The 57671-nt window shown below is 56.3% G+C and carries 51 protein-coding genes, 2 tRNA genes and 1 riboswitch (1 of these 54 running past the window's edge); of the genes, 33 read left to right on the forward strand and 20 right to left on the reverse strand.

Annotated elements, in window-relative coordinates:
- On the reverse strand, positions 1 to 185 hold a 185-nt coding region (locus BLW10_RS00735), incomplete at its 3' end, for a transposase (RefSeq protein WP_143116984.1).
- Positions 186 to 573: 388 nt separating this feature from the next.
- Between BLW10_RS00735 and tig the strand changes: the two genes are divergently transcribed.
- The 8 genes from tig to BLW10_RS00775 all read left to right on the forward strand — a co-directional run bounded on the left by tig (position 574) and on the right by BLW10_RS00775 (position 9460).
- Entirely contained in the window at positions 574 to 1860 is a 1287-nt protein-coding gene (gene tig / locus BLW10_RS00740) for a trigger factor (RefSeq protein ID WP_091331533.1), read from the forward strand.
- Between the two features lie 140 nt (positions 1861 to 2000).
- The gene (gene clpP / locus BLW10_RS00745) at positions 2001 to 2651 is read left to right on the forward strand and encodes an ATP-dependent Clp endopeptidase proteolytic subunit ClpP (RefSeq protein WP_091331535.1); all 651 of its coding nucleotides are present in this window, start codon (positions 2001 to 2003) and stop codon (positions 2649 to 2651) included.
- A 152-nt stretch (positions 2652 to 2803) separates the two neighbouring features.
- Positions 2804 to 4063 (forward strand): ATP-dependent Clp protease ATP-binding subunit ClpX, encoded by a 1260-nt coding sequence (clpX, locus tag BLW10_RS00750; RefSeq protein WP_091331537.1) that lies wholly within the window; start codon positions 2804 to 2806, stop codon positions 4061 to 4063.
- Positions 4064 to 4326: 263 nt separating this feature from the next.
- A complete protein-coding gene (gene lon / locus BLW10_RS00755; protein ID WP_091331539.1) occupies positions 4327 to 6783 on the forward strand; it encodes an endopeptidase La in 2457 nt (818 codons plus the stop codon).
- A gap of 204 nt (positions 6784 to 6987) precedes the next feature.
- Positions 6988 to 7275: an HU family DNA-binding protein gene (locus tag BLW10_RS00760; protein ID WP_342707490.1), complete on the forward strand. Its 288-nt coding sequence runs from the start codon at positions 6988 to 6990 to the stop codon at positions 7273 to 7275.
- Positions 7276 to 7290: 15 nt separating this feature from the next.
- Positions 7291 to 7366, forward strand: a tRNA-Val gene (locus BLW10_RS00765).
- Between the two features lie 6 nt (positions 7367 to 7372).
- A tRNA-Asp gene (locus BLW10_RS00770) sits at positions 7373 to 7449 on the forward strand.
- A gap of 79 nt (positions 7450 to 7528) precedes the next feature.
- Complete coding sequence (locus tag BLW10_RS00775) at positions 7529 to 9460, forward strand: SurA N-terminal domain-containing protein (protein WP_091331543.1); 1932 nt, start codon at positions 7529 to 7531, stop codon at positions 9458 to 9460.
- 70 nt (positions 9461 to 9530) lie between these two features.
- On the opposite strand, the gene BLW10_RS00780 is transcribed toward BLW10_RS00775, so the two are convergent.
- Positions 9531 to 10307, reverse strand: a complete 777-nt coding sequence (locus tag BLW10_RS00780; protein WP_091331704.1) for an enoyl-ACP reductase FabI — start codon at positions 10305 to 10307, stop codon at positions 9531 to 9533.
- Positions 10308 to 10867: 560 nt separating this feature from the next.
- Here BLW10_RS00780 and BLW10_RS00785 point away from each other — a divergent pair.
- From BLW10_RS00785 to BLW10_RS00810, 6 genes are all read left to right on the forward strand, one after another.
- The gene (locus BLW10_RS00785) at positions 10868 to 13003 is read left to right on the forward strand and encodes an ABC transporter substrate-binding protein (RefSeq protein ID WP_091331705.1); all 2136 of its coding nucleotides are present in this window, start codon (positions 10868 to 10870) and stop codon (positions 13001 to 13003) included.
- Positions 13000 to 13977 carry an ABC transporter permease gene (locus tag BLW10_RS00790; protein ID WP_091331707.1) on the forward strand — a complete coding sequence of 326 codons (978 nt, stop codon included), beginning with the start codon at positions 13000 to 13002 and terminating at the stop codon, positions 13975 to 13977. Before BLW10_RS00785 ends, BLW10_RS00790 begins: the two co-directional genes overlap by 4 nt.
- Positions 13978 to 14133: 156 nt before the next feature.
- Positions 14134 to 14229: riboswitch (S-adenosyl-L-homocysteine riboswitch) on the forward strand.
- A gap of 24 nt (positions 14230 to 14253) precedes the next feature.
- Positions 14254 to 15660, forward strand: coding sequence for an adenosylhomocysteinase (ahcY, locus tag BLW10_RS00795; RefSeq protein ID WP_091331545.1), 1407 nt, complete (start codon positions 14254 to 14256; stop codon positions 15658 to 15660).
- A gap of 210 nt (positions 15661 to 15870) precedes the next feature.
- Positions 15871 to 16710 carry a methylenetetrahydrofolate reductase [NAD(P)H] gene (metF, locus tag BLW10_RS00800; RefSeq protein WP_091331547.1) on the forward strand — a complete coding sequence of 280 codons (840 nt, stop codon included), beginning with the start codon at positions 15871 to 15873 and terminating at the stop codon, positions 16708 to 16710.
- Between the two features lie 506 nt (positions 16711 to 17216).
- Positions 17217 to 17810 (forward strand): hypothetical protein, encoded by a 594-nt coding sequence (locus BLW10_RS00805; RefSeq protein WP_245709038.1) that lies wholly within the window; start codon positions 17217 to 17219, stop codon positions 17808 to 17810.
- A gap of 62 nt (positions 17811 to 17872) precedes the next feature.
- Positions 17873 to 18289: an acyl-CoA thioesterase gene (locus BLW10_RS00810; protein ID WP_091331551.1), complete on the forward strand. Its 417-nt coding sequence runs from the start codon at positions 17873 to 17875 to the stop codon at positions 18287 to 18289.
- Positions 18290 to 18401: 112 nt separating this feature from the next.
- Here the strand turns inward: BLW10_RS00810 and BLW10_RS00815 are convergent, their stop codons facing one another.
- A complete protein-coding gene (locus BLW10_RS00815) occupies positions 18402 to 18779 on the reverse strand; it encodes an acyl-CoA thioesterase (protein WP_091331553.1) in 378 nt (125 codons plus the stop codon).
- A 144-nt stretch (positions 18780 to 18923) separates the two neighbouring features.
- Between BLW10_RS00815 and BLW10_RS00820 the strand changes: the two genes are divergently transcribed.
- The 11 genes from BLW10_RS00820 to ubiB all read left to right on the forward strand — a co-directional run bounded on the left by BLW10_RS00820 (position 18924) and on the right by ubiB (position 31964).
- Positions 18924 to 20894: a methyl-accepting chemotaxis protein gene (locus BLW10_RS00820; RefSeq protein WP_091331555.1), complete on the forward strand. Its 1971-nt coding sequence runs from the start codon at positions 18924 to 18926 to the stop codon at positions 20892 to 20894.
- Positions 20891 to 21961 carry a chemotaxis-specific protein-glutamate methyltransferase CheB gene (cheB, locus tag BLW10_RS00825; RefSeq protein ID WP_091331557.1) on the forward strand — a complete coding sequence of 357 codons (1071 nt, stop codon included), beginning with the start codon at positions 20891 to 20893 and terminating at the stop codon, positions 21959 to 21961. Before BLW10_RS00820 ends, cheB begins: the two co-directional genes overlap by 4 nt.
- On the forward strand, positions 21961 to 23439 hold the full coding sequence (locus tag BLW10_RS00830; protein WP_091331558.1) for a CheR family methyltransferase: 1479 nt from the start codon (positions 21961 to 21963) through the stop codon (positions 23437 to 23439). The genes cheB and BLW10_RS00830 overlap by 1 nt, the downstream gene beginning before the upstream one ends.
- A 16-nt stretch (positions 23440 to 23455) precedes the next feature.
- Positions 23456 to 25681 (forward strand): hybrid sensor histidine kinase/response regulator, encoded by a 2226-nt coding sequence (locus tag BLW10_RS00835; RefSeq protein WP_091331560.1) that lies wholly within the window; start codon positions 23456 to 23458, stop codon positions 25679 to 25681.
- An 88-nt stretch (positions 25682 to 25769) separates the two neighbouring features.
- Positions 25770 to 26117 carry a response regulator gene (locus BLW10_RS00840; RefSeq protein WP_091331561.1) on the forward strand — a complete coding sequence of 116 codons (348 nt, stop codon included), beginning with the start codon at positions 25770 to 25772 and terminating at the stop codon, positions 26115 to 26117.
- Between the two features lie 54 nt (positions 26118 to 26171).
- Positions 26172 to 27884 carry a diguanylate cyclase gene (locus BLW10_RS00845; protein WP_091331563.1) on the forward strand — a complete coding sequence of 571 codons (1713 nt, stop codon included), beginning with the start codon at positions 26172 to 26174 and terminating at the stop codon, positions 27882 to 27884.
- 6 nt (positions 27885 to 27890) lie between these two features.
- The gene (locus BLW10_RS00850; protein ID WP_091331564.1) at positions 27891 to 28427 is read left to right on the forward strand and encodes a chemotaxis protein CheW; all 537 of its coding nucleotides are present in this window, start codon (positions 27891 to 27893) and stop codon (positions 28425 to 28427) included.
- Entirely contained in the window at positions 28428 to 28838 is a 411-nt protein-coding gene (locus tag BLW10_RS00855) for a hypothetical protein (RefSeq protein ID WP_091331566.1), read from the forward strand.
- A 98-nt stretch (positions 28839 to 28936) separates the two neighbouring features.
- Positions 28937 to 29686, forward strand: coding sequence for a bifunctional demethylmenaquinone methyltransferase/2-methoxy-6-polyprenyl-1,4-benzoquinol methylase UbiE (gene ubiE, locus BLW10_RS00860; RefSeq protein ID WP_091331567.1), 750 nt, complete (start codon positions 28937 to 28939; stop codon positions 29684 to 29686).
- Positions 29683 to 30324, forward strand: a complete 642-nt coding sequence (locus BLW10_RS00865) for a ubiquinone biosynthesis accessory factor UbiJ (protein WP_091331569.1) — start codon at positions 29683 to 29685, stop codon at positions 30322 to 30324. Before ubiE ends, BLW10_RS00865 begins: the two co-directional genes overlap by 4 nt.
- Positions 30321 to 31964 (forward strand): ubiquinone biosynthesis regulatory protein kinase UbiB, encoded by a 1644-nt coding sequence (ubiB, locus tag BLW10_RS00870; RefSeq protein WP_091331570.1) that lies wholly within the window; start codon positions 30321 to 30323, stop codon positions 31962 to 31964. Before BLW10_RS00865 ends, ubiB begins: the two co-directional genes overlap by 4 nt.
- Here ubiB and BLW10_RS00875 read toward each other — a convergent pair.
- From BLW10_RS00875 to rpoE, 6 genes are all read right to left on the reverse strand, one after another.
- Complete coding sequence (locus tag BLW10_RS00875) at positions 31942 to 32826, reverse strand: hypothetical protein (RefSeq protein ID WP_091331572.1); 885 nt, start codon at positions 32824 to 32826, stop codon at positions 31942 to 31944. The two genes, ubiB and BLW10_RS00875, sit on opposite strands and share 23 nt — an antisense overlap.
- A gap of 121 nt (positions 32827 to 32947) precedes the next feature.
- On the reverse strand, positions 32948 to 34396 hold the full coding sequence (locus BLW10_RS00880; protein ID WP_091331573.1) for a DegQ family serine endoprotease: 1449 nt from the start codon (positions 34394 to 34396) through the stop codon (positions 32948 to 32950).
- A gap of 58 nt (positions 34397 to 34454) precedes the next feature.
- Positions 34455 to 34925 (reverse strand): SoxR reducing system RseC family protein, encoded by a 471-nt coding sequence (locus BLW10_RS00885; RefSeq protein WP_091331575.1) that lies wholly within the window; start codon positions 34923 to 34925, stop codon positions 34455 to 34457.
- Positions 34922 to 35941: a MucB/RseB C-terminal domain-containing protein gene (locus tag BLW10_RS00890; RefSeq protein WP_091331576.1), complete on the reverse strand. Its 1020-nt coding sequence runs from the start codon at positions 35939 to 35941 to the stop codon at positions 34922 to 34924. The genes BLW10_RS00885 and BLW10_RS00890 overlap by 4 nt, the downstream gene beginning before the upstream one ends.
- Entirely contained in the window at positions 35925 to 36500 is a 576-nt protein-coding gene (locus BLW10_RS00895) for a sigma-E factor negative regulatory protein (RefSeq protein ID WP_091331578.1), read from the reverse strand. Before BLW10_RS00895 ends, BLW10_RS00890 begins: the two co-directional genes overlap by 17 nt.
- A 96-nt stretch (positions 36501 to 36596) precedes the next feature.
- A complete protein-coding gene (gene rpoE / locus BLW10_RS00900; RefSeq protein WP_091331580.1) occupies positions 36597 to 37175 on the reverse strand; it encodes an RNA polymerase sigma factor RpoE in 579 nt (192 codons plus the stop codon).
- A 201-nt stretch (positions 37176 to 37376) separates the two neighbouring features.
- On the opposite strand from rpoE, the gene nadB reads away from it, so the two are divergent.
- The 3 genes from nadB (at position 37377) to BLW10_RS00915 (ending at position 40040) form a co-directional block, all read left to right on the forward strand.
- Positions 37377 to 39005: an L-aspartate oxidase gene (gene nadB, locus BLW10_RS00905; protein WP_091331581.1), complete on the forward strand. Its 1629-nt coding sequence runs from the start codon at positions 37377 to 37379 to the stop codon at positions 39003 to 39005.
- Positions 39006 to 39387: 382 nt separating this feature from the next.
- On the forward strand, positions 39388 to 39666 hold the full coding sequence (locus tag BLW10_RS00910; protein ID WP_091331583.1) for a toxin-antitoxin system TumE family protein: 279 nt from the start codon (positions 39388 to 39390) through the stop codon (positions 39664 to 39666).
- Complete coding sequence (locus BLW10_RS00915) at positions 39663 to 40040, forward strand: HVO_A0114 family putative DNA-binding protein (protein ID WP_091331584.1); 378 nt, start codon at positions 39663 to 39665, stop codon at positions 40038 to 40040. The genes BLW10_RS00910 and BLW10_RS00915 overlap by 4 nt, the downstream gene beginning before the upstream one ends.
- 208 nt (positions 40041 to 40248) lie before the next feature.
- On the opposite strand, the gene BLW10_RS00920 is transcribed toward BLW10_RS00915, so the two are convergent.
- From BLW10_RS00920 to BLW10_RS00950, 7 genes are all read right to left on the reverse strand, one after another.
- Complete coding sequence (locus BLW10_RS00920) at positions 40249 to 40527, reverse strand: type II toxin-antitoxin system RelE/ParE family toxin (protein WP_091331586.1); 279 nt, start codon at positions 40525 to 40527, stop codon at positions 40249 to 40251.
- The gene (locus tag BLW10_RS00925) at positions 40527 to 40736 is read right to left on the reverse strand and encodes a TA system antitoxin ParD family protein (RefSeq protein ID WP_091331588.1); all 210 of its coding nucleotides are present in this window, start codon (positions 40734 to 40736) and stop codon (positions 40527 to 40529) included. Before BLW10_RS00925 ends, BLW10_RS00920 begins: the two co-directional genes overlap by 1 nt.
- A gap of 195 nt (positions 40737 to 40931) precedes the next feature.
- Positions 40932 to 42320 (reverse strand): GGDEF domain-containing protein, encoded by a 1389-nt coding sequence (locus BLW10_RS00930; protein WP_091331589.1) that lies wholly within the window; start codon positions 42318 to 42320, stop codon positions 40932 to 40934.
- A gap of 7 nt (positions 42321 to 42327) precedes the next feature.
- Positions 42328 to 44529: a sensor histidine kinase gene (locus tag BLW10_RS00935; RefSeq protein WP_091331591.1), complete on the reverse strand. Its 2202-nt coding sequence runs from the start codon at positions 44527 to 44529 to the stop codon at positions 42328 to 42330.
- Positions 44526 to 45863, reverse strand: a complete 1338-nt coding sequence (urtA, locus tag BLW10_RS00940) for an urea ABC transporter substrate-binding protein (protein ID WP_177168953.1) — start codon at positions 45861 to 45863, stop codon at positions 44526 to 44528. Before urtA ends, BLW10_RS00935 begins: the two co-directional genes overlap by 4 nt.
- Positions 45864 to 45872: 9 nt before the next feature.
- A complete protein-coding gene (locus BLW10_RS00945) occupies positions 45873 to 48551 on the reverse strand; it encodes a bifunctional acetate--CoA ligase family protein/GNAT family N-acetyltransferase (RefSeq protein WP_091331594.1) in 2679 nt (892 codons plus the stop codon).
- A 108-nt stretch (positions 48552 to 48659) separates the two neighbouring features.
- Entirely contained in the window at positions 48660 to 49409 is a 750-nt protein-coding gene (locus tag BLW10_RS00950) for a YebC/PmpR family DNA-binding transcriptional regulator (RefSeq protein ID WP_091331595.1), read from the reverse strand.
- A 359-nt stretch (positions 49410 to 49768) separates the two neighbouring features.
- Here BLW10_RS00950 and zapD point away from each other — a divergent pair, with 359 nt between their 5' ends.
- From zapD to BLW10_RS00965, 3 genes are read left to right on the forward strand one after another with little or no spacing between them, the layout of a single operon-like run.
- The gene (zapD, locus tag BLW10_RS00955; protein ID WP_245709039.1) at positions 49769 to 50536 is read left to right on the forward strand and encodes a cell division protein ZapD; all 768 of its coding nucleotides are present in this window, start codon (positions 49769 to 49771) and stop codon (positions 50534 to 50536) included.
- A 21-nt stretch (positions 50537 to 50557) separates the two neighbouring features.
- A complete protein-coding gene (locus BLW10_RS00960; RefSeq protein WP_091331597.1) occupies positions 50558 to 50773 on the forward strand; it encodes a DNA gyrase inhibitor YacG in 216 nt (71 codons plus the stop codon).
- Positions 50774 to 50791: 18 nt separating this feature from the next.
- The gene (locus BLW10_RS00965; RefSeq protein ID WP_091331599.1) at positions 50792 to 51376 is read left to right on the forward strand and encodes a chorismate--pyruvate lyase family protein; all 585 of its coding nucleotides are present in this window, start codon (positions 50792 to 50794) and stop codon (positions 51374 to 51376) included.
- Positions 51377 to 51465: 89 nt separating this feature from the next.
- Here BLW10_RS00965 and BLW10_RS00970 read toward each other — a convergent pair whose 3' ends face one another.
- Positions 51466 to 52908, reverse strand: a complete 1443-nt coding sequence (locus tag BLW10_RS00970) for a DUF294 nucleotidyltransferase-like domain-containing protein (protein ID WP_091331600.1) — start codon at positions 52906 to 52908, stop codon at positions 51466 to 51468.
- Positions 52909 to 53032: 124 nt separating this feature from the next.
- On the opposite strand from BLW10_RS00970, the gene BLW10_RS00975 reads away from it, so the two are divergent.
- Positions 53033 to 53431: a hypothetical protein gene (locus BLW10_RS00975; RefSeq protein ID WP_091331601.1), complete on the forward strand. Its 399-nt coding sequence runs from the start codon at positions 53033 to 53035 to the stop codon at positions 53429 to 53431.
- Between the two features lie 8 nt (positions 53432 to 53439).
- Here the strand turns inward: BLW10_RS00975 and argB are convergent, their stop codons facing one another.
- The 3 genes from argB to gpmI form a co-directional block, all read right to left on the reverse strand.
- A complete protein-coding gene (gene argB, locus BLW10_RS00980) occupies positions 53440 to 54336 on the reverse strand; it encodes an acetylglutamate kinase (protein ID WP_091331603.1) in 897 nt (298 codons plus the stop codon).
- Positions 54337 to 54404: 68 nt separating this feature from the next.
- Positions 54405 to 55244, reverse strand: coding sequence for a thymidylate synthase (locus BLW10_RS00985; RefSeq protein ID WP_091331604.1), 840 nt, complete (start codon positions 55242 to 55244; stop codon positions 54405 to 54407).
- Between the two features lie 17 nt (positions 55245 to 55261).
- Complete coding sequence (gene gpmI / locus BLW10_RS00990; RefSeq protein WP_091331712.1) at positions 55262 to 56797, reverse strand: 2,3-bisphosphoglycerate-independent phosphoglycerate mutase; 1536 nt, start codon at positions 56795 to 56797, stop codon at positions 55262 to 55264.
- Between the two features lie 170 nt (positions 56798 to 56967).
- On the opposite strand from gpmI, the gene argA reads away from it, so the two are divergent.
- On the forward strand, positions 56968 to 57671 hold the 5' portion of the coding sequence (argA, locus tag BLW10_RS00995; protein WP_091331606.1) for an amino-acid N-acetyltransferase. The gene runs 688 nt beyond the window's last position; 704 of the gene's 1392 nt are visible here — the first part of the coding sequence; its start codon is at positions 56968 to 56970; its stop codon lies beyond the right edge, outside the window.

Genomic DNA, 57671 nt, shown 5'->3' on the forward strand with positions numbered 1-57671 from the left:
TAACGCCACGGACAACCTGTTTTGTTTAAATAAAAGATAGCATTCAAGATTTCGCGTAGATCACTTGATCTTGGGCGGCCTGTTGTATAAGGCTCAAGTTCTTCGAAGATTTTTTCGACAATCTCCCATTCTTCATCGGAGATATCGCTTGGATATTTTGGCGAAGAGTTTTTTTCTGAAGTCATATTCACGATATGAGTGGGGTTAATTAACTCGCAAAATTTGCCATATTCTCGAAAAAATCTACTTCAAAATCAATAGTTTAGTTTTTAGACAGACTCTTAGACGACGACAGTCCTTGCATCAATAGCGTTGCTTTTCAAGCGCATTGAAACCATGTTTGACCAGTTGTTTAGCGTCAGATTTGATATAGTCTATCGCAATCAATAAGTCCTATCGATTAGGGCACTACCGAAAAATCTTTCCAATCGCTCCATTCTCCCGCATCACCCCAACGCAGTTCGTGCTACACTATTCAGCTTTTGAAGACGCTGCTTGACTGCTGCCAAGCGGCGTCGTGACTTTTTATTGATAGGCGTGGCGCACGTGCGTGGCGTCCGCAGGAGAAATTCCATGCAAGTGTCGGTTGAAGCGGGCGAAGGTCTTGAGCGCCGGATGCGCGTCGAGTTGCCGTTTGAGGATGTCGAGTCTGAGGTCGAGAAGCGGTTGCGGCAGTTGGCCCCACGCGCCAAACTCGCCGGCTTTCGCCCCGGCAAGGTGCCGATGACCATCCTGCGCCAACGCTACACTGAACAGCTTCACCATGAAGCCTTCGGCGACATGGTGCAATCGAGCCTGTATGACGCCCTGCGTGAGGCGGCGCTGACTCCCGCTGGTATGCCGCATGTTGAACCGGATTTCGACATCGCCGCCCGTCGCATCGCCTATACCGCGATCTTTGAAATTCTGCCTGAAATCACGCTCGTTGAACTGAAAGATCAAGTCATCAAACGTCCAGTGAGTGAACTCACGGACGCTGATCTGGATGAGATGATCGAGCGTCTGCGCACGCAGCGTCAGACTTGGCAAGCCGCTGAACGTCCGGCACAGATCGGCGACCGTTTGACTATCGACTTTGTTGGCACCGTAGATGGTGAAGCCTTCGACGGCGGCTCGCTGGACAACTACACCGTCGAACTCGGCGAAGAGGATCTCATTCCGGGCTTTGAAGAAGGCTTAGTCGGCGTCAACGTCGGCGAAACACGCTCGCTCGATCTGACCTTCCCTGACCCCTATCACGACCAAAACTTGGCCGGTAAGCCGGTGCGTTTTGAGGTGACAGTGACCGCGATCAGCGCCCCCTGTCTGCCGGAAGTGGATGCCGAATTTGTCAAAGCATTCGGAGTCGAAGATGGCGATGTTGAGCGGTTTAAGGCCGATGTGCGCCGCAACATGGAGCGCGAATTACAGGAGCGTCTCACCGCCCGCACCAAAGAACGGGTAATGGACGTGCTCTATGAAGCCAACCCCATTGAATTGCCCAAAACGCTGATTGCCGAAGAACAGCGCACGCTGGTCAAGCAGATGCAGCAGGCGTTGGGCAACAACGCGATGCAGCTTCCGGTAGAGATGTTCGAGCCAGGCGCACGGCGGCGCGTCGCGCTGGGCTTAATCCTCGGGCAATTCATCCGCGATCACGAACTGAAAGCCGATCCCGAGCGCGTGCGTGCCGCTGTTGAGCGTATCGCAGCCAGCTATGAGCAGCCGGAGCAGGTGATCGAGCATTACTATAAAAATGCTGAACATCTGAGTGCCGTGCGGGCGCTGGTGCTTGAAGAACAAGTCGTCGAGCTGGTGTTGCAACAGGCGCAGGTCGAGGACGAACCCTTAACCTTTGCCGAGTTGACTGTACAAGCCTAAAACATATCCGCTCACGCACCGATCCGCCTGCGGCGGTGCGCAACTCGCGGCCACACGCCGCCGAGCTGACCGCCGCCGCCATCGCCACGCTTGACCGTCTTTCCTTTTTTACTTCAACAATCAAGCCCAAGAGTCCAGCCATGAGCACACCCCTGAGCCGCACCGATTGGCAGCCCCAAGGTCTGGGACTGGTGCCCATCGTCGTCGAGCAGACCGCACGCGGTGAACGCTCGTTTGACATTTATTCGCGTCTGCTCAAGGAGCGGGTCATCTTTCTCGTCGGCCCGGTCGAAGACCACATGGCGAATTTAGTGGTCGCACAACTGCTGTTTCTTGAGTCAGAAAATCCCGATAAAGACATTCATCTTTATATCAATTCACCCGGCGGTTCAGTCACGGCTGGACTGGCGATTTATGACACCATGCGCTTTATTCGCCCCGATGTCAGCACCATGTGCATTGGTCAGGCGGCGAGCATGGGCGCATTGCTGCTGGCTGGCGGCGCAGCGGGTAAACGCTTCTGTTTGCCGCATTCGCGCATGATGATTCATCAGCCGCTCGGTGGTTTTCAGGGTCAGGCGACCGATATTGAGATTCACGCCCGCGAAATTCTTTATATTCGTGAGCGGCTCAATCAAATTTTGGCGCATCACACCGGACAGTCGATTGAAAAGATCGCTGATGATACAGATCGTGATCGGTTTATGGACGGTGAAACCGCCCGCGAATATGGGTTAATCGATCAAGTCATCAGCGAGCGCGGCCCAGCGACGCCCGCCAAAAAAGCCTAATGTTTTAATGTTTGGTTATGATTGACCCGCGAAGCGTCCAAACTGGGCGCTGCGGTTGCTTGCCAGACCACCCTAAATGCTTAGATTGAACTCCGCCTCAATCGGAATGCAGGATTTGCATTGCCTCACAGCCCCCCGGAGATTTTCCCCCGATGAGTAAGAGCGACGACGGTAAACTGCTCTATTGTTCCTTCTGCGGTAAGAGTCAGCACGAAGTGCGCAAGCTCATCGCTGGCCCGTCGGTATTCATCTGCGATGAATGTGTCGAACTGTGCAATGACATCATTCGTGAGGAGATGGAGGAAAACGCCGCTGAAACGACCAGTCATCTGCCCAAGCCGCGTGAAATTAACGCCAAGCTCGATGAATTTGTCATCGGTCAAGAGAAGGCCAAAAAAGTCCTCTCGGTTGCGGTCTACAACCATTATAAGCGGCTCGAAGTCGCTGAAGCTAAAGAAGATATTGAAATCGCGAAAAGCAATATTTTGCTCATCGGGCCGACTGGTTCGGGCAAAACCTTGCTGGCTGAAACGCTGGCGCGGTTACTCAATGTGCCGTTCACCATCGCCGATGCGACCACACTGACCGAAGCCGGTTATGTCGGTGAAGATGTCGAGAACATCATTCAAAAGCTGTTGCAAAAGTGCGATTACGATGTCGAAAAGGCGCAAACCGGCATTGTCTATATCGACGAGATCGACAAGATTTCACGCAAGTCGGATAACCCGTCGATTACCCGCGATGTGTCGGGCGAGGGTGTGCAGCAGGCGCTGTTAAAACTCATTGAGGGCACGATTGCCTCGGTGCCGCCGCAAGGTGGGCGCAAGCATCCCCAGCAAGAGTTTTTGCAGGTCGATACCTCAAATATTTTGTTTATCGTCGGCGGTGCTTTCGCGGGCCTTGATAAGGTGATTCAGAACCGCTCGAAAAAAACCGGCATCGGTTTTTCGGCTGAGGTGCAGAGCAAGGACGATACGCGCCAGATCAGCGAATTATTAAGCGCGGTTGAGCCGGAAGATCTGATTCGCTACGGCTTGATCCCCGAATTTGTTGGGCGCTTGCCGGTGATGGCGACGCTGGAAGAACTCGACGAAGCGGCGCTAACGCTGATTTTGACCGAACCCAAACACGCGCTGGTTAAGCAATATGCGCGGTTGTTTGAGATGGAAGGCGTGCAACTGGAAATCCGCGATGATGCGTTGCGTGAAATCTCGCGCAAGGCGATGGAGCGCAAAACCGGCGCACGCGGACTGCGTACCATCATGGAGCAAGTGCTGCTCGACATCATGTACGATCTGCCGTCGATGGATCATGTCAGCAAGGTCGTCATCGACGCCTCGGTGATCGGCGGCGAAAACAAGCCGTTTTTGATCTATGATCGGATTGAGAAGCAGGCGGCTGCCGGAGAGTGAACGGTTGCGCGGTGCGGTGCTGGACGTGTTGGTTAACCGCAAAGAGCACAAAGTACGCTAAGGCTTGTTTGATTCAGTAAAGACGTGCTTGGGTGACTGGGCTTCGGCATCGTCACTCAAGCCAAGCCACCGACCAACATGCTGCCTGTGTTGAACCGCGTACCACCCGCCCCGATCCTCTCAGCTGACTTATCCTTCCGACGTTCCAGATCGCGCTTGGCCTCGCTGCCGGGGAACGTCGCCGCTAACGAGAACAGGTTTCCATGGCTCAAAACATCTCCGCTTCCGCTCGTGAGCGATCCGTCCAGCAGGAAGTTCCGGTACTGCCTCTGCGCGATGTGGTCGTGTATCCGCACATGGTCATCCCGCTGTTTGTTGGGCGGGATAAATCGATCCGTGCGCTTGATGCGGCGATGGCGACCGATAAGCAGATTTTGCTGATTGCGCAAAAAAGCGCCGATGTCGATGAACCGCGTGTCAAAGATCTCTATGAGATCGGCACCCTGGCTAATATCCTTCAGTTGCTCAAGTTACCCGACGGCACCGTTAAGGTGCTGGTTGAGGGCAGTCAACGCGCCCAAATCGACCGCTTTTTGACCACGCAAGAGGCCTTTTCGGCGCTAATTCGTCCAATGTCGGAAACGCTGGAAATGGACGAGCGCGAGCAGGATGTATTGATGCGCTCGGCGCTGGCGCTGTTCGATCAGTACGTCAAGCTCAACAAAAAAGTGCCGCCTGAGGTGCTGACCTCGCTGGCAAGCATTGATGACGCTGGACGGCTGGCCGATACGATGGCGGCGCATATGGCGCTCAAGCTCGACGAAAAGCAGCGCGTGTTGGAGATGATCGACATTGCGTTGCGGCTCGAACACCTGATGAGCCTGATGGAAGCCGAGAACGATATTCTCCAGATGGAAAAGCGCATCCGTGGACGGGTGAAGCGCCAGATGGAGAAAAATCAGCGCGAGTACTATCTCAACGAGCAGATGAAGGCGATCCAGAAGGAGTTAGGTGAGCTGGAAGATGCGCCCAATGAGATCGAAGATTTGGCTAAACGCATCGAGGCCGCTGGGATGCCGCGTGAGGCCAAAAACAAGGCGCTCGGCGAGTTAAACAAGCTCAAGCTGATGTCGCCGATGTCGGCAGAAGCGACTGTGGTGCGCAATTACATCGACACGCTCGTTAGCGTACCGTGGAAAAAACGCACCCGTATCCGCAATGACATTCAGGTCGCCGAATCCGTGCTCGATCAGGATCATTACGGGCTAGAAAAGGTCAAGGAACGCATCCTCGAATATCTCGCCGTGCAACAGCGCGTGCGCAAACTCAAGGGGCCGATTCTGTGTCTGGTCGGCCCGCCTGGAGTCGGTAAAACCTCGCTCGGGCAGTCGATTGCGCTCGCCACCAATCGCAAATTCGTGCGCATGTCGCTCGGCGGTGTGCGCGACGAGGCCGAAATTCGCGGTCATCGTCGCACCTACATCGGGGCTTTGCCGGGCAAGATTATTCAGAATCTGTCCAAAGCCGGTTCACGGAATGCGTTATTTTTGCTCGATGAAATCGACAAAATGGCGATGGATTTTCGCGGCGATCCGGCCTCGGCGCTGCTCGAAGTGCTCGACCCAGAACAGAATCACACCTTCGCCGATCATTATTTAGAGGTCGATTTCGACCTGTCCGAGGTCATGTTTGTCGCCACCGCGAATACGCTCAATATTCCACCGGCGCTGCTCGACCGCATGGAAGTGATCCGCCTGTCGGGTTACACCGAAGATGAAAAGGTCGCCATTGCGGAACGCTATCTGGTGCCCAAGCAGATGCGCAACAACGGCCTCAAGAGTTCTGAGTTGACCATCCGCGAGAACACGTTACGCGACATCATCCGCCATTACACCCGTGAAGCTGGCGTGCGCAATCTGGAGCGCGAGATTTCCAAACTCTGCCGCAAGGTGGTCAAAGAAGTCCTGCTCAAAAAGCGCGACACGGCCACCGTCATCACGCCCAAATCGCTGGAAAAATATCTCGGCGTGCAACGCTATCGCTATGGTCGTGCGGATGAACACGATCAGATTGGTCAGGTCACGGGCTTGGCCTGGACAGAGGTCGGCGGCGAGTTGCTGCGGATCGAATCGGCGCTGGTGCCCGGCAAAGGGAAGTTCACCTATACCGGTCAGCTTGGCGATGTGATGCAGGAATCGATTCAAGCCGCGATGACGGTGGTACGCGCCCGCGCCGATGCGCTCGGCGTGCCGCCGGATTTTCACAATCAGTTTGATATTCACATCCACGTCCCCGAGGGCGCAACGCCGAAAGATGGCCCCAGCGCCGGTGTGGCAATGTGTACGGCGCTGGTCTCGGCACTGACCAAGATTCCGGTGCGCTCTACGGTCGCCATGACCGGCGAGATTACGCTACGCGGCGAGGTGCTGCCCATCGGCGGACTGAAAGAAAAGCTGCTGGCGGCCCATCGCGGCGGAATCGAGACGGTGATTATCCCGCTCGAAAACGAGCGCGATCTGACCGAAATTCCCAAAAACATCAAGCAACATCTCAAAATCCATCCGGTGCGCTGGATCGACGCAGTGCTCGATCTGGCGCTCACCCAATCCCCTGTCCCTATTGAAGAAACCAAAATCGATGGGGACGCAGCGGTGCCCGCCGTAGAGGTCGAGGAAGCGGCAGACAGCACCCGCGAGCCGAGTGCGCGACTGCGTCATTAACCATGCGGGCGCGGTTGCGTAACAGTTAGCTGCAATTCCTAGTTGCTTCCCGCGCCCTCTGCGCATTAGGATGCTGGCACGATCGAGGCGCTCCCGACTGGAGCGCAGCGGCCTTTCTCAGCGGAGCGCATGGTTAGACCGTCTCCGCTCCAGTCGGGCAGTGCTCGACGCTGACTCGTTTTGTGAAGCATCAACCCGGGGATTCTGAAGGGGAAATCCATGAATAAATCCGAACTCATCGAAAAAATGGCCGAGGCCGCTGACATCTCCAAAGCCGCCGCTGGGCGTGCCCTGGATGCGTTGACTGATTCAATCGCTGTTGCATTGAAGGATGGAGATACAGTATCATTGATCGGGTTCGGTACCTTCTCGTTGAAAGAGCGTGCGGCCCGTACCGGTCGCAACCCGCAAACGGGTGCAACCATCGAAATCAAGGCATCGAAAACGCCTGCATTTAAGGCTGGTAAAGCACTCAAAGACGCGGTACAATAGTCGCTCGCTTCACAAGGGTGCTTAGCTCAGCTGGGAGAGCATCGCCCTTACAAGGCGAGGGTCGTAGGTTCGATCCCTACAGCACCCACCACAATTTGGAGCGGTAGTTCAGTTGGTTAGAATACCGGCCTGTCACGCCGGGGGTCGCGGGTTCGAGCCCCGTCCGCTCCGCCAACTTTAAGAGAACGGGGTATCCATCACATATGGATACCCCGTTTTTTTGTTTTCTGGATCTGGATTTTCGCCAATCACCATGCTTCAGACTATCCGCGAACGCGCTCAAGGTTGGATCGCTTGGGCTATCGTCATCCTGATTAGTATTCCTTTCGCCCTCTGGGGCATTCAATCCTATCTGGGCGTGGGCGGCGAGCCGATTGCTGCCACGGTCAATGGGGTCGAACTCCCTGAACGCGAGCTGGATCGGCGCGTGCAAGAAGCGCGGCTCGATCTGCGTGAGCGCCTCGGTGCCGACTATGATCCGGCGACAGTGGACGATCAGCAGCTCCGCGCCGAGGTGCTGGATACCCTGATTCAGGAAACCGTGCTGCTGGAGGCGGTCAAGCGTCTCGGGTTGCGCGTCTCGGATCAAGAGGTGCAACTGCAAATTCTCTCCGATCCGTCGTTTGTCAAAGATGGGCGGTTTGACAAAGAAACCTATGAGCGGTTGTTACGTTTTCAGGGGCTGACGCCAGCACTCTATGAAGCGCAGTTGCGCCAAAAACTCAGCGCAACGCAGTTGGTGCGGGCGCTTGCGAGTAGCGAGCTGGCCACGCGCACTGAACGCGATGCCTACAAGCGGCTGATGGGTCAGCGGCGTGAGATCAGCTATCTGCGTTTGCCGCTGGCGGCGCATCGCACGGAAGAGCCGCTCGATGAGGCGCGGATCACGGCCTATTACGACTCTAATCGCGCCCGCTTCCAGACGCCAGAACAGGTCAAGCTCGATTATTTGGTGCTCGATAGCGAGCAATTAGCGGCCAAAATCGAGGTCAGCGAGGACGAGTTGCGCCAGTTATATGCCTCCGATCAGGCGCGGTTTGTGCAGCCGGAACGGCGGGCGGTGCGGCATCTGTTGCTCAAGGTCGAAGATGGCGCAGACGCGGCAGCCGCACAGGCGGTTCTTGAGCAAATTCAGGCAATTCGAGCGCGGATTCAGGCCGGCGAGTCGTTCGAGGAGCTGGCGAAAACGCTCTCGCAGGATCCCGGCAGCGCCGCGCAGGGCGGATCATTGGGGATCATTGAGTCGGGGATCATGGTGCCAGCGTTCGATCAAGCGGCCTTTGCGCTTGCGGTCGGCGCAGTGAGCGAGCCGGTGCGCACGAACTTTGGCTATCACTTGATCGAAGTGACGCAGATTCAGCCCGCGACGACTCAGCCATTTGCGGCGGTGCGCGAGTCATTGCACGATCAGCTCACCAAGCAGCGGGCGGAAAGCCTGTTTTACGATCTGGCCGAGCGGTTGGCGACCATCACCTATGAATCACCTGAGAGTTTGGAACCAGCAGCGCAGGAACTTGGCTTGACGATTCAGCACAGCGATTGGGTCAGCCGCGAGCACAGTGAGCCAAGCGTGTTAGCGCATCCGAAGGTGATGGCGGCGGCGTTCCATGAAGAGGTTTTAGTAAATGGTCGCAACAGCGATTTGCTCGAACCGGAGCGCGACCGGCTGCAAGCGGTAGTGTTGCGCGTGGTGGCACATCGTGATGTGTCGGTCAAAGCACTCGCCGATGTGCGCGAGGAGATTAGCGCCGCGATTCGTGATGAACAGGCGCGGGTGGCGGCCAAAGCAGCGGCTGAGGCATTGGCAGAAAAACTGCGTGACGGTTCCGATTGGTCAGCCGCTGGCGCGGATTTAACGCCCGAATTGCCCGGGTTAGTGGATCGACAGAGCACAGCGGTGCCAGCCGGCGTGCTGGATGCCGCCTTTAAGCTGGCGGTGCCGACCGAGGGCGGTGTGAGTATTGGCACGGCGATTCTCGACGATGGGGATGCTGTCGTGGTGCGGGTGACAAAGGTCGAAGATGGTCAGATTGACGCGGAGACCGCCGACGCGGGCTTCTCAGCCGAAGCCTTTATCATCACCCAGATGCTCGGGCGTCAAGCCTATCTCAATGCGCTGGCTGATATGCAGTCGCGGGCAAAGATTGAACGGAAGGTGACGGCGACGGCTGAGGCGATGCCCTAACACTGCACCGCCTAACGCACACTCCCACGCCAGCGCGTGGGAGCGCGTCGGCACTAAAATGCCGCGTGGTTTAGCCCAGCCCGAGAATGTTGTACCCGGTATCGACATAGAGCACATCGCCGGTAATGCCCGAGGCCAGATCGGAGCACAAAAACGCCGCAGCGTTGCCGACTTCTTCAATCGTGACAGTGCGCCGCAGTGGGGTGCGTTCCTCAACCTGCTTGAGCATATCGCGGAAGTTGGAAATGCCCGCAGCCGCGAGCGTGCGAATCGGGCCAGCCGACACCGCGTTGACCCGCGTTCCGTGTGGGCCGAGGGATGCGGCGAGATAGCGGACGTTCGCCTCTAAACTCGCCTTCGCAATGCCCATGACGTTGTAATTGGGCACCGCTCGCACCGAGCCCAGATAGGTCATGGTCACCAGTGCGCCATTGCGACCGGCCATCAGCCCGCGTCCGGCTTTGGCCAGCGCCGCGAAGCTGTACGAGCTGATTTCGTGCGCCGTATTAAAACCTTCGCGGGTCACGGCGTCGATATAATCGCCTTCTAACTGCTCACGCGGCGCGAACGCAATCGAATGCACAATGCCGTCGAGACCATCCCAACGCTCGCCGAGCGCCTTAAACGCTGCGTCAATATCGGCATCCTGCGCCACATCGAGCGGCAGCACCAGATCCGAGCCGCACTGATGCGCCATCTCCTCAACCCGCGATTTGAGCTTGTCGTTTTGATAGGTCAGGGCGATTTCGGCTCCTTGACGGTGCATCGCTGCCGCACAGCCCCAGGCAATCGAGCGGTTGCTGGCCACGCCGGTAATCAGAATCTTCTTGCCTGCTAAAAAACCCATGCTGTTAATCTGCTCCATTTAACTTGAGCAAACTTGCTCAATGGATTTATCTGCACTTGGTTGACGCGGCGAACCGCCCAACTCAAGCCCTTGACGCTCAGTAGCGCCGGATTCCCTCAATCGATCAAGCTCTCCAAAGGTTTCATCCCCTTGCGGTAAAGCGCCAAACCGAAGCTTGGCCACTTGCAATGTCCTCTATCAGCTCGTCGTTAAACCGCTGTTAGCGGCCTCAAGCAATGCTCATCCTGAGCATCTGTCAACACATTTGAGCAAAAATCAGCGATCAGTTAGCAGCTCCCAGCGTCGGATCATCGATGGCGCTTTCCCGATCCGTTTTGCAAATTCGTTGATGCGATATACCTTGCTCATAAAAGCAAGTATAAGCATTTTTGAAAAAGAATCAAAGAACAGTTGTCAACTCTCGTGTTCAATCGTGGATGGAGCAAAAATCGCCGAACCCGTTGACAGTCGGGGCCGTGGTTGCAACAGTAACCAATCTTGTTATCTAGCGAAAGTGCAGGTTAAGCGTGCGCAACGGGATCAAATCATCGTGGTCGGTCATGCTCGGGCTGGTGGCGCTGGCGCTGACCGGCTGCGGTGAGTCGGCGTGGAATACGCCCTATCTGGCGGCGGATGCTCAGGCAACTGTTTATTACAGCTCATTTGCCGAGCGTCCGAAGCATCTCGATCCGGCGCGTTCCTACAGCGCAGATGAGTATGCGTTTTTGGCACAGATTTACGAACCGCCGCTGCAATATCACTTTTTACTCCGACCCTATCGCTTGGTACCGCTCTCAGCCGCTGCGGTACCTGAGCCGCGCTATCTCGATGCGGCGGGCCAGTCGCTCCCCAATGATGCGCCGGTTGCTGCCATTGCTTATAGCGACTATGTAATTCATGTGCAGCCGGGCATTCAATTTCAGCCTCATCCAGCTTTAGCGCGGACGGATGACGGGCATTATCGTTATCACACGCTGCATTCCGATGATTTAGCCGCTATTCAACGTTTAACAGATTTTACCGCAACCGGTACCCGTGAACTCACGGCTGCTGATTTTGTTTATCAAATTAAACGGCTCGCGGCACCCTGGACACATTCGCCAATAGCTGGATTATTGCGCGAGCATATTGATGGTTTCGCTGATCTTGCTGACCAGCTCGCCGCATATCATGCCCAGCCTGCATTAGAACGCATTGCGGCCCTGCGTCAAGCGCCGATTAGTGGCGTCAAAGTCATTGATAATCACACTTTTAGTATTCGACTCAAGGGCAAATATCCGCAATTTCTTTATTGGCTGGCGATGCCATTTTTTGCCCCGATGCCTTGGGAAGCTGATGTCTTTTATGCCCAGCCCGGACTAACTGAACGCAATATTACCCTTGACTGGTATCCAATCGGCACCGGGCCGTATCAACTCACTGAGAATGACCCTAATCGCCGCCTAGTGCTCGAACGCAATCCCTATTTTCACGGCGAGCGTTATCCCAGTGATGGTATGCCGGACGATCAAACCTCCGGCATCTTAGCGGATGCTGGCCAGCCATTGCCTTTTATTGATCGCGCAATCTATAGCTTAGAAAAAGAAGATATTCCGCGCTGGACGAAATTTCTTCAAGGCTATTATGACGCCTCGGGTATTGCTTCCGATGCCTTCGATCAAGCGATTCAAATCGACGCCGCTGGTGAATCCATGCTCACCGAGCAGATGCGCGAGCGTGGTATTTCACTCCTAACCTCGGTTGAGCCGTCGATTTATTATCTTGGCTTTAATATGCTCGATCCCGTCATTGGTGGCGATTCAGAACGTGCGCGGCTGTTACGGCGTGCGATTTCAATTGCGGTTGATTTCGAGGAATTTATTTCAATTTTCAGCAATGGGCGCGGTCTGATTGCGCAAAGTCCGCTCCCGCCTGGAATATTCGGTCATCGTGACGGTGAGGCAGGAATCAATCCCTTTGTTTATGAATGGCGGGCTGGCCGCCCGGAACGCCGTCGTTTAGAGGAAGCGCAAGTTTTAATGGAACAGGCAGGCTATCCTAATGGCATTGACAGCGCCACCGGCCAAGCACTAAGTCTCAATTATGAAGCGGTCGCCACTGGCCCAGATGATCGGGCGCGACTGAATTGGCTGCGCAAGCAATTTGCTAAACTGGGCATCGAACTTGTCATTCGCTCAACGGATTACAACCGCTTTCAAGAAAAAATTCGTACTGGCACCGGACAATTATTTATGTGGGGCTGGAATGCCGATTATCCTGATCCCGAAAATTTTTTATTTCTGCTGTATGGCCCGAATGCTAAAGTCAAACATCAAGGTGAAAATGCTGCCAATTATTCCAACCCCGAATTTGATCGCCTGTTTGACACCATGAAATATCTGGAAGACGGCCCCGAACGTCAGGCAGTGATTGACCGACTGGTTGAAATCGCCCGCCGTGATGCGCCCTGGATTTGGGGCTTTCATCCTAAATCATTCAGCCTGCATCATCGCTGGCTCCTCAATGCGCATCCGAATCAAATGGCTAATAACACGCTTAAATACCGGCGTCTCGATCCAGCACAACGCCAAGCCGCCCAGCGCGACTGGAATCCGCCCATTCTTTGGCCAGTGTGGGCAATAGGCGGTATCTGTGTGTTATGCGTGCTACCGGCATGGTGGATGGTGCGTCGCCGCGAACGGAGCACGGCATTATGATCGCCTATATTGTGCGCCGCCTGTTATATGCGATTCCAATTTTAATTGGCGTGAATCTTCTGACCTTTGTGCTATTTTTTGTCGTTAATTCACCGGATGATATGGCGCGGATGCACTTAGGCGAAAAGCGCGTGACCACAGAAGCGATTCAAAATTGGAAAGCCGAGCGTGGCTATGATCGCCCACTTTTGTATAACGCCGAAGCAGACGGTATAGCGCGTGTAACTGAGACGATTGTATTTCAGAAATCCATTAAGCTATTTGTATTTCACTTCGGTTCATCCGATGCCGGGCGCGATATTGGTTACGACATCTCTCAGCGCATGTGGCCGAGTTTAGCGATTGCCTTGCCAGTATTAGTCATCGGACTGGTTTTTAATATTAGCTATGCACTGTTGATCGTCTTTTTTCGTGCGACCTATCTTGATTGGGGAAGTGTTGTGCTGCTGGTAGCGATGATGTCGATTTCTGGACTGTTTTACATCATCGGCGGGCAATTCTTAATCGGCAAGTTGTGGCATCTGGTGCCAATTTCCGGTTATGACCCGGGCCTGAATGCTTGGAAATTTCTTATTTTGCCAGTAATGATTGGCGTGATAAGTGGCATCGGTGCCGGAACGCGCTGGTATCGCACGCTATTTTTAGAGGAAATCAGTCGTGATTATGTGCGCACTGCTCGCGCTAAGGGTTTAAGTGAACAGGTGGTGCTATTTCGGCATGTGCTGCGCAATGCGCTGATTCCAATTTTAACCGGTGTGGTGGTTGTTTTACCGCTGTTATTTATGGGCAGCTTGATTACTGAATCATTTTTCGGTATCCCTGGGTTAGGCAGCTATACCATTGATGCGATCAGTAATCAGGATTTTGCTATTGTGCGAGCGATGGTATTTCTCGGCGCAGTGCTCTATATCATCGGTCTAATTTTGACTGATATTTCATATACGCTGGTTGATCCACGGGTGCGTTTGGGTTAAATAATCTGAATACTGCAAGCGCGGCGCACATCGCTAAGACAGCCGTTCAGCCAGCGACAATTACTGTGACGACAATCCACTGATTCTTCGATAAAATCCCGCCTCAACTTGAAACACCCCGGACACAGCCTAACTCTGTCCGTGTGCTTAACCCCTCCCGCCGAGGAGCGTTGCAACCGCAATCCACAGTACGACGGATTCCGGCCAGGCTCGGTGGTCAGGCTTTCACTGTTCCAACGGCGCTCACTCACGTTCTATCGAAGGTTTTGATTCCACATGAGTGAGTTCACTGATTACAAAGTCGCCGACATCAACCTTGCTGACTTTGGCCGCAAAGAAATCGCCATTGCTGAGACCGAAATGCCCGGTCTGATGGCCATTCGTCGCAAATTCGCCGCCACTAAACCGCTGACCGGCGCACGCATCACCGGCAGTCTGCACATGACCATTCAGACCGCCGTGCTGATTGAAACGCTCGTTGATCTCGGGGCCGAAGTGCGCTGGTGTTCGTGCAATATCTTCTCGACCCAAGACCACGCCGCCGCCGCCATCGCCGCACGCGGCATTCCGGTGTATGCCTGGAAGGGCGAGACGTTGGACGAATACTGGTGGTGTACAGAACAAGTCATCAACTGGCCCGATGGCAAGGGGCCGAACATGATCCTCGACGATGGCGGCGATGCGACCCTTTTGGTTCACAAAGGTGTTGAGTTCGAAAACGCCGGAGCCGTGCCCGCGCCCACAGCGGACGACAATGAGGAATGGACAGCGATTCTCGGCGTACTGGGCCGCACCTTTGAGCGCAATCCGCAGCACTGGCACACGCTCGCTGCTGACATCAAGGGCGTGACTGAAGAGACCACAACTGGTGTTCATCGCCTCTACGACATGGCCAAAAACGGCACGTTGCTGTTCCCGGGCATCAACGTCAACGATTCGGTCACAAAATCAAAGTTCGATAACCTCTACGGCTGCCGCGAATCGCTAGTCGATGGCATCAAACGCGCCACAGACGTGATGATCGCCGGCAAGATTGCGATGGTCTGCGGTTATGGCGACGTGGGCAAAGGCTGCTGTCAATCGCTACGCGGACTGGGCGCGACCGTGTGGGTATCGGAAATCGACCCAATCTGTGCGCTGCAAGCGGCGATGGAAGGCTATCGCGTGGTGACAATGGATGATGCGGCACCGCTGGCGGATATTTTTGTGACTGCGACCGGTAATTTAAACGTCATTACGCATGATCACATGGCGGCGATGAAAAATCAGGCCATTGTGTGCAATATCGGTCACTTCGATAATGAAATTGATGTCGCCGGTATTACCCAATACCAGTGGGAAGAAATCAAACCTCAGGTCGATCATGTGATTTTCCCTGATGGCAAGCGGATTATTTTGCTGGCGCAGGGTCGCTTGGTGAATTTAGGGTGCGCAACCGGACATCCGAGTTTTGTGATGTCCAATAGCTTTGCGAATCAGGTACTGGCGCAAATTGAATTGTTCACCAAAACTGAGCAATATCCAATTGGCGTGTATGTGCTGCCAAAACATCTGGATGAAGATGTCGCACGGCTGCATCTCGAAAAGATCGGAGCCAAGCTCACAACGCTCTCTAAAACTCAGGCCGATTATATCGGCGTGGCAGTCGAAGGGCCGTATAAGCCGGAGCATTATCGCTATTAATTAGCGGCCATCTGCTTACAGCAACCAGCCTCCAGCTATTCTTTAATAAGTGTGGAGGCTGGTTTGTATTTAGGCTTTCTCAGCTATTTAGTGCCGTTTTGTATTACATGACAACACGGCCATCTCAATTCAAAACCGCCCGTCATCGGCGCTCGCTAGGCGCTTAGTCGGCTTGGCTGGCAGCCGGACGCTGGCGGCTGGAGGCTCTCAATGACTCACGTCTATAGCGTCGAGCTATTTCCCCCAAAAACTGCCGAGGGCATGAATAAACTCAAGCAGGATATTCCGCAGATTAACGCGCTGGGGCCAGCGTATTTCTCCGTGACCTATGGGGCCGGCGGCTCGACCCGCGAGGGCACCTTTGAAACCGTCGCTTGGCTTCGGTCACAGGGCATCGACACCGCGCCGCATCTGGCCTGCATCGGCTCGACCCGCGAGCAAGTGCGCGAAATTTTAGCCCAGTATCACGCGCAAGGTATTAACCGGCTGGTGGCGCTACGCGGCGATTTGCCGTCGGGTATGGGTGCAGGCAATAGCGGCGATTTTCGCTATGCCAATGAATTAGTGAGCTTTGTTCGCGCTGAATTTGGCGACGCTTTTAGCATCGAGGTTGCCGCCTATCCCGAATATCACCCGCAAGCGGGCAATCCGGCCCGCGATCTGGAAAACTTTAAGCGCAAAGTAGATGCGGGTGCGGATGCGGCAATTACGCAGTATTTTTATAACGCCGATGCTTATTTTGGTTTTGTAGAAAGCTGTGAGCGGGTCGGTCTCTCGATCCCTATTGTTCCGGGTATTATGCCGATCACCAATTACACGCAGCTTGCACGCTTTTCAGATACCTGCGGTGCGGAGATTCCGCGCTGGATTCGGCGGCGACTGGAAGGGTACGGCGATGATGTCGCAAGCCTGCGCGCTTTCGGACATGAAGTTGTCCTCGGATTGTGCCAACGGCTGATTGCTGATGGAGCGCCCGGACTGCACTTCTACACCATGAATCAATCGGGGCCAGTGACCTGCCTGTGGCGTGATTTGGGTTTGACGATCTGACGGATTGAACTGATGACATGCGACGCTATTAGCAGCGGACTCCAAAAGTTTGCGTTCAAGGCTTAACACGCAGTTTCAGTAAGGCTGCGTAACAGTTCGGCATTTCCTAACTTTCTCTCACAGATATTTACGGAAATATCGATTGATGCGTCGGTACCTGATGTTGCTTCGCTTGAGCGCCTGATGCAATACTCTTGATTCGGTTCGATAACCAAGAACCGAACGCTCTTTGATCAGTTCAGGTAGGCGGTTGTCAGCACGAGTTGCTGACGTAAAACTTGAAACGCACTGAAGCGTTTTGCGCTCGTAAACGCCTGTTTGCGAGCTTTGGGAGATACCCCCTCGCCTAGAAACAGGCGTGTATATGTTGCCAATCGGTCACTATTGGCAGCATAAAAGTATCGGTTACTATCGGCAGGCTAGGCCTGCTTGCTGGTCTCGCGTTCCGTTTCACACAGTCCATTGGTTCATCAACCACAGCAACCCAAAATTCAGGAGGGTTTGTCGTGACAACGTCCGCAACAAAACAAGGCTCGCTGATGTACGCACTGTTCCCGCTCGTCGTTCTCTATGCTGGCACCGTCGCGCTCTTTGCGCTCACACGCGGCAACACCGGCAATATCGCGGTGTTCTGGGGCTATTTTGTCCCAGTCATCGGCGTGATCTCGCTGATTACTGCTTGGGGCAATGCCTATGCGCGAGGCGATTCGCGTCTGTTTTATCTCATCAAGCAAATCATTATCTGGGGCGCGTTTAGCTGGGTGCTGACCATCCTGCACGCGATGGGCGTTGATGCGGCGCTTGGCGGTCAGAAAGCAGCGGTTACGCTGATTCTGATGACAGCGTTGGTCGCGCTGCTGGTCGGGCTGTATCTGGACACCAAGATGGTGTTTTATGGTGCGTTCTTGGGTTTTTGCGGCTATCTGCTGGCCAGCCCAACGCACTCGGCGATTTTGGTCAAGATTGGCGCACCGTTCAAAGTCGTCGATCCGGCTAACAAGCCTGTGACGATGGTGATTGCCGTGGCGATTGTCGCCTTCCTCGTCGCTGCGTTCTTGCTGTTGAGCACGCGCGGTTCGGTTGCGGCGAAGTCGTCCTGAAAGCGAGCGGCCCGCGCCCGCTCCTGACACAAGGATGTGTCCTTCTATCTGCTACACACCCCATGCTCCCCGCGCCCTTTTATTACCCCTTTCGTCTGCGGCTGCACGACACCGACGCCGCCGGGCGCTTATTTTTCGGGCATTTGTTCCGCTACGTTCAGGACGCACTCGAAGCCTTCATGGAACAGATCGGCTATCCGCTCGACGCCCTGCTCCGCGATGGTGAGATGTTATTGCCGCTGACCCACGCCGAAGCTGATTATCGCCGCCCGATGCGTCATGGCGATCATATTCGTGTTCAGGTTAGTGTGGTTGAATTGCGCCGTCGCTCATTTGCGCTGGGTTATCGTTTTCTCAACGCTGCTGATGACGAACTGGCCACCGCTCGCACCGTGCATGTATTGGTGATGCACGACACGCAGCTTGGCGAAGCCCTGCCGGATGCGTTACGTGTCGCACTTGCGCAACGGCTCATCTAATTTAGACAGGATTAACAAGATTGTTCAGGATTGACAGGATTTTTTATTAAAAATTATAGAAATCCTGTGCATCTTGAAACATCCTGTTAATCCTGTCTAAAAAAATTGCTATTTACACAGCCCTCGCGCACTCTGCCGTCGGCAGCGCCAGCTTCTGCCCCTGTTCATCCAGCCGCACAAAGGTAATGGCGGTCGAAAAGATCGGCTCTTCGCGTCCGGTCTCCAGATCGTCGGCATACACGTTGACATCATAGGTGAGCGAGGTGCGCCCGCGGCGGCATTCGAGCACCACAAACCGTAGCACCGCGCCCTGTGCCACGCCGCGATGAAACTCGACGCGATCCATGCCGATGGTCACAAAGCGACAGCCAGGGTTGTCGCGGCTGGCGGCAATCCAAGCGATTTCATCGACCCATTTGAGCAGACAGCCGCCGAATAGATGGCCGTATTGATTGAGATGTTCCGGTCGAACAACGGTGTAACTTTCCATTTTGATTCCATCACAAGCGTTCAAAAATAACCTGTCCGAGGTCGCAGTTCTCGGATGACTCCGGTAACAGGTTCGGATAGCATCCGCGTCTTAATACGCGGTTTCAATCTTCGCGCTCAACGCGGTTTGCACGAGAAGTGATTGATGTTCACCAACCTCCGTCTGTGGGTCAACTACATGATCGGTGCCGGGGCAGCAATTTTGCTCGCCGTCTCGGTGTTGTCATATTTTAATCTGCGTGCGCTCGATGCGCTGACGCTGGAGGCCGAGCATACTGAGCTTCGCCAACACGTTGCGGCGATGCGATTGGATGTCGCTGCCGAAACCCGGCTGGCTGAGGCGCTCAGTGCGCTGGTGGCCACGATTCCCGAGGTGCAGCAACGCTTTGCCGCTGGGGATCGCGATTGGCTACGCACGCAACTGCTCCCGCCCTATGCCAAGCTAAGTCAAGAATACGGCACAGTGCAGTTTCAGTTTCATACCCCGCCCGCCACCTCATTTTTGCGCCTGCATCAGCCGGAAAAATTCGGTGATGATCTCGCCAGCTTCCGGCATTCGGTCGTCGATACCAACACCCGCCTTCAGCCAAATCGCGGGCTGGAATCCGGCGTGGCCGGGCTGGGCGCACGCGGTATGGTGCCGGTATTCAATCAGGAGCAGCATCTGGGATCGGTTGAATTTGGCTTGAACTTCGGCCCAGCGTTTTTTGAGGCGTTTAAGCAGCGCCACAGCGTCGAGGCGGCGTTGCATCTGATCCGCGATGGGCGCATTGCTACCTTCGCCAGTACTGCTGGGGAACGGCCATTGCTCGATGATGCGGTGATTCTCACCGCTGCCGCTGGAACGCCACAGTATGCGCAACGTGAGCTAGGCGGGCGACCGCTGGCGGTTTATGTCGAAGCGATACAGGATTATGCCGGCCAACCACTCGGCGTGATCGAAGTGGCAATGGATCGCACCCATTACACGCTGATTTGGCAGCTGGCGTTGCAGCAAGCGATCTGGATCGGGGCGCTGGTGCTGTTGAGTGGACTGCTGCTGGCGCTGTTTTCGGCGCGGGTGTTGGCGCGGCGGATTCAGCAAGTCACCGAGAGCGTCAACCGCGTGGCGGCTGGCAATCTGGCGCGTGAGATTACCTTGAACGGTCGCGATGAGCTGGCCGAGTTAGCTGAGGCGACGGAACGGATGCGCCGTCATCTGCGCGATCTGGTCGCCGAGGTCGAACACAATGCGCAATCGGTGCATGAAGCGGCGCGGCAGATTGCCCAAGCAGTCGATAGCCAAGCGGCGACATCGAGCGAGATGTCGAGTTCGGTCGCTGAAATTACTTCGACAATGGAAGAGCTGTCGTCGTCATCGGCGCAGATTGCGGAATATTCTGGCTCAGTGGTCGAGATCGCCCACCGCACCTATGACGGCAGTCGTCAGGGTGAGGAATCGATGCGCCATCTCGTCGATAAGATGGAAGAGATTCGCCACGATAATCAAATCTCGCTCCGAGAAATCGTCGATTTGGGTGGTAAATCGAAGGAAATCACGCGGATCATGGAAATCATCGACACCGTGGCCGATCAAACCAAGCTGATCGCGTTCAATGCCGCGCTGGAAGCGTCCTCAGCCGGTGAAGCGGGGAAACGCTTCGGGGTGGTCGCCGCTGAGATTCGCCGTCTCGCCGATTCGGTGAGCGAATCAACCGCCGAGATTGCCCACAAAATCGGCGAGATTCAGGAAACCATCGGGCGGCTGGTCATCACCTCCGAAAAAGGCTCAGTCGGCATTGAGCAGGGCTTAGATGCTTCGGCGCATACCGCTGATTTTCTTCATGAATTAGTCCAAACGGCGAGCGAGACCACCAGTTCGGCGCAGCAAATCAGCCTCTCGACCCAGCAGCAGCGCACCGCCAGTAATCAAGTCGTGGTGGCGCTGAAAGAAATCGTCACCGCCAGCGCCGATACCGCTGATTCGGTGCGGCGCATCTCGCTGGTGGCGCAGAGCATGATTCAGTTGTCCACCACGCTCAACAGTCAGGTTGAACGCTTTGTGCTCGACGAGACGACCGAGGCCGCGTCCCGACACGCGCCGCCTAACCCCGTGACGCCGAGCACCCCAGCATGAAGCCGATTCGGGTTCTGGTGGTTGATGACAGCGCGGCGGCACGGGCGCTGATTCGAGCGTTGCTGGAATCGGTGCCCGAGGTCGGGTTGCAAGTCTGCGGTGAGGCGGCCAACGGGCGCGAGGCGTTAGAACTCACGCTCCAACTGCAACCGGACATCATCACGCTCGATCTCAATATGCCCGAGATGGACGGCTTGACCGCCATTGAAGAAATCATGGCGGTGCGTGCAACGCCGATTTTGGTGCTCTCAGATCAAGCCGATTCGCGCAATGCCATGTCGGCAGTGGCACGCGGGGCGCTGGAGGCAACGGCTAAACCGACGCTCGATGATGATGGCGCATTGGCGCGGCACTTGCGGATGCTCGCTGGAGTGCCGGTGATTCGGCATATTCGTCGCCAATCGTACACCGTCAACACGACGGATTCGGCACCCGCGCCCGCTGCGGTTCCGGTCAGTTCTAGTTCTTCTAGCTCTAGCTTTGCGCCCGCGCTGTCGCACACGCGCATCATCGTGATTGCCTCTTCGACCGGCGGCCCGCAAGCACTCGCGGCGCTGCTACCGCAACTGCCAGCAAACTTTGCCACACCGATCTTGATTGCCCAGCATTTGTCGGTCGGCTTTGCGGCAGCAATGGCCAGTTGGCTCGACGATCTCTGTGCGCTCAAGGTTGTGGTGGCGGCTGACGGTCAATCCCCGCAACCCGGACATGTCTATCTGGCCGATCCGGTGGGGCATCTGCTGCTGAACGCCGAGCGTCGGCTCCAGTATGTAACACCGGAGAGCCGCGACATCTATCATCCCAGTTGCGACCGGCTGCTGTCCTCGGTGGCGGCGAGCTATCGGCGGCAGGCGCTGGGCGTGATTCTCACCGGCATGGGCCGCGATGGGGTACGCGGACTGCTCGACTTGCGAGCGGCGGGCGGTCACACGCTGGCGCAGGATGAAGCCAGTTCGTTGATTTTCGGCATGAACCGCGAGGCGATTCTCGCCGGAGCGATTGAACAAATACGTCCGCTCGATGAGATCGCCGAGGTGCTGTGTCGCTTCGTGGGTCAGGCGGCCTGATGAACCTCGACGCGCTGCTGAACTTTATTCATACACATTTGGGACTGAATGCCGGGCATTATGGTCAGGAAGCCTGGCGCGAGCTGTTGCTCAAACGCATCGCCACTGTTGGCGATCCTTCGCCGGACGCCTACTTGATCCGGTTGCAGACCGATGAACGCGAATTACACACGCTCACCAGTCTCATCACCATCAACGAAACCTATTTTTACCGCGAACCGCAACATCTGCGGTTACTGACCGAACAGCTTTGCCCAGAACTGTTGGCGCAACGCCCAGCGGCGGGGCGGCCGGTGCGCATTCTCTCGGTCGGCTGCTCGACCGGCGAGGAACCCTATTCGATCCTGATGGCATTGCGCGAACGCTACGGCGAGCTGGCCGAGCAGTTATTTGAGATTAACGCCGGCGATGTGGATCGGGAAGTGCTCGACCGCGCACGCGCTGGACTTTACGGGCGGTTTTCGTTTCGGGCGCTGAGTCAGACGCTGCAAGACCGCTATTTCACGTCATGCGCGGCCAATCAGTTCCAGATCGACGCCCGCTTGCGGCAGCAGGTGCAGTTTCAGCCGTTCAATCTGCTGGCACCCGACTATCCGGCACAATTAGCCGATCAGGATGTGATTTTTTTTCGCAATGTGTCGATTTATTTCGACGCCCCGACGCGCCAGCGCGTGCAAGAACAGCTCAAGACGCTGCTGGTGCCGGGCGGGTATCTGTTCGTAGGCATCGCCGAGACGCTGGCCAATGATTTCGGCGTGTTGACGCTCCGCGAACGGCAGGGCATGTTTTTGTTTGTTAATGCGCCGCCGCCCAATTCCCCAAAACCGGAGAAACCGACAGCCGGACTCGCGCTCCCAGCGCCGCCCGGTGCGCGTAGCACGCGCCCTGCGCCATTGCGCCGTCAGCCGTCGCTCCGTCCAACGCCCACCGCGACCGCACGGCCACGCCAGCCGCTTGATGCTGACCGCGTGTTAACCGCTGCGCTCGCCTTAGCGCAAGCCGAACGCTATGCCGAGGCGCTCGCGGAACTTGCGCCGCTGGGTGCGCAGGCCATGCCGCCCGCCGAAGCGTTGGCGCTCAAGGCACATCTGTTGTTAGAACTGGAGCGCCTGCCTGCTGCCGTAGACAGTGCTCGGCAACTGCTGGAGCGCGATCCCTGGCGCATCGAGGCGCTGTTGTTACTCGGTCGCGCTGCACACCGTCAAGGGCAAATGACTGAATCTATTGAATATTTGCGGCGGGCGGTTTATCACCAGCCGGAAGCGTGGCCGGCGCATTTTCAGTTAGCTGAGGTGTACAGCGCCAGTGGTCAGAGCGATTTAGCCCAGCGCGAATATCGCATCGTGCTGCGCCAGCTTGAACGCCCGGCGGCGTGTGTTACGCCGCAGGTGGCGCTAATCGGCGCACCGGCGTTGAGTTTGGGCGATTTGCGACAACTCTGTCAGATCCGGCTGCGTCGCCTCGATCCGCACGCTTGAAGACTGGTACGGCGCTATGGCCCTAGATATTAAAAAATTTCTCCCGCGTTTTACGGGCGAAGCCCGCGATCATTTGAGCCGCCTGACCAGCGGACTAACACCGTTGGCAAGCGGAGCGGCGCTCGACGGCGAGACGCTCAACGAATTATTCCGCGCCGCGCACACGATCAAAGGCTCATCGCGGATGCTCAAGCTCACGAGCATCGCTGACACGGCGCATCAACTCGAAGAGGTATTGGGCGCACTGCGCGAGGGGCGGATTCAAACCGACGCGACGCTCGGCGCATTGCTAGTGCGCGGACTCGATGCCCTGAGCGCCTTAGTCGAGACAGTGGAAGCCAGTGGCGGTGCATTGCCGCCCGCTGATGCCGAACTCTGCGCGGCGCTGGCAGCGGCGGCGCTCGGTGAAGCGGTGTCATCAGCGGATGCGCCAGCGCCAGCCCAATCCACTCCAACTCCGGCTTCGGCTCCCAACCCCGTCCCGTCATCACCGCCTGCGACCGCGCAAACCACCGCCGCACCGCCTGCTGAATCTGCCGCGCCTACCCGTCTGCGCACGCCGGATAGTGTGCGGGTGCGGATGGATAAGCTCGACGAACTCATCAAGCTCATGGGCGAGGTCGTCTCCAATCAAGCCAAATTGCGCCAAAAACTGTTTGAAGCGCGGACGCTCGATGCCAGTCTGAGCGCACTTGCGGCCCTGAGTCTCGATGCTGAACGCGAACCCCTGACCACGCAAGCGAGCGCGGTGCATCAATTCACGCTGGCACTACGCGATCTGGTGCAAGAACAAGAGCGGCTGACGACGGAACTCAACGACCGCGCTTTAGTGATGCGATTGTTGCCGTTGGCGATTGTCTTTGACCCCATCGCTCCGCTGGCGCGGGAACTCGGACGCGAGCTGGGCAAAGACGTGCAGTGCGCCATCAGTGGCGGGGAAATCGAACTCGACCGCCAACTGATTGACCATCTGAGCGACGCGCTGGTACATCTGTTGCGCAATGCGATTGACCACGGACTGGAAACACCCGCCGAGCGGCTTGCCGCCGGTAAGCCACGACTGGGGCGGATTCGGCTCAGTGCGCGACAGGACGGCAACGGTCTGCTGATCGAACTCGAAGATGACGGGCGCGGGCTGGATCGTGAACGGATTTTGGCCAAAGCCCTGCAAAAAGGCTTGATCGACCCAGCCCGTGTCGCGACGCTCGACGAGGATGCGGTGGCGGAATTGATCTTTCAGCCCGGCTTTAGCACCAGCGCGATTATTACTGACATCTCGGGGCGCGGCGTCGGGCTGGATGTGGTCAAGCGGGCGATTGTCGAGAACCTGCGCGGCGCGTTGTCGATCTCGACGCGCCCGGACGCGGGCACCCGCTTCGGGCTGCGCTTGCCGATTTCATTGGCGGTGATGCGCGTGCTGCTGTTTGAAGCGGGCGGGCGGGCGTTTGCGCTGACGGCGCATCAGATTGCCGAATTGATCCGCCTGCCGCCGGAGCAGGCGATTCAGATCGGCGACCGTCCGGCGATGGTATTGCGCAATGAATTTTTGCCGCTGGTGCGCCTGACCGATCTGCCCTCGCTGCACGCCGTAGCACCAGCGGAGAGCGGGCGCGGCTGGCTGGTTGTGGTGATTCAAGCGGCGCAGACCAAACTTGGACTGATTGTGGATCGGCTGCTGGATGAACGCGATATGGTCATCAAACCCTTGCCCGCGCATCTGCGGGCCAGTGGACTGGTCGCGGGGATGGTGGTCACGGGCGACAATGCGTTAGTGAGCGTGCTGCAAGCGTCGGCGCTGCTAGAACTGGCGCGGCGGTTGCGCGGCGAAACGCCGATTGTGATTGCCGAGCGGTCGGCGATACGGCACACCATCGGCGGTCAACATCTGCTCGTCGTCGATGATTCGTTGAATACCCGCGAGATTGAACGCGAGATTCTCGAAGCGCACGGCTATCGCGTCACGCTGGCTGAAGATGGACTCGACGGCTGGCAAAAAGCCCTCGGCGGGCAGTTTGACGCGGTGATTACCGATGTTGATATGCCCGGACTGGATGGATTTTCGCTGGTCTCGCGCCTGCGCGGACATGAGCACTATCGGTCAACGCCGATTGTCATGGTCACGTCGCGGCAAAAGCCGGAAGATAAACAACGCGGCGTGCAGGTTGGCGCGGATGCCTACATTGTCAAAGGCGACTTCAATCAATCCAGTTTGGTCGATACACTCAGTAATCTGTTAGGTTGATTTAGAGCTGCCAGCTATCAGCCGCCAGCTTCCAGCAAAAACAAAAAAAGCTAATAGCTGCTACGCAACCCCAAAGGTACACATCTCCATGCACATCCTCGTCGTCGATGATGATCCGTTAGTCGGTGAAATGACACTGGCCATGCTCGAAGAGGCCGGCCATCAGGTGCAGTTGGCCGAACATGGCCTCGATGCGCTCGAACGCCTCAGTGAAGATGCCAGCATCGAACTGGTCGTCTCTGATCTGCACATGCCGTTGCTCAATGGCTTGGAGTTGTTTCAGGAACTGCGCGAACGCGGCTTGCAACAACCCTTTGTGCTCTTGACCGGCGACGATCCGGCTCCGCTGCTGGCGCGTGAACCTGGACTATCGGCATGCTTGGCGAAAGATGCGGCTTTGGAACAGCGGTTATCGGAACTACTGGCGCAATTCTAAAACGTTCAGTGTGAAAACTAAGTTGAACTAGAGCAGACGCGAGGCGCACTTGTTATGCCAGCCGCCAGCCAAGATTCCTTCCAAGAACGTAAGCGCCGTTTACGGGCGTCGTTCATCGAGCAGCTTCCCGACCGGCTGCGTCAAGCACGGGCACTGCTGGCTGATCTCACCAGTACCGGGCGTCAAGACGAACCGCTCACGCAACTGCATCTGATTTTTCACACCCTAAAAGGCTCAGGCGCATCTTTTGGTTTTAATGCGATCAATGCCTCAGCGAAAGAAGCTGAACAGATGTTGCGCGAGGTCATCGACGGTGACCGGCGCATTTCCGCGCCGCTGTTGGCCGATCTGCGCCGCCATGTGCAGACGCTCGAAGAGTTGGAATTAACCGTTGATAGCGCGATGGGCAACGACAGCCACCCGTGCTTTGATCTGCGCCGTCAAGCCAATGCTGACGCTGAGTTGACGGCCCACAATCGCCTGATTTATCTCTGCGACGACGATCCGTTGTTTGCGCAAGACCTGTCAGAACAGTTGCAATGCTTCGGCTATCAGGTCAAGCCCTATCATGCCCTTGATGATTTGCGCACCGCCGTGCTCACGCAGCGCCCGGCGGCGGTCATCATGGACATCATATTTCCCGAAGGCCGCGACGCCGGCCCGACGACGATTGCCGAGTTAAACACGCAACTGGATGCGCCGATTCCGTGTATCTTTATTTCACAGCGCGATGATTTTCAGGCGCGATTACGGGCGGTCAAAGCCAATGGTCGCGCTTACTGTCGCAAGCCGGTGAAAGCGGTCGAAATGGCCGAATTGCTCGATCAACTCACCAGTCGCGGTAATCCTGAGCAATATCATATTTTGATCGTCGATGATGACCCGGATGTTGCGCAGTTTTATGCGATGGTGCTCGAATCCTCGGGCATGGTCAGCCGCGTGGTGAGCGAACCGGAGCGCGTGCCGACGGTGCTGGAGGATTTTGACGCCGATCTGGTACTGATGGATCTCTACATGCCGCATTGCTCCGGCCCCGAATTAGCGCGGGTGTTGCGGCAAATTCCGGGCTATCTGGGCTTGCCGATTATTTATGTGTCCTCTGAAACCGACGCCCAGCGCCAATTCAAAGCACTGGAAGTCGGCGCTGATGGCTTTTTGACCAAGCCGATTGAACCCGAACGGCTGGTCACGGAGGTGCATCTTCGCGCCGAGCGGATGCGCACCTTACGGTCACTGATGATCCGCGACAGTCTCACCGGCCTGTTTAATCACAACACGATTTTGCAACTGCTCAAGGTCGCGCTGGCTTCCTGTCAACGCTCCGACCGGCGACTGTGTTTGGCAATGATCGACGTGGATCGCTTCAAATCTGTCAACGACACCCACGGCCATCAGACCGGCGATCAAGTGCTCATGGCACTCGGACGTACATTGCGCCTGCGGCTGCGTGAATCGGACATCGTGGGACGTTACGGCGGCGAAGAGTTCGCGGTGATTATGACCGGACTGGACGCCGAGCAAGCAAAGGGGATCATGGATGCACTGCGTGAGAGTTTCGCCGCCGTGACCTTTTTGGCCGATGGCACTGAATTTCACTGTACCTTTAGCGGCGGACTGGCGGCATTCCCCGAATACAGCGATCCATCGGCGCTGATCGAAGCAGCAGACGCGGCGCTCTATCGCGCCAAACACGCCGGACGCAACTGTATCCTGATTGCTCACCATCAGGATGCGGATGGGGTGTCCGCACTGACGCATTCGAGCTGACGCACTATGGACACGCCACAGGATACACTCGGCACACTGCTTGAGCAGCGCCGCACTCAGACTGCCGATCCAGCGGCAGTCGATGCCCCAACGGTTAAGCTGGTGATCTTCACGATTGGCGCACAGCGGTTGGCGCTGCCTGGGACGTGTGTGAGCGAAATTCTGCCGCTGACGACCATTCATCTCGTTCCCGGCTGTCCGGCGGCGCTCGAAGGCGTCATCAGCGTGCGCGGCGACATCACCTCGGTGATGCGCCTCGGCGATTTGCTTGACCTCGAACACGCCCCGCCGAGCCGTCACGGTGCGATCCTGCTCGCCCAAAGTCCGCAGATGATTGGCGGTGAACCGATGCGCAGTGGCCTGCGGGTTGATAGCGTCGTCGATGTGCTTGATATTCTTGAAGACAGCTTGCAGCCGGTGCCGGATACGCTCGCTGGCACCCTGCGCCGCGCCAGCTCGCGCCTGTTTGAACTGGGTGCAACGTCGGTCGTGCTGCTGGATCTGGACACGCTGTTTCAGGACTACCTGCGCGAGGTCGGCTGAATGCCCACACTGCCCGCCGCGCCGCTTCCCGCCGCTCTGGAACTGGTGCGTTGTGAGAGCGCCGGACTGTGCTGTGCTTTTGAAGCGGCGAAAGTCAGCGCCCTACATGCCGTCAGCCTAGCACCGAACGCCCCGCACCTCACCGAACTGCTACAGCAATCCGCGCTGCCGGAAGCTGCCGCGCAGCGCCTGCTTGAACTCAGCCTCCCGCACGGACAGCGGCGGCTGGTGCGCGTCGGCGAGCCAGTGATTCACTTCAGCTTACCGACCCACGCCATTCAGCCGCTGCCGCCGCTGCTGGCCGTGCGACTGCGCCCCAACGGTGTGCGGGCGCTGGCTTGGATCGAAAACGCCGGACATGAGCAACTTGTCATCATCCTTGATGCGGGGCGGCTGATAGCTGGAAGCTGATAGCTGGCAGCTCAAACGCAAAATCACCTAATATAGCTGCTATCCTCCCGTGTGCCCCCGCCGCATTCGGGCCACACTCTTAGCCACTGAGATTAAGCATGTCTGAGCAGAACACCACCCATTTCGGCTATCAGCAGGTGCCGGTCGCAGAAAAAGCCAAGCGCGTGCGTGCGGTTTTCGATTCGGTTGCCAGCCGCTACGATGTGATGAACGACCTGATGTCACTCGGCATTCATCGGCTGTGGAAACGGCACGCGATTGAACTGTCCGGCGTGCGTCGTGGGCAGCGCGTGCTCGATTTGGCATCGGGTACCGGCGATCTGGCTTATCGTTTTTCGGGGCTGGTCGGTGCAGATGGGCTGGTGGTGATGACCGACATCAATGCCGCCATGCTCGGCGAAGGGCGCACGCGGATGCTCGATCAGGGGCGCGTGGGCAATCTGCAATACAGTCTAGTCAACGCCGAACAGATTCCGTTTGCGAGCGATCTCTTTGACTGTGTCACCATTGGTTTTGGTCTGCGCAATGTGACGCATAAACAGAACGCGCTTGATGAAATGTTCCGCGTGCTCAAGCCGGGTGGACGGGCGCTGATTCTCGAATTTTCGCATCCGACCACCCAATCTCTGAGCAAAGTCTATGATGCGTATTCGTTCTCAGTGCTACCGATTCTCGGGCGATTGGTAGCTAATGATCCCGACAGCTACCGCTATCTCGCTGAGTCGATTCGGATGCACCCCGATCAAGAAACGCTCCGCGCCATGATGGAAGCGGCCGGTTTTGAACGCTGCGAATATTTCAACCACACCGGCGGGATCGTCGCCATTCATCGCGGGTATAAATTATGAGCGCCGCTGGTTTGCAGATTCCTGATGCGCTGCTCGCCGTCGTCGAGCTGACAGTGAACCGGTATCTCGCGCTCGATTCCGAGGGCGCGGCGGCGTTCGCTCCGCTTGCTGGACGCATCATTGCGATTGAACTCACCGGCTTTGGTACGCGCATCACCGTGATTCCAAGCGAGCGCGGGCTACAACTGTTTGGCCTGTATGATGCTGAACCGGATTGCTTGATTCAGGGTTCGCCGCTGGCGCTGGCGCGGCTGGGCATGACAGCGGATAAAGAAACACCACTGGTATCTGGTGAAGTCAGCATCTCCGGTGACACGACGTTAGCACAGGATTTCAGCGCCGCACTCGCACGGCTAAATGTTGATTGGGAAGAGCAACTGGCGCGGGTGATTGGCGATCCGTTTGCGCGCCAGGTCGGCAATCGGGTGCGCGATGCCGAGCACTGGACAGCGCGTACTTCAGCGACCTTGACGGCTAATCTCAGCGAATATCTGCAAGAAGAGCGCCGCTTACTACCAACACGCTACGAAGTCGAAGCCTTTTTGCAGCAAGTCGATACCCTGCGCGATGATGTTGAGCGACTAGCCGCCCGCATCGAGCAGCTCGCCAAACGCGCCCCTGGGATCACGCCACAATGATGGGGCCACGTCAGGCGCTGCGCCTGTTTCGCATCAATGCCGTGTTATTGCGACATGGCCTCGACGAGGTCATTCTCGCCACGCATTTATTTCGACCCCTGCGCTGGATTAAATACCTGCTGCCCTGGCATTGGGTCAAGCGCGATCTGCCGCCTTATCCAGCGCGAGTACGGCTGGCGCTGGAAGATCTTGGGCCGATTTTTGTTAAATTCGGGCAAATTCTATCAACGCGCCGCGATTTATTGCCGGATGATCTGGCCGTTGAATTAACCAAACTGCAAGATCGCGTCCCGCCTTTTGGGGGTGAAGCCGCACGAGCGTTAATTGAAAAAGCTTGGGGGCGTCCAATTGAAGCGGTGCTCGATCAATTCGATCCAGTACCGTTAGCATCTGCTTCCATTGCGCAAGTGCATAGCGCCCGGCTAAAAGATGGCACGGAAGTAGTTGTAAAAGTGTTGCGGCCCGGCATTGAGCGCACCATTCGCCAAGACCTGAGCTTAATGTATGCCGTCGCGCATTTAGCGCAAAAATACTGGAAAGATGGGCGACGGTTGCGGCCGGTTGAAGTGGTGCGCGAATATGAAAAAACCATCTATGATGAATTAGATCTTCAGCGCGAAGCGGCCAATGCATCACAAATTCGCCGCAATTGGCTCGGCAGTGACATGCTCTATATTCCCGAAATCTATTGGGATTGGACGCGCCCGAATGTCATGGTGATGGAGCGCATTTACGGCACGCCAGTTGGCGAAGTCGAAAAGCTCAAAGCGCAGGGCGTGAGTATGAAAGTGCTCGGCGAACGCGGGGTTGAGATTTTCTTTACCCAAGTATTCCGCGATAACTTTTTTCATGCTGATATGCACCCGGGCAATATCTTCGTTGAACCTTCGGGGCGCTATATCTCGATTGATTTTGGCATTGTTGGAACATTGACAACTGAAGATCAGCGGTATCTTGCTGAGAATTTACTGGCATTTTTTGAGCGCGATTATCGGCGCGTTGCTGAATTGCATGTCGAATCGGGTTGGGTGCCGCCGGGCACGCGAGTTGATGAATTTGAAGCTGCGATTCGCACGGTCAGTGAGCCGATTTTTGAAAAGCCATTATCTGAAATCTCATTCGGACATTTTTTAGTGCGGCTTTTTCAAACAGCTCGGCGCTTTGATATGGAAATTCAGCCTCAGCTTGTGCTTTTAGAAAAAACCCTGCTTAACATCGAAGGCTTGGGACGGCAGTTATATCCTGAGCTGGATTTATGGACAACTGCCAAGCCCTATATGGAACGCTGGATGAAAAATCAGGTAGGTTTAAAAGGGTTATTTGATCGCACGAAACGCAATCTCTATTCGGTTGCCGATCAAGCGCCGGAATTGCCATTGATCGCGTATCGGATGTTGATGGCGTATGATAAACAGGTACGCAGTGCTAAATTCGATCAAGCACAAGAGCGCGAAGATCAAGCTACAGCTTCGAATACGTTGATTAAATCTATCGGTGGTGCAACGCTGTTGATTTGCGCAACGCTGATGCTCTTGCTTGGCCCCGGTCTTTGGTTGCCAGAGCAGATTGCGGCGGGATTGATTGCGGCGGCGTATTTGGCGGGTGTGTGGTTATTTATTACCGCTCATGGGCGGAGTTAGTCTCATTCGGCACCTCTGCCACTTCAATATGTTCGGTAATCAGCCAAGATTGCACTGCTTCCCAGACCTGCGCGAGCGCCCCCTGATGCAGCGGATCACGCAGTGCCGCGTGCTCGACGCCCTCCAGCCGTCCATAGAGGCTCAAGCGTAGCTGTTCCAGCGTGCAGACTTGTAGCCGGAAATCACTGAGTAGGCGTGTCAGTTCGTGATGCGTCGGCACCACGCCGAGCACGTCAAACAGCGGTGGGAGCGCGGTAAACAGCGGTTGCGCTTCCGGCCCCAGCCCAAAATCAGCCGGTTGATACGGCTGCTGACGTTCGGACTGACGCCCAATCCAGAGGCGAAAGCTCTCTTGACGCAAGGCGTGATAGAGCGGCTCATCTGACAGCAGCATCAGATGCAGCCGTTTCGGATTGGCGACATAACTGCCGCCGCGCACCTCCCACACGCATTCAGTCAGCAGCCGATGCAGGCGCAGATGTTGGCGAAAATCAGCCGTGTGCAGTTGATCGAGGATCAACACTGTGAGATCACCTTCGCTCTGGGCGCAGGCTTCGCTGACGATGCGGTCGAGCGGCTCGATGGGCGGTTCGGTGCGGCCGAGTTCATCCTGACTCGGCGGCAGAATCACATCCGGCAGTGGCGGATGCTGATCGGTGAAATCGTGATAGAGAATTTGGGTAAAGCCGAGGGCCTGCGCCAGCGCGTGTGCAAACGCGGTTTTGCGGCGCTGACCATCACCGGCGAGATTCAGTGCTCGCACCCCGGCGGTCGGCCCGTCTAGCCAACAACGTACCGCGAAGGCGTACTCATCGTTGGACTCGAAGCCATAGGTGGTGAGAGGTTCGCGTAGGCTGGGCATAGTGCGGCATCAGTTGCAGTTCGATGCGGTTCGATCTAGGTCGATGCTGTTACGTGTGCGTCACTGCATCCGATTTCAGATGCAGTGACGCGCTGGTCACGCAACGATCACGAACGGTTATTTAAGGTTGCGGCAGCTTAAGCGCATAAAACATTCGGCTTCCGCCGCGCTGCACCAGCACCGCTGCGGCACGTCCGGGTTCAATCGCCGCCACAATGCGCTCGAAATCGGCAAGCGAATTGACCGGCTGATTATCGAGCATCAGGATCACATCCCCGGCGCTCAGACCGGCCGTATCCGCTGGGCCAGGATCGACCGATTCGACCAACACCCCGCCTTGCTCGATCTCAAGCTGTTCGCGCAGTTCAGTGTTCAACTCGCTCACGGCCAAGCCGAGACGATTAACCGTGGGTTTATCAAAGCTGTCGGCGCTGCTGGCGACCTGCTCTTCGTCTGGCAGTTCATCAATTTTGATGGTCAATTCCAGTCGTTGACCGCGCCGCAACACGTCCAGACGCACACGCTCGCCCACAGGCGTCGCCCCGACGAGCGGCGGCAGACTGCTGGAAGTCGGCACTTCACGGCCATTAAAACTCAAGATCACGTCACCGGGTTCGAGCTTGGCCGCCGCCGCCGGACTGTCAGGCAGCACCTGCGCCACCAGTGCCCCGCTCGGCTGCGGCATTCCGAAGGATTCCGCCAGTTCGCGGGTCACATCCTGAATCAGCACTCCCAGCCAACCGCGACTGACGCGCCCAGTGGTTTTGAGCTGCTCGACGACATCCATTGCAACTTCAATCGGAATCGCAAACGACAGCCCCATAAAGCCACCCGTGCGGCTATAAATCTGGCTGTTGACGCCGACGACTTGACCGTCGAGATTAAACAGCGGCCCGCCCGAATTGCCCGGATTGATCGCCACATCGGTCTGAATAAAGGGCACATAATTTTCACTCGGCAAGCTGCGCCCTTTGGCGCTGACAATGCCTGCCGTCGCCGAGGATTCAAAGCCAAACGGCGAGCCAATCGCCAAAACCCATTCACCGACTGCCAGCTCTTTACCCGAGCCGATGCGGACTGTTGGCAGTCCGGTAGCCTCGACCTTGAGCAAGGCAATATCACTGCGTTTATCTGTGCCGATTAACTTGGCGACGAACTCGCGCCGGTCGCTGGTGCGCACGATGATTTCCGCTGCACCTTCGACAACATGCGAATTGGTGAGCACATACCCATCGGCTGAAACCAAAAAGCCCGAACCGAGTGAGCGCGATTGCTGGTTTTCCTCTGGGAGCATGCCGCCGCCTTCTTCGCCAAAAAAGTGCCGGAATAACTCTTCCAGCGGACTGCCTTCAGGCAGTGCCGGCAGGGACGGTATCGAGGGAATCGAAAACTGTGGCAGACGGTGCGAGGTCTGTGGCGGCGGGGCTTGCTTGGTGCTGATATTGACCACAGCAGGGCCGTTTTCAGCGACTAATCGGGTGAAATCCGGTAACTCGCGTCCGAATAGCGGATTGGCGATCAGTAAACCAAGTAAGAGCAGAACCGGCGAGCGTCGAGCAAATGGGCGCATGGCAACTCCGAGCGATGACAGCGAATGCTGAAAAATAAAGCAAAAGATGTCGGCGATCCTAGTGCAGCTCGGTCAGCGTCACGGTGACGGATGGTGTGAGACGGCGCAGAATCACCGGTTGATAATCAGGCCGTTGGGCCAACGCGACACTGTAGCCGCGAAGCCACCCAAACGCTAGTACCAGCCCACCCACTGCGCCCAGAACGGTTATCAGCTCTGCGTGTGCGCCACCGAAGTGCTCACCGAGCCATGCTCCACTAATCAAGCCTAGCAATGGCACCAGATAGGCTGCCGCTGCGGTGCGCAATAAACCCTGTTCGCTCAAGCCGACGATCACCGTGTCGCCGATTTGTGCGCCGATTGGATTCTGCGCCAGCAGCTCCACCGGCTGTCGCCCAAACACCCGCGCCAGCAGCGAGGTGCCGCAAGCGGTGTTGACTTGGCATTGACCGCAGGCACTGCGGCGTGTCGCGCTGATACGGGCGCAGTCGCCAATGAGTGCAATGACGTGACCTTGTTCTTCGATCATGGTTTTTTTTCCGGCTCCGGTTGTGTCGCAACAACCGCCTGATAGACCCCAGCAATCGCCGCCTGCACCGTCGCGGGCGGCACCTCGCCAACCGCGATGATCTGATATCCGTTCACCTGTCGCCCAGCGGCGTGCACTGAACCGCTATTGGCCAACCCGTCGAGGCCGTTGGCGCTCGCCGGCTCGATATAAATTGAATAGGACGACAACCGATCTGTGAACAAAAAATGCTCAACAACGCTGCCATCGGCTTGTTGCAGTCGATGCTGCATGACGAGCTTAAAACCCAATGGCATCGGCTCAAAACGCCAGTGACTGCTTGGGGTCGTCGCCGGCGCAGTGCGCACTGAGTGCGGCGGTTCAACAACAGCGGTTGCGGCTGGGTCGGGCGTGGCATCGGGATGGAGCGTGATCGAGGTAAACAGCAGTTGTTCGAGCGGTGCTTGATGCCGATCGATGAGATCGGATTTCAGGGGCAGCGCGGTTTCGCGGTCAATATGGAAGCGATAGCCGTAGCGCAGATCGTCTTTTGGAATCAGGCCAACGACATCGGTTTCGCGTCCAGCTACCCGTGCGCGACCGAGATAGGCGACCTGGTAATAGCTTTGGAGCGCGTCGGGATCAATGCCATCGGTGTCGAGAAAGCGCCCGCCGTTTTGCTGTTCCACCGAGATCGGGCGACCGTCAGAGAGCACGCAGTTGACGCGATCTTTACCGCGTGCCACAGCGCGAATCGGGCCACTGAGCGCAATCAGCCGTTCTTCGATCTGGCCGTCCTTGATGCGATGGTCGAGGCTCAGGGTTTCGAGATGCGTGTCGTGCAGATAAACCAGCGTGCCTTCGTAGTTGCGCGAGCGCACGGCCTGCGTCATGCGTTCGATCAAGGCGGCTGGTGATAGCTCCGCTGCGCTGGATTCAAGCGGTTCACTTGGCGTGCTGCTCCACGCTGGCAGCGCCAGCAGACCGCCTAGCGTGAGCATCAGCGCCGCTGCGCCCAGCTTAACGCCCGGTCTCATAACCAACGAGCATGGCATAGGGCAATAATCCTGTAGCGCCGCTCGCGGACGCCTTCGCTTGATGGGTGACGAGATAGCGGTCAAGCTTGCTGGCCAACTCAGGTTGTTCCAGATGCCAGCGTTGATGCTCAAATTGTTGCGCAAGTTGCTGTTCAACCAGCGGCACACTGAGTGGCGTGTTGCGTGACACATCGGCTAATTCGGGCGCATCCGAATCAGTGCTGAGTAAGGGCAGCGTGAGCACGGCCATCAGCGTGACCGAGGCGGCGAGTGCCCAGCCGGTGTCGCGGCGACGCCAGCGGCGCGGCGTGGAGAGCGAACGCGGTGGACGGAGCAAGGTCGGTTCGGCATGGAGCGCGGTGCGCACCTGCTCGGCAAGCTGGCGGGCGTTGGCGTGAATGGCTTCGCCGCGAATCGACTGGCCAATCAGCGTGTAACGCTCCCAGCAGGCGCGGAGTTCGGGGTCGTCGGTCAGGGCATCGAGTAGGGCGGGAAGCTGGGTAGCCGCTAACTCACCATCGAGTAGCGCGGACAGTCGGTGTTTAGGCTCGTCGATCATGGGTAATCACGCCTGAGCTGTGGGTTCTATCAAAAAAGAAGCGACTGGCCCAGAGCAAGAAGCTGGACAAGTCGGCGGGGGCTGATGCGTCGCGTGTCAGCCGTCAAGCAGCGGTCTGAGCCGTTTATCAATCGCTTCACGGGCGCGAAAGATACGCGAACGCACGGTGCCGATGGGACAGTTCATGGCCGTGGCGATCTCCTCGTAACTCAAGCCTTCCAGCTCACGGAGCACAATGGCGGTGCGCAGATCGTCCGGCAAGTCATCGAGCGCGTGTTGTACGGTGGCGGCGATCTCATCGGTCAGCACCTGCCGCTCGGGTGTCGCCTGCTCACGCAGCCGCCCGCCCATATCGAGCTGTTCGGCGACCTCGGCTTCGATGTCATCAGCCGGTGGTCGGCGGCCCTGCGCGACCAGATGGTTTTTGACCGTGTTGACCGCGATGCGATACAGCCAGGTATAAAACGCGCTTTCGCCACGAAACCCCGGCAGAGCGCGATACGCCTTAATAAATGCTTCCTGCGTCACGTCCATGACATCGGCGGTGTCGCGTACATAACGGGAAATCAGGTGCGAGACTTTTTGCTGGTATTTGAGCACCAGCAGATCAAAGGCGCGTTTATCGCCCGACTGGGCACGATTGACCAACTCGTGATCGGGGTGGCGTTCAGTCATGGACAGACGCCGCCCGCTACGCCAGCCTTGGGATCCGTTGGCATGGACAATTCACCGCTTAGTAAGTTCGTGACCATTATGAGCTTCCAGCCGTCAGCGATTAGCGTCCAGCGAGTCAGTGCAGGTGCGATAGCGTGGCGTGACAGTTGTGTGACGCAGTAGTATTAGCGGCGTCTTCGTTGCTATCAAGAGTACACGCCCATGTCCAATACCTGCCACCGCCATGATGTGTTAATCCTCGGCAGCGGTGCTGCTGGGCTGAGTCTCGCGCTACGGCTGCCAGCGAGTCTATCCGTTGCCGTCGTCTCGAAACGCGAACTGTGTGAGGGCAGCACCCGCTATGCGCAGGGCGGTATTTCGGCCGTGCTCGATGCTGGCGATTCCATCGAATCTCACGTTCAGGATACGCTCAAGGCCGGTGCCGGTCTTTGTGATCCCGAAGTTGTGCGCCAAGTCGTCGAACGCGGGCCGGATAATATCCGCTGGCTACTCGATCAGGGCGTTGAGTTTACCCGCGATAGCGAGCACAACGCCGCCAGTGGCTATCATCTCACACGCGAGGGCGGACACACCCATCGGCGCGTGATTCACGCAGCGGATGCGACTGGTCATGCTGTGGCGACCACGCTCGAAACCCAGGTGCGCACCCGTGCCAATGTGACGCTCTATGAGCAGCATATTGCCGTCGATCTCATCACCACGCGCCATCTCTCGCGTCAGGCCGCGCCACGCTGTCTCGGCGCCTATATCCTCGATCTCGGCAGTGGTCAGGTGGAGACGTTTTTAGCACGATTTGTCGTGCTGGCCACTGGCGGCGCAAACAAGGTGTATCTGTATACCAGTAACCCAGATGTGTCTACCGGCGATGGAATTGCGATGGCGTGGCGGGCCGGGTGTCGCGTCGCCAATATGGAATTTATGCAGTTTCATCCGACCTGCTTGTATCACCCGCAGGCGCGGTCATTTCTGGTCACTGAAGCCCTGCGCGGCGAGGGCGCACGCCTGCTGTTGCCGGATGGTGAGCGATTTATGCCGCGCTTTGATCCGCGTGCCGAACTCGCCCCGCGTGACATTGTGGCGCGGGCGATTGACCACGAAATGAAGCGCTTGGGCAGCGAATGCGTCTATCTCGACATCTCGCATCGTCCGGCGGACTTTGTGATCGAGCATTTCCCGACCATTCATGCTCGCTGTCTCGAACTGGGCATGGATATCACCCGCGAGCCGATTCCCGTCGTGCCAGCGGCGCACTACACCTGCGGTGGGGTGATGGTGGATCGTCAGGCGCGTACCGATCTGCCCGGACTCTATGCCAGTGGCGAAACGGCCTACACCGGCTTACATGGCGCAAACCGCATGGCCAGCAATTCGCTGCTCGAATGTCTGGTCTATTCGGAAGCGGCGGCGGCGGATATTACGCGCCTCGCCGCTGAGGTGCCCGCACCGCCCGAAGTGCCCGCGTGGGATGAAAGCCGCGTCACTGAGCCGGATGAAGAGGTCGTGGTGACGCATAATTGGGACGAACTGCGCCGCTTTATGTGGGATTACGTCGGCATCGTGCGGACGAATAAACGACTGCGCCGCGCCAAACGTCGCGCCGATCTGCTGGCGCAAGAAGTGATCGAGTATTACAGCCACTTTCGTGTCAGTAATGATTTGATTGAACTGCGCAATCTGCTGGAAGTCGCGGATTTGATTATTCAATCGGCATTACGGCGGCGCGAAAGTCGCGGCCTGCATTACACGCTCGATCATCCTGTCAAAGATGCCAGCCAACGGGTGCCGACCATCTTGATTCCCGATGGGTATCAGCCGCGTTCGGATGGCTAAAGCACGTATAAACACATTTAGGAGACAGTTGCCGTTTCATTCAAGCAAGGTAGCAAGGTAGGATGGGTAGAGCGAAGCGAAACCCATCATTCCGCGACCGCATCGCGCCATAAAAAAAGCCCCCGAGTTTCCCCGAAAGCGTTCAATTTCATCAATCAGGCATTGGTTTTAGGGCAAAAGTGAGATGGGTTTCGCTTCGCTCTACCCATCCTACCTAGCTCAGCGTAGTTCAGACGGCCTTGTCGCTCCAAACAGACGTCAAGCATCCACATAGACCGTTAAAAAGTCGCACATCGGGTTTTTATGCAAAACAAAACGGTAAAATTTGTGATTTGTTGTTAAAAAATTTACCACTATCTGATAGCTCCAAAACATCGACCTCATGACGGCAGAACTCGTGCATCGAACGAAAGACGCCTTTGGCAAAGGCTTCATCGAAATCGTCATTTGGCGACTTCCCGTTCCGGTTCCGCCATCAGAACATCCATTCAAATATCGCTTGGTCTATATTGTGGATGGACAAAGACTGGTCGGATACGACAACGAACGCGGAAAGGGCGACCACAAGCACATCGGCGAAAAAGAACATCCGTATTCCTGGGTCAATCCAAAACAACTGATGGCCGATTTCCTGGCCGATGTCGAGGGCTTCACGCCATGACCGACTCAATCCTACATATCCACGTCGCCGAACCCATCGCCGACACCCTCGCCAAAGCCGCCGAAACCATGGAAGCACTCGAGCGCGGCGAAACTGTCACACCCTACTTCAGCCTTGGATTCGCGGATATGAGCCGGCTACTGGCCACCCTGACACCGCAACGCTGGCAGCTCATCCGCCTGTTGCGTGAACAAGGACCATTAGCCATCCCCGAACTCGCCCAACGGCTCGGCAACGAAACACTCCAGACCGCCCAAGACATCCAGACACTCCTGGACTGGAACCTGCTCCATCAGGACGAAGACAACCGGATCAGCGCCCCCTATAGCGAACTCGTCGTCGATGTGAAATTTCCCAGCGCGAAGGCGGCTTGATCAGCAAGGTAGGATGGGTAGAGCGAAGCGAAACCCATCATTCCGCGACCGCATCGCGCCATAAAAAAAGCCCCCGAGTTTCCCCGAAAGCGTTCAATTTCATCAATCAGGCATTGGTTTTAGGGCAAAAGTGAGATGGGTTTCGCTTCGCTCTACCCATCCTACCTAGCTACCTAGCTACCTAGCTACCTAGCTCTACCCATCCTACCTAGCTATCCAGCCGCTTGAGGTCGCGGTAGAAATTCTCATGCGGCCCAAACATCAGCAGCTTGAGTCTGTATTCATCGAGAATCCGGTAGGCCAGCAGGCAGAGCAAGCCGTTCATGCGAAACTTGTAAACCCGCACTCCGGCCAGATCGCCCACTTTTATTTCGCCGACCTCGGGCTGACCGGCAATAGTCCGCACCGCTTCGTCGAGCGCAGCTTTCTGTAGCGTATTCAGCTTTTTGACGGCACGCTCGAAGGTCGGAGTGACGAGAAGACGCATCAGCCGAACCGATACTCGCCCACAGGCGCTTCCTGATCGGCAATGAGAATGTCGCGGATGACGCTGAACGGCAGATCGGGATTCTCAGCCGCAATCTTGCCGATCTGCGACCAGTACTCGATCTGCTTCGGTACCGAACGATGCTCGATGGCCCCATAGTGCTTGGCGCTTTCGACGAGAGCTTCCGACAGTTTGACGTTGATAGCCATGACCAAACTCCATTAGAAGAGTTGGCTTCATAATAGTCCTTTATGGATCAAAACGGAACCTGACCTAGATGCCACACCCAAACGCCCTCGGACAACCGGAGGGCGTTTTTGCGTGGGCTAAGTTCGGTTTTCTGAAACTGTTGCGCTGTCGGTTTAAACGTGAAATGCAATCGGCGTTAACGACGGCGCGGATGGCTAAAGCACGTAGCGATTGCGTCCGCTTTCTTTCGCTCGATAGAGGCGCGTGTCGGCTTCGGTAAACACCTGATCGACCGTCACCGGCGGCTCGTCCGGCGAGATGAGCCGCAGACCAAGCGAGATGGTGATCTGGGAAGACACAGGGCTATGACCATGCGGGAGCGCCAGTGCTTCGATAGCGGCCACTAAACCAGCGGCATTGGTTTCCGCTTCTTCGGGATGACGCACGAGAATCAACACCGCGAACTCTTCCCCGCCGATCCGAAAGACATAATCGCGCCCGCGCCGATAGCGCGTGTTGAGCAACTGGCCGATGCGTTTGAGCACCTCGTCGCCAGCGGCATGGCCGTAATTGTCGTTGTAGAGCTTAAAATGATCGACATCGAACATGGCAAAAGCCAGCCATTGCTTGGCTAACCGTGCGCGGTCAAGTTCCTGTTCGAGCACGCTATTAAAATGACGGCGATTGTAAAGACCCGTCAGCGCATCGGTGATGCTGAGTTCTTCCACCGCTTTTTTGTCGGTGATGTCCTGACGAATGCTGGTAAAACCTAGCACGAAGGATTCATTGACCAGATCCGGGGAAATAATCTCGTGAACCCAGTAATACTCACCATCTTTGCTTTGATGGCGAATTTCCCCCTGCCAAGTTTCGCCACGCTCAAGGGTCGCAGTGATGTCTTGGATGCGTGCTTCGCTCAGATTGGAATAGAGCGTGTACAAATAGCTGTGACCGATGAGTTCAGCGCGTTCAAAACCACTGCGACGACAGAACGCGGCTGAGGCGTAGGTGATGATGCCGGCTTTGTCGATGCGGCAGATCAACACATGCTGGTCGATGATGTCCAGATATTGGGTGATGGTGCGGTTGGCGTCAGCCAGTTCCGCATTCGCGGCCTGTAATTCCGCCGTGCGCTCGATAACCTTCTGCTCAAGTCCCTGATTGAGTTCCTTTAACTCAGCGTTCTGGCGCTCAATGGTCGCGTCCTGAACATAGCTTTCCAGCGCCCCGCGCAGGGTGAGAATCAGATCATCGCGATCCCAGGGTTTGGCGATATAACGATAGAGATCGGCGCGATTGATTGCGTTGGTCACGCCGTCGAGACTGCTCTGTCCGGTGAGCATCACCGTGCGGGCTTTGGGCGCGATGGCGTGAATCGCCGCCAGCACCGCATCCCCCTTGCGTCCGGGCATGATGTAATCGCACACCACAACCGGAATCTCGCGCCCCTCGGCGATCAGATCGCGGGCCAGTTCTTCGGCCTCGGCGTTGTCTTGCACCAGTTCCAGTTCGACGCCCGCAAAACGCCCCGACAGTTCCATTGACAGGCTATCGAGAATGGTTTCCTCGTCGTCGATACAAAGGATGACATAGTTGCTGTACATAGTGCGTTTAATCCGTATCCTGAACCGGTAGCCACACTTCAAAGCTGGTGCCAACACCGACCGTCGAAGTGAACCGGATCTCACCGCGATGCTTGTCAACGATACGGCGCACAATCTCCAGCCCCAGCCCACTGCCTTCACCGGCCGGTTTGGTGGTGAAAAACGGCTGGAAGATGCGCTCGCGGATCGCCTCGGGAATGCCGCTGCCGCTGTCAGTGATGCGCACCCGCGCCCAGTCAGCATCGTGCTCCAAGCTGATCGCTAATTGGCCTTTGTAATCCATTGCTTGCAACGCATTATGCACCAGATTCATCCACACCTGACCGAGTTCATCGGCATAGGCGGGAATCAGTGGCCCGTCGGCAAGATCGGTGTGTAGCTCAACGGCTTGCTTCATCTGATTGTGATAGAGCGTCAACACGGTCTCGATGCTCTCGCGCACCGAGGTCGGCGTTTTGACGCCGGTGTGGTCATAACGGGCAAAACTTTTGAGCGCAAAGACGACTTTTCGCGCCTTGTCAGCGGCGGTGCGGATATTTTGGCAGGAACGATAGATGTGACTGCCGTGACGCAGATGTTCAAGAATCGCGGTGGCTTGGGGATCGGTCAGCAGCGGTGCAAAGTGCGCGATCTCCAGCGGCGGCAGTTGCGAGAGCAGATCGGCGGCCTGACGCGCACTGCTCACACCCAGCGCGGTGAGCTGGCGCTCGTAGTCTTTTTTGAGATCGCGTTTTTCTTTGAGACTGAGCGTTGAGCCAGCGGCGGCAGCGGTCAGCAATTCGAGTAAGCGTTCGCGCACCGGCGGCGCGAGTTCGGCAAATAACAGCAGGAATTGATCTTGCTCACGATAGGCGTCGGTCAGCGATTCGATGGATGAGGCGATGGAGCCAAGCGGCGTGTTGATCTCGTGTGCCACACCGGCGATGAGCTGACCGAGCGCCACCAATTTTTCGGACTCAACCAGTTGCGACTGAGTTTTTTGCAGCGTCTCCAGCGTGCTGGCTAATTCCAGATTGCTGCGTTGTAATTCGTCATTGGCCTCGGCTAACTCAGCCGTGCGTTGCAATACCCGCGCTTCCAGTTCGCGCTGATGAACGCGCACGCTGGCAATCAACTGATTAAAGGCCGCCACCAGCGCCGCGACCTCATAGCGAGCCGGAACGTGCAGCCGCTCGGGAAGGGCTTCATGTTCCAGTCGTGTCACCGACTGCGCTAACTGCACCACCGGACGCGACACCAGCCGATTGACCAGCCACGCCCCAAATAATACCAGTCCAATCGAGGCCAGCATCACCGCCTGCGAAATCTGGGCAAAGCGCACAATCGGCGCTTGAAATTCCGCCGTGTCGATCTTCACCAGCAGCCCCCAGTTCAGCGACGGCAGATAGCGCCACACACCCAGCACATCCTGACCGCGATAATCGCGAAACCGCCCGGCTCCGCCCTGACCCTGCATCGCGGTTTGCAGCGGCGCAAAGGCGGCGGAATCGACGGTACGCTGCGTCAGCTTGGGATCATGGCGGCTGGGCGCGGCAACCACCAGCCCAGAATCATTGCGGGTCGCGGCTAATAATTCGCCGCTTTCGCCCAGTCCGCCATAGTGATTGACGATGGTGTTGAGTACGCGGTTGTCGATCTGCAACACCAGATTGCCGATGATGACGCCATTGTCAAAAATCGGCGCGGCGAGAAAGGCCGCTAATTCCTGACTCGGCGGATACCACGCAAAATTCGAGACCTCGGTTTGCAATAGCGTATTCGCGGCATCAATGGTCGCGGCCAGTTGCGTGCCTTCCAGTTGCGTATCCTGAATATTGCCGCCGAGATCGGTTTCGCGTTTCAGTGAAAAGCGGATCGTGCCGCTTTGATCGACTAACAACAGATCGTAATAGCCTTTGGCTTCGCTGAAGCTGTGCAAAAACGCCAGCGTTTTCGCATCGGCGGTGATTAAGGGTTCCGGCTGCTGGAGCAGAGTGACGAGCGCCGGCGTCCGCGCTAGGGTCGTGGTGTCAGTAATCAAACCCTGCACATAGGTTTCGACCCGATCTTGCGCGGCCTCAGCAATGGCGGTCAGTGCTTCTAGTTTCTGCGCATGGATCGAACGGCTAAAGATGTCATTGGCTACCACATAGGCGGTTAGGATCGGGGCCAGCGCCACAACCAAAAAGGTCAAGCCCAATTCAGCGGCAATCGAGCGCAGGCGGATCATGGCAGCGTCCCCGTGAACGGCTGACCGGGCGGCGTCGGTTCGGTGCTCGGATTAGCCCAGTTCCCGCGCCAGCGATGATTGAGTTCGGTCAAAAAGCCGTCCCAATCCGTCGGCGAGCGATAGCCTGGATAGGGCAGCGGTCGCACCGGTTTTGCCGAATCCCAGACGATTGCAAACTGACCATCAGCGCGGATGCGCCCGATCCGTACCGATTTCCACAGATGCTGACTGCGACCATCGACACTCACCGCTCCGCCCGGAGCAGCGATGGATAATCCGGGCAGCGCCCGCCGCACCGAACGCGGATCGGTGCGACCGCTGCGTTTGACCGCTTCCGCCCACAGATACACGCCGAGATAGGCGGCTTCCATCGGATCTGTGACCACCTGATCGGCTCCATACTTGGCTTGATAAGCGGCAACAAAGCGGCGATTTGCCGTTCCGGGCAGGCTCTGAAAATAATTCCAGGCTGCATAATCCCCAGCAAAATCAGCACTGCCCATGCTGGTTAATTCCGCCTCGGCAATGCTGAACGAGATGGTGGGAATCTGCTCCGGGGTCAGACCGCGTGCTCGCAAAGCTTTGAAAAAAGCGGCATTGCTATCGCCGTTGAGCGTGTTCAAAATCACATCCGGGCGGCTGGCGACGATGGCCTCAATCACGGGTTCGACCGTGCTACTGCCCAATAACACATAATGCTCACCGACGACCGAGCCGCGCAGTGAGCGAATTTGATCGCGCATGATCGCGTTCGCCGCGTGCGGAAAGACATAATCGGATCCGACCAAAAACACCCGTCGTCCCAGATGATCGAGCGCCCATTTGACCGCCGGAATAATCTGCTGATTCGGAGCCGCGCCGGTGTAGACGATAGTGGGCGATGACTCCAGCCCCTCGTATTGCACCGGGTAAAACAGCAGATGATCGTATTGCTCAAACACCGGCTTGACGGTTTTGCGCGACGCCGATGTCCAGCAGCCGAACACCACTGCGACCTGTTCATCACGGATCAAAGATTCCGCTTCGCGGGCAAAGATCGCCCAATCCGACGCGCCATTGCGCACAATGGTTTGCAGCGGACGCCCCAGCAGCCCACCGGCAGCATTGATTTCATCAATCGCCAAGCGCGTCGCTGCCACGACACCACGTTCACTAATCGCCATCGTGCCGGTGAGCGAATGGAGGATGCCGACCGGAATCGGGTCAGTCGCATGGCGCGACTGGTGGCGCTGCCACGCCCCCGCGCCCAGCCCGATGAGCGCCAGCAGCAGCAGGCTGATGACCACCTGCTTGATGGTTAAGACCGAAGGTGTGGGCGCGGTGTCGCTATTCATCGGTACGTGTCAAAGCACCTTCGTCACCAACTTAACCGCCAAATCCTGCGGATCGCTTTCAATACGAAATCCGAGCGATTTGACCAACGCCAACATGCGGGTATTGGCCGTCAATACTTCGCCGTCCATCAGCCGAAAACCGCGAGCGCGAGCATTCTGCATCAGCGAGCGCATCAGCCGCGCCCCGATGCCCAGATTGCGATGCTGGTCAGAGACGACAATCGCAAACTCACAGGCTTCCCCATCTGGACGCCCCATATAGCGGGCGACGCCGACTTCAATCTCGCTGCCGTTTTCGTCTAACACGCCGATCAATGCCATTTCGCGGTCATAATCAATCTGCGTAAATCGCACCAACATTTCGGGCGATAATTCTTTAATTGCCTGCATAAAGCGAAAATATTTGGTCTGCTCCGATAACCCGCGCACAAACGCCTGTTCCATTTCGGCATCTTCGGGGCGAATTGGGCGAATAACTAAATCGCGGCCATCGGGCAATTGCACGCGCTCAATCAAATGACTCGGATAGGGATGAATCGCCATGTGACCATAGGTCGGCTGTTGCGGCGGGCGATAATCCACGCGAATACAGACATCAACGGCGGTGACATCTTTGTCATTGCCGATCAACGGGTTAATGTCCATTGCCATAATCTCGGGCAGCTCGCACACCATCTCCGACACCCGCTGCAAAATCCGCGCCAGCGCCACGCGATTCATCGGCGGCATGTGCTGAAATGCGCCCATCAGCCGCGCTACCCGCGTGTGGTCGATCATGGTTTCGATGATAAAGGCATTGAGCGGCGGCAGGCCGAGGGCGCGGTCGCCCAACACCTCAACTTTGGTACCGCCCGCGCCGAACAAAATCACCGGGCCGAAAATCTTGTCGCGGAACACACCGATCATCAGCTCACGCGCAGCGCGGGTCGAAACCATGCGCTCGACCGTGATGCCGTTTAACCGCGCATCGGGGCGCAGACGTTTTGCCCGCTCCATAATTTCGGTGAAGGTGCGGCGCACTGATTGCGCATCGTCGATATTGAGTTTGACCCCATCGACATCGGATTTATGCTCCAAATCCGGTGAGTGAATCTTCATCACCACCGGAAATCCGAGCGCCTCAGCCGCCATCAGCGCCTCATTCGGCGTGCGCGTCAGAATCGCCTGCATCGTCGGGATGCGAAATGCCGAGAGAATCGCTTTGGCCTCAATGGTGCCGAGCACCTTGCGCCCCTCGGACATGACCCCTTCGATAATCAGGCGTGCGCCCTCAACATCGGGCGGATCTTCATAGGACAGGGGCGCAGGTGATTGCATCAAGAGCTTTTGATTGCGCTGATGCGTGGCCAAAAACGAAAAGGCTTCCACTGCTGCCTCGGGGCTGTCGAACTGCGGGACATCGTGCGCGGACAGCAATGCTTGGGCTTCGAGCACGCGCTTGCCGCCCATCCAGCAGGCTAACACCGGCTTGCGGCTGGCTTTTGCGGCTTCGATGACCTGTTGCGCGGTGGCCACCGGATCACCGAACACCAATGGGGCCTGAATGCACAGCACGCCATCGACTTCGGAATCGGCAAGACAGGCATCGAGCGCCACGCGATAGCGTTCCGGCGGCGCGTCGCCAATGATGTCGATGGGATTGCCGTGCGACCAATAATCGGGCAATGCCTGTTCGAGCTTGTGGCGGGTGGCGTCAGTAAATGGGGCCAGCGTCAAGCCGAGTTCGACGGTGCGATCTGCCGCTAACACACCCGGGCCGCCGCCATTAGTGATAATGGCAATGCGGTCGCCCGCTAACCGTCGCCGCGTACCGAACACCTGCGCCGCTGCGAACAGTTGATCGAGATTAGCCACCTGCACCACGCCTGCCCGCTCGGTGACGGCGCGGAATACCTCCGCCGAGCCGACAAAGCCGCCGGTGTGCGATTTAATGGCGCGGGTGCCCGCCGGATGGCGTCCCGCTTTGACGATCACCACCGGCTTGAGCCGCGCTGCCGCCCGCAGACCGCTCATAAAATGCCGCGCATTGCGAATGCCCTCGACATAGAGCAGGATGCACTGCGTCTGGGTGTCGAGCGCCAGATAATCGAGAATATCGCCAAAATCGACATCCGCCGCCGCACCCAGCGAGACCACCGCCGAAAAGCCGACGCCGCGTGATTCTGACCAGTCGATCATGGCCGTGCAGATCGCGCCCGATTGCGAAACCAGCGCCACATTGCCGCGTCGTGGTAGATCCTGCCCAACGCTGGCGTTCAGACCCTGTTGCGGGCGCATCACGCCTAAACAATTCGGCCCCATGACGCGGATGTTATTGCGCCGCGCCGCCTCGACCATCTTGTCTTGCAACGCGATGCCGCGTTCGCCGTGCTCACCGAACCCCGCCGAATGCACCACCGCCGCCTTGACGCCATAGCTGCCGCATTGATCGAGAATCGCTGGCACACACTCGCCCGGCGTGGCAATCAACGCCAGATCAATCTGTTTATCGAGCGCACTCAGCGTGCTGTAACAGGGCTGACCGGCGACCTCGGTGTATTTGGGATTGATCGCATAGCATTGGCCTTTGTAACCGCCGGCCAGCAGGTTACGAAACACCAGCCCGCCGATGGAACCCGCGTTGTCGCTCGCGCCAAACACGGCCACAGCGCCGGGGGTGAAAAGTTGGTCAATATCTGTCAACCGCATGAGCGGGGCGCTCCGAGCAAGAAAGCATAAAAGGAATAGCCGAGCGGATACGAGCGCAGCGCGTCAAGCAACATCCATGCGCGTCAGTGTGGTGACAGCGCACAGCGCCTAAGCATCCAGCGCGGCGAGGATCTCATCGGCAATGTCAGCGTTGTGATATACGTCCTGAACGTCGTCGAGATCTTCCAGCATCTCGACGAGCTTGAGCAGCTTCTCTGCCGTCTCCGCATCCAGTTCAACTTGGGTGGCGGCATTGAAGCTGATTTCAGCCACTTCGGTATCAAACCCAGCTTGGGTCAGCGCATCCTTCACTGCTGCGAACGCTTCCGGCGTGGTCACGACATCGAGCGAGCCATCATCATTGACCACCACATCATCGGCTCCAGCCTCAAGCGCCGCTTCCATCACCGCATCTTCATTGGTGCCGGGCTGAAAACTAATAATCCCTTGTTTGGTAAACAGATAACTCACTGAGCCATCGGTACCCAGATTGCCGCCGCGCTTGGTGAACGCATGGCGCACCTCAGAGGCGGTGCGATTGCGATTATCGGTCATGCAATCGACCATAATCGCCACCCCGCCCGGCCCATAGCCTTCGTAACGGATTTCTTCGTAATGCTCACCTTCAGTGCCGCCCGCGCCGCGCTTGATCGCCCGCTCGACAGTATCGCGGGGCATATTGGCCCCAAATGCTTTATCCATCGCCAAACGCAGGCGCGGATTAGCATTCGGATCGCCGCCGCCTTCGCGGGCCGCAACCGTGACCTCACGAATCAGTTTCGTCCAAATCTTGCCGCGCTGCTTATCCTGTGCGGCTTTGCGATGTTTGATATTGGCCCATTTACTGTGACCGGCCATGAGCAGGCTCCTGAATTCTCAACTGTGTAGCACAACACGCCCCGCCGCCGTGAATAAGACGACCAAGCGCCGCGAATGAATGATCTGACATAGTAGCATTGCCGGTTAGCCGACGGCCAAGCGCACCGGGCGCATGGGCCTGTGGTAGGCTTCCCGTGTCGCGGCGAGTGGATTCTGCAAGCACTGATGACAGCCGCCCCTGAAATCAGGACAATTCTGGCTTAACTTGGCGCATCGCTTGGATTCAGGTTGATCACCCCCAACGCACGCCGCACCACCCAGCGCGGGCCAGATCGCCGCCACCTTTACCGTTACTAGGTCAACTGGCAGGCCGCGCCCGCCGGATGCGAGACGAGTCCGTGTCAACATTGATAACTTTTGAACATCCGCTCAACGAACGTGTACGCACCTTCCTGCGGCTCGAACACCTGTTTCAGCAACTGGAGCATTTTTTAGCCGACGAAACCGCCAACGGCTCGCGCAGTGCGATCGCCGCCCTGCTCGACATCGTGGCCGCCACCACGCGGGCGGATGTCAAAAACGAAATCCTCAAAGAACTCGACCGCCTCACTGGCAATCTCAGTCGCCTGTCCTCACAGCGTGGCGTCGATACCGCTGCCCTCAATGACGTGCTCGGCGATCTGCGCCGCGCCACGACTCAGGTACAGCACATCAACGGCCCGATTGCGCATCGCGCCCGCGAAGATGAATTTCTCAAAGCAATTGCCCAACGCAGTAGCATTCCGGGCGGCACCTGTAGCTTTGATTTGCCGCATTTTCACTATTGGCTGATTCAATCGGCTGAACAACGCCTCGCCCGTTTTAATGAATGGCGGCATGATATTAAACCGGCCATCAACGCCATTGAATTAGCACTGCATTTAATGCGCACCAGTTCGGCCACGCGCTTGGTTTTAGCTGAAGATGGGTTTTATCAAGAAGCACTCGATGCGGTCATTCCGGCGCAAATGCTGCGCGTCACATTGGAAGCAGAAGCCGGTATTTTTCCCGAAATCAGCGGCCATAAAAATCGCTTCAGCATCCGCTTTATGAAGCCTGAACATCAGGGTCGCGCCACACCACACACCCAAACGGTATCATTTAAACTGACCTGCTGTATTTTTTAATCGCATATTAGATCACGCATTATGACCACGCATGTTAATTGCCCACACTGCGGCCAAACAGTGCCCTGGACGCCAGAATCACGCTGGCGACCATTTTGTAGCGAACGCTGTCGGCTAATTGATTTGGGCGATTGGCTAGACGAACGCCATCGGATTGCAGTTGTCGATGAACAGAATAATGAACTCGACACAGCGGCCAGTAATCAGCTGCCCGTCACCCGCCTAATTAACCACTGAGCGCGATCATTTAACGGCATGGATCGTTATTACGGACGCGCCGCAACCGCGCCAATCGAACCACCCTTTCGCTGTGATGGATTTGTGCGCGATGGGCAACTCATCGCCGCAAATGGCGAACGCTTGGCAGTGAGTGAATTACCGCCTTTTTTGCGGGCGCTCATGGTCACGGATGGCACGGTTACAAAAATTCTCGAAGCCTATTTCTGGGAGCCAGTCAGTGTTGAAACACTGGAGCAGCGATTTGAAATCGCCCGTGAGCCAGTGCCCTGGCTGGATGTCGAGCGCGGTGATGCCTGTTTAATTCGCGATGCGCAATTACGCGGCGGCATGACCGGTCGCTGTTTTGCTGAAGCCTTTTCCTTGATTCGTACCCAATTGATTCCGCCGGATTTTCGCCAGCGACTCATTGATCGGGAAATCGGTATTGGCGTATTGATCCGTGATAGCGGTTTAGAAAGCTACCGCGAAGTGTTAGATATTGGCTTAGAGCGCACGGCCAGCGGTGCCGCAGTATTTCGGACGTATCGCATTATTATTGCGCATCAACCGGTGATTTTAATTACTGAATATTTTCCGTTGGCATTATATCGCGGGGAATAGCGGTCAGCTTTTAGCGGCCAGCCGTTCTGGTCACGCAGCTCCAGCTTTGTGACCGCTTATCTCGATAGCTGCTTATTTGGGCAAGCATTTTAATGGCTAACTTGATGCAAATGAAACCGCTGCCGCAAAAATGCCTGAAAATGCTTTACTTCTTCCAATGCCAACTTAAGGCGTCCAACCTCAATCCGATTGAGATGATCGAGCGACAGATAATTTGTCAGCGGTTCACCGCGCTCTAATGTCAATAACTGCGCCCGCAACCGCAATCCAATCAAAAAATCAAATGCCGCTAATAAACTCTCAGCTTGATGCGGCTGCAATATACCCGCCTGCTGTAATCCGCGCACGCGATCATAGGTGCGCCCATCGCTAATTCCCGTTTGCAAGGCCATTGCTTTTAAGCCTTCGGTGATCGCAAAGACTCCGGCTTTTTTTACTTCAATACAGCCGCGATATGTGCCCTGACGCTCAGTTTTAACTCGCCCAAACCAATCCAGCGGCGGACAAAAGGCGACTGCATTTGCCACACTATGCGTCAAAAATAAACTATTTCCCCGTAATTTTGTAATCAGACTTTGCTTTAACTCCTGCTCAAATGATTTATCGCCATACAGCGTGCGTAAATCAAAAAACATGCTTCCAGAGAGAATATTCGTCGGCGTTGGGGTATGGAGCCATTGATCGAGCTGCTGTTTCCATTCACTCAAACTACGCCGCCATGTCGCGTTTTTTGCCATAATGCCGCCAGCGCAAGCCGGCATTCCAATACCAATTAAATGATCAATTAAATCGACACTAAAGGCGCAAAGCTGCTCTAATTCAGCGGCGCTTAGATCATCGGCATAGACAATCGCGTTATCTTGATCGGTCGCTAATGTTTGCTCGCGTCGCCCTTCACTGCCGAGCACTAAAAAGGCAAAACGTGCTGTCAGATTCGGATAGCGTGCGGCGCGGACTAATTCAATCAGCCGAACTAATAATCGATCATTCAATAACGCCACCGTTTGCACTAAATCACGGGTGGCAACGCCAGTGCCGTGCAAATGCACCACTAATTGTTCCATGCGCTCCCGTAATATTTTAAGCGCCTCAGGTGTTTCCGCTTCCTCGATTTCTTTCATCAATTGCTGTGGTGAGCGGCTATGTAAGCGCAGTGCATCTGTATCCGTGACAATGCCGTGCAAGCGTCCAGTAGCATCAACGACGCAGAGCCGATGAATACGGCAACGGCTCATTAAATAGAGCGCCTCAAATAAATAATCGGTCTCGCGGATTGTTACCAGCGGACAATTCATTACATCGCGGGCGCAGAGCTGACGCGGATCACGCCCAGTCGCTAAAACCTTATTTCGTAAATCACGATCAGTGACAATGCCGAGCGGTTCAGCAGCATCGCGCACCACGACACTTGAAATATTACGTTCCCGCATCAATTCTGCAACCGTAATCAGCGGAGTATCTGCTGCACAGGTCACAACATCGGTTTGGCAAATCTGGCTAACGGGGGTAAAAAAAACATTTTCAGCGGACATGATAAAATAAACCGATAGCTAACCTAGTGTTTAATGATGGCGTGTGCGTAGCGTCGCAATCAATCATTACAGGCGACACACTCACACCAGTTTTTTCAATATCACACATAAAACAGGTGCAATTTTGGACAGTAGCAGCATTGAACTTAACGGCTCAGAAATCGCCGCGATTCATCACACTGGCGATCAAGTCGAGATCCAATTCGCCCGCGCTTATCTGATTAAAACCATGACTGGTTCCGCCGAACGTACCCGCTGGTGGCAGGCGGGGAGTCTAATAATTGACGAGGCGCAGATCATTGAACCGCCGCCCATTGGCCCGTTAATTTGTGTTGGCGGCGATCTCGACGAAAATATTTATACCTATCGTGATATGATTCCGCTCCCATTTGCCAGTCGCGGTCATATTCGTTGCATGCTGAAATTTGCTGACAGCGCAGGGCGTTTAGAAGTCACTGGGCGAGCCGCACAAATTATCATGCGCGATATACCTAAATATATCGAACATCTGCGGCCCGCCTAACATCATAATTAGCGACCGCGAATCAATGTTCCGACGCCGCTATCGGTAAATAAATCGAGCATAACGGCGTGTTCGACGCGCCCATCAATAATGTGCGCTGATTTCACGCCCGATTGCACCGCTTCCACCGCGCAGCGGATTTTCGGCAGCATTCCGCCGTGAATCACACCGTCTTCAATTAACGTCTGCACCCGTCCGACATCAAGCTCGGAAATCAATTGACCCTCGGCATCGAGTAATCCGGCAGTATTGGTCAGCAACAGCAGCTTTTCAGCCCGTAATACCTCAGCCATTTTACCCGCAACTAAATCGGCATTGATATTATACGAGCGCCCATCGGCACCCACACCAATTGGCGCGACGACTGGAATAAAATTGCCTTTAACCAGCATGTGCAAAATTGCTGGATCAATGCTTTCAACTTCACCGACATGACCAATGTCGATAATTTCTGGCTCTTGCAATTCAGGTGCATCGCGCTTGAGAAACAGTTTTCGGGCGCGGATCAAATCGCCGTCTTTCCCAGTTAAACCAACAGCTGCCCCGCCATGACGGTTAATAAAATTGACAATTTCTTTATTAACCAGCCCTCCGAGCACCATTTCAACCACATCCATGGTTTCGGCATCGGTCACGCGCATACCTTGCACAAATTCACTCGCTTTGCCAAGTCGATTGAGCAGCGAGCCAATTTGCGGCCCACCGCCATGCACAATAATTGGATTGATACCAACCAATTTCATTAGCACGACATCGCGGGCGAATCCGGCTTTCAGCGCCTCATCGACCATGGCATTGCCGCCGTATTTAATCACCATCGTTTTGCCTTGAAAGCGTTTAATATACGGCAAGGCTTCAATTAAAACATGGGCAATGGTTTGGGCGCGTTCGGTTGGCAGTGGCATGGCTGCTATATTCTCGTTAGACATGGATAGAGTGCATGAATTGTACGATTTTTAGGGTTATTGCAGCATCAAACTGCAATCGGTGCGCGAATTGCTGGATGCGGATCATACCCTTGAATTTCAATATCAGCGAACGTGTATTCAAATAGCGTTGCCGGTCGCTGGTGAAGCACTAAACGGGGTAGCGCACGCGGTTCACGTTCGAGCTGCTGATAGACAATCTCTGGGGTTAAATGATTACGATACAGATGCAAGTCGCCAAAAGTATGAATCAATTCACCGGGCTCCAGATCACACTGCTGGGCAATAAAATGCGTCAGCAGCGCATAGCTGGCGATATTAAACGGCACACCGAGAAATAAATCCGCACTGCGCTGATACAACTGACAAGAAATCCGCTCCTGCGCTACATGAAACTGAAATAAACAATGACAGGGCGCAAGCGCCATGCGTCCGGCGCGTACATTGTCTTGAGGACTGAGCGTTTCATCCGGTAAATCCGCTGGATTCCAGGCCGAAATGATTAAGCGCCGCGAATGCGGACGCTGCCGAATGCTTGTCACTAATTCAGCAAGTTGATCAATTGTGCGCCCGTCTGCTGCTGGCCATGCCCGCCACTGTGCGCCATAAATCGGGCCAAGTGCGCCGTTTTCAGTCGCCCATTCGTTCCAGATACTAATACCCTGTTCACGCAGCCAAGTATTATTAGTTGAGCCGGATAAAAACCACAGCAATTCACCGACCACGCTTTTAAAAGGCACGCGCTTGGTCGTCAGTAATGGAAAACCGTCAGCGAGATTAAACCGCACTTGGCGTCCAAAGACCGCCCGCGTGCCAACGCCAGTACGGTCAATTTGATCTTGACCGTTCGCAATCACATCGCGCAGTAATTCTAAATAGACCTGCATTGTTTTGACACCCAGTTTTACACCAATGCTGGGCCAAGCAGCAATGAGCGTCCGTCCATCACCTCTGGCGCGGGAATGCCCATTAAATTGAGCACAGTAGGCGCGATGTCTTTAATTCCACCGCCGATAGATAAGCGCCACGGGGCTTCATCGACAATTAAACAGGGCACGGGATATAAACTGTGCTGGGTATGCGGCTCGCCGGTGACTGGATCAATCAATTCATCGCAATTGCCATGATCGGCGGTGAGAATGACCGAATACCCGCCCGCGACTGCTGCATCTAAAACGCGCCCAGCTTCGCGGTCGAGCACTTCGACAGCGGCAATCACGGCATCGCGCACCGCCGTATGTCCGACCATATCGCCATTAGCAAAGTTGACGACAATAAAGGGATAAATCTGTTTGGCAATTGCAGCAATTACGGCATCCGCGACAGCAGGCGCACTCATTTCTGGCTTGAGATCGTAGGTCGCAACCTTCGGTGAAGGAATGAGTACCCGCTCTTCGCCGGGGAACGGCTCATCACGTCCGCCATTAAAAAAGAAGGTGACATGCGCGTATTTTTCGGTCTCAGCACAATGAAATTGCGGCAAACCAGCTTGACTGAGAATCTGGCCGAGGGTGATTTTGGGCATATCGTGATCGAAAGCAATCGGCAAGCCGTACCATTGATCGTATTCCATCATGCAGGTCACTTTAACGCCATGTAGCCCGCGCCGATCAAAATGCTCAAAATCCGGTTTAAACAAAGCTGAAATCAATTGACGCGGGCGATCTTTGCGAAAATTAAGATGAATGACCTGATCGCCGCTTTGAATAACTTCACCACCTTCAATGCAGGTTGGACGAATAAATTCATCATCCTCGCCCTGTTCATACGCCGCTTCAATTGCAGCGCGAGCATTCGGAGCGCGGCGGCCTTCACCATCAACCAGCGTGCGCCAGGCTAATTCGGTGCGCTCCCAGCGATTATCGCGATCCATGGCATAATAACGCCCCGAGATACTGGCAATTTGCCCGCCCGCGACTTCTAGCGCATTTTCAACGCTCTTGAGATAATTCAGCGCCGAACGCGGTGGCGTATCACGACCATCGGTAAACATATGCACCATCGGACGTGCGCCCTGATATTTACATAATTTAATCAGCGCATTCAAATGATGAACATGACTGTGAACTCCCCCATCTGACACTAATCCCATAATATGCAGCGGACGCTGCTGTGCTGCTGCCGCTTGCGCCGCTGCAACCAGTGCTTTATTGTCATAAAAACTGCGGTCAGCAATCGCTTGATCAATGAGCACTAAATCCTGACGTACCACACAACCAGAACCGAGCGTCATGTGCCCCACTTCGGAATTTCCCATTTGCCCATCTGGTAAACCAACGGATAATCCCGAAGCTTGAATGGCGGTATGGGGATGCGTAGCAAAATAGCGATCTAAATTCGGCGTCTGCGCCAGCGCGACGGCATTATTAGCCTTCGATGGATTTAAACCAAAACCGTCGAGAATCATTAGCACGACCGGACGGCGGGGGACATTTTTCATTCGCAAAACCTCGGCGCGAGACACGACCCGTAATAGGTCGATCAAAATCAATAGGGGGAGTGCCGACCAAGCAGTCGTCAACCGCAACGCGGCGACTGTCGGCCCGCTCATAAAATCAGCTATTCTAAACACCCTTCGACTCTATCGTGCGGCTTTCGCTCCTCGCATCTATGACCATTCGCCCCTCATGCCCGCCCGCAGATGGCCCTGTGCCCCACGCCCATGATCCTTTTGTGGACTGGGTGCGCGAGGCGACACCCTATATTCATGCCCATCGCGGTCGCACCTTTGTGATCGCGTTCGGCGGCGAAGCGGTCGCTGATGCGCGGTTTCCTGAATTAGTACACGATATTGCGCTATTACACGGACTCGGCATTCGGCTGGTGCTCGTACACGGCGCTCGCCCACAAATCGAACAGCGGCTCCAAGATCAGGGCGCAGAATTGCGTTATGTCAATGGGGTACGAATCACCGATGCTTCGGCGCTGGCCTGTGTCAAAGAAGCGGCGGGCATGGTGCGAGTGGAGATTGAGGCGCTGCTGTCGCTTGGCTTGGCTAATTCACCGATGGCGGGGGTGCGGATTCCGGTTGTTTCGGGCAATTTTGTCACGGCGCGGCCACTCGGCGTGATCGACGGCGTGGATTACGCACACACTGGCGCGGTACGGCGCGTCGATCACCACACATTACGTCTGCTACTCGATCAGGGCATGGTTGCGCTGATGCCGCCGCTCGGCTATTCACCAACCGGCGAAGTTTTCAATCTGAGTGCGGCAGATGTGGCACGCAGTGCGGCGGTGGCGTTGGGCGCGGATAAGCTGATTTTTTTGACTGAAGGCCGCAACAGTGCGCCGCGCTTGGCGTTAGCGCCGAA

Origin of the sequence: Allochromatium warmingii (assembly GCF_900107145.1) — a bacterium.
In the GTDB taxonomy this organism is placed as follows: Bacteria; Pseudomonadota; Gammaproteobacteria; order Chromatiales; family Chromatiaceae; genus Thermochromatium; species Thermochromatium warmingii.

Coding starts and splice junctions, on each gene's coding strand:
- tig (WP_091331533.1), top strand. CDS start 574: ATGCAAGTGTCGGTTGAAGCGGGCGAAGGTCTTGAGCGCCGGATGCGC.
- clpP (WP_091331535.1), top strand. CDS start 2,001: ATGAGCACACCCCTGAGCCGCACCGATTGGCAGCCCCAAGGTCTGGGA.
- clpX (WP_091331537.1), top strand. CDS start 2,804: ATGAGTAAGAGCGACGACGGTAAACTGCTCTATTGTTCCTTCTGCGGT.
- lon (WP_091331539.1), top strand. CDS start 4,327: ATGGCTCAAAACATCTCCGCTTCCGCTCGTGAGCGATCCGTCCAGCAG.
- BLW10_RS00775 (WP_091331543.1), top strand. CDS start 7,529: ATGCTTCAGACTATCCGCGAACGCGCTCAAGGTTGGATCGCTTGGGCT.
- BLW10_RS00780 (WP_091331704.1), bottom strand. CDS start 10,307: ATGGGTTTTTTAGCAGGCAAGAAGATTCTGATTACCGGCGTGGCCAGC.
- BLW10_RS00785 (WP_091331705.1), top strand. CDS start 10,868: ATGCTCGGGCTGGTGGCGCTGGCGCTGACCGGCTGCGGTGAGTCGGCG.
- BLW10_RS00790 (WP_091331707.1), top strand. CDS start 13,000: ATGATCGCCTATATTGTGCGCCGCCTGTTATATGCGATTCCAATTTTA.
- ahcY (WP_091331545.1), top strand. CDS start 14,254: ATGAGTGAGTTCACTGATTACAAAGTCGCCGACATCAACCTTGCTGAC.
- metF (WP_091331547.1), top strand. CDS start 15,871: ATGACTCACGTCTATAGCGTCGAGCTATTTCCCCCAAAAACTGCCGAG.
- BLW10_RS00810 (WP_091331551.1), top strand. CDS start 17,873: ATGCTCCCCGCGCCCTTTTATTACCCCTTTCGTCTGCGGCTGCACGAC.
- BLW10_RS00815 (WP_091331553.1), bottom strand. CDS start 18,779: ATGGAAAGTTACACCGTTGTTCGACCGGAACATCTCAATCAATACGGC.
- BLW10_RS00820 (WP_091331555.1), top strand. CDS start 18,924: ATGTTCACCAACCTCCGTCTGTGGGTCAACTACATGATCGGTGCCGGG.
- cheB (WP_091331557.1), top strand. CDS start 20,891: ATGAAGCCGATTCGGGTTCTGGTGGTTGATGACAGCGCGGCGGCACGG.
- BLW10_RS00830 (WP_091331558.1), top strand. CDS start 21,961: ATGAACCTCGACGCGCTGCTGAACTTTATTCATACACATTTGGGACTG.
- BLW10_RS00835 (WP_091331560.1), top strand. CDS start 23,456: ATGGCCCTAGATATTAAAAAATTTCTCCCGCGTTTTACGGGCGAAGCC.
- BLW10_RS00840 (WP_091331561.1), top strand. CDS start 25,770: ATGCACATCCTCGTCGTCGATGATGATCCGTTAGTCGGTGAAATGACA.
- BLW10_RS00845 (WP_091331563.1), top strand. CDS start 26,172: ATGCCAGCCGCCAGCCAAGATTCCTTCCAAGAACGTAAGCGCCGTTTA.
- BLW10_RS00850 (WP_091331564.1), top strand. CDS start 27,891: ATGGACACGCCACAGGATACACTCGGCACACTGCTTGAGCAGCGCCGC.
- BLW10_RS00855 (WP_091331566.1), top strand. CDS start 28,428: ATGCCCACACTGCCCGCCGCGCCGCTTCCCGCCGCTCTGGAACTGGTG.
- ubiE (WP_091331567.1), top strand. CDS start 28,937: ATGTCTGAGCAGAACACCACCCATTTCGGCTATCAGCAGGTGCCGGTC.
- BLW10_RS00865 (WP_091331569.1), top strand. CDS start 29,683: ATGAGCGCCGCTGGTTTGCAGATTCCTGATGCGCTGCTCGCCGTCGTC.
- ubiB (WP_091331570.1), top strand. CDS start 30,321: ATGATGGGGCCACGTCAGGCGCTGCGCCTGTTTCGCATCAATGCCGTG.
- BLW10_RS00875 (WP_091331572.1), bottom strand. CDS start 32,826: ATGCCCAGCCTACGCGAACCTCTCACCACCTATGGCTTCGAGTCCAAC.
- BLW10_RS00880 (WP_091331573.1), bottom strand. CDS start 34,396: ATGCGCCCATTTGCTCGACGCTCGCCGGTTCTGCTCTTACTTGGTTTA.
- BLW10_RS00885 (WP_091331575.1), bottom strand. CDS start 34,925: ATGATCGAAGAACAAGGTCACGTCATTGCACTCATTGGCGACTGCGCC.
- BLW10_RS00890 (WP_091331576.1), bottom strand. CDS start 35,941: ATGAGACCGGGCGTTAAGCTGGGCGCAGCGGCGCTGATGCTCACGCTA.
- BLW10_RS00895 (WP_091331578.1), bottom strand. CDS start 36,500: ATGATCGACGAGCCTAAACACCGACTGTCCGCGCTACTCGATGGTGAG.
- rpoE (WP_091331580.1), bottom strand. CDS start 37,175: ATGACTGAACGCCACCCCGATCACGAGTTGGTCAATCGTGCCCAGTCG.
- nadB (WP_091331581.1), top strand. CDS start 37,377: ATGTCCAATACCTGCCACCGCCATGATGTGTTAATCCTCGGCAGCGGT.
- BLW10_RS00910 (WP_091331583.1), top strand. CDS start 39,388: ATGACGGCAGAACTCGTGCATCGAACGAAAGACGCCTTTGGCAAAGGC.
- BLW10_RS00915 (WP_091331584.1), top strand. CDS start 39,663: ATGACCGACTCAATCCTACATATCCACGTCGCCGAACCCATCGCCGAC.
- BLW10_RS00920 (WP_091331586.1), bottom strand. CDS start 40,527: ATGCGTCTTCTCGTCACTCCGACCTTCGAGCGTGCCGTCAAAAAGCTG.
- BLW10_RS00925 (WP_091331588.1), bottom strand. CDS start 40,736: ATGGCTATCAACGTCAAACTGTCGGAAGCTCTCGTCGAAAGCGCCAAG.
- BLW10_RS00930 (WP_091331589.1), bottom strand. CDS start 42,320: ATGTACAGCAACTATGTCATCCTTTGTATCGACGACGAGGAAACCATT.
- BLW10_RS00935 (WP_091331591.1), bottom strand. CDS start 44,529: ATGATCCGCCTGCGCTCGATTGCCGCTGAATTGGGCTTGACCTTTTTG.
- urtA (WP_177168953.1), bottom strand. CDS start 45,863: ATGAATAGCGACACCGCGCCCACACCTTCGGTCTTAACCATCAAGCAG.
- BLW10_RS00945 (WP_091331594.1), bottom strand. CDS start 48,551: ATGCGGTTGACAGATATTGACCAACTTTTCACCCCCGGCGCTGTGGCC.
- BLW10_RS00950 (WP_091331595.1), bottom strand. CDS start 49,409: ATGGCCGGTCACAGTAAATGGGCCAATATCAAACATCGCAAAGCCGCA.
- BLW10_RS00960 (WP_091331597.1), top strand. CDS start 50,558: ATGACCACGCATGTTAATTGCCCACACTGCGGCCAAACAGTGCCCTGG.
- BLW10_RS00965 (WP_091331599.1), top strand. CDS start 50,792: ATGGATCGTTATTACGGACGCGCCGCAACCGCGCCAATCGAACCACCC.
- BLW10_RS00970 (WP_091331600.1), bottom strand. CDS start 52,908: ATGTCCGCTGAAAATGTTTTTTTTACCCCCGTTAGCCAGATTTGCCAA.
- argB (WP_091331603.1), bottom strand. CDS start 54,336: ATGCCACTGCCAACCGAACGCGCCCAAACCATTGCCCATGTTTTAATT.
- BLW10_RS00985 (WP_091331604.1), bottom strand. CDS start 55,244: ATGCAGGTCTATTTAGAATTACTGCGCGATGTGATTGCGAACGGTCAA.
- gpmI (WP_091331712.1), bottom strand. CDS start 56,797: ATGAAAAATGTCCCCCGCCGTCCGGTCGTGCTAATGATTCTCGACGGT.